At 68.2% G+C, this 57,470-nt stretch carries 48 protein-coding genes and 1 tRNA gene (1 of these 49 running past the window's edge); 28 read left to right on the top strand and 21 right to left on the bottom strand.

The annotated features are described in order from the left end of the window. Positions 1–341 carry the final stretch of an NAD(P)H-hydrate dehydratase gene (locus ACH0CP_RS03535; protein WP_294443030.1) on the top strand. It extends 544 nt beyond the left edge of the window, so the window shows 341 of its 885 coding nt (coding positions 545–885); the start codon falls outside the window, past its left edge; its stop codon occupies positions 339–341. Positions 342–344: 3 nt separating this feature from the next. On the opposite strand, the gene ACH0CP_RS03530 is transcribed toward ACH0CP_RS03535, so the two are convergent. The 5 genes from ACH0CP_RS03530 to ACH0CP_RS03510 are packed head-to-tail and all read right to left on the bottom strand — an operon-like array spanning position 345 to position 4,000. After that, positions 345–677 (bottom strand): hypothetical protein, encoded by a 333-nt coding sequence (locus ACH0CP_RS03530; protein ID WP_294443032.1) that lies wholly within the window; start codon positions 675–677, stop codon positions 345–347. Further along, entirely contained in the window at positions 653–1,639 is a 987-nt protein-coding gene (locus ACH0CP_RS03525) for an SDR family oxidoreductase (RefSeq protein WP_294443033.1), read from the bottom strand. The genes ACH0CP_RS03530 and ACH0CP_RS03525 overlap by 25 nt, the downstream gene beginning before the upstream one ends. Then, complete coding sequence (locus tag ACH0CP_RS03520; RefSeq protein WP_294443034.1) at positions 1,636–2,052, bottom strand: cupin domain-containing protein; 417 nt, start codon at positions 2,050–2,052, stop codon at positions 1,636–1,638. Before ACH0CP_RS03520 ends, ACH0CP_RS03525 begins: the two co-directional genes overlap by 4 nt. Positions 2,053–2,112: 60 nt before the next feature. Then, entirely contained in the window at positions 2,113–3,435 is a 1,323-nt protein-coding gene (locus tag ACH0CP_RS03515; protein WP_294443035.1) for an AarF/ABC1/UbiB kinase family protein, read from the bottom strand. Next, positions 3,425–4,000: a metallophosphoesterase family protein gene (locus ACH0CP_RS03510; RefSeq protein WP_294443036.1), complete on the bottom strand. Its 576-nt coding sequence runs from the start codon at positions 3,998–4,000 to the stop codon at positions 3,425–3,427. The genes ACH0CP_RS03515 and ACH0CP_RS03510 overlap by 11 nt, the downstream gene beginning before the upstream one ends. Positions 4,001–4,037: 37 nt before the next feature. Between ACH0CP_RS03510 and ACH0CP_RS03505 the strand changes: the two genes are divergently transcribed. After that, on the top strand, positions 4,038–5,033 hold the full coding sequence (locus ACH0CP_RS03505; protein WP_294443037.1) for an MBL fold metallo-hydrolase: 996 nt from the start codon (positions 4,038–4,040) through the stop codon (positions 5,031–5,033). A 91-nt stretch (positions 5,034–5,124) separates the two neighbouring features. Here ACH0CP_RS03505 and ACH0CP_RS03500 read toward each other — a convergent pair whose 3' ends face one another. From ACH0CP_RS03500 to ACH0CP_RS03490, 3 genes are all read right to left on the bottom strand, one after another. Further along, positions 5,125–5,805, bottom strand: coding sequence for a nitroreductase family protein (locus ACH0CP_RS03500; protein WP_294443038.1), 681 nt, complete (start codon positions 5,803–5,805; stop codon positions 5,125–5,127). Positions 5,806–6,032: 227 nt separating this feature from the next. Next, positions 6,033–7,871, bottom strand: coding sequence for a DUF885 family protein (locus tag ACH0CP_RS03495; RefSeq protein WP_294443039.1), 1,839 nt, complete (start codon positions 7,869–7,871; stop codon positions 6,033–6,035). A 61-nt stretch (positions 7,872–7,932) separates the two neighbouring features. Continuing rightward, entirely contained in the window at positions 7,933–11,301 is a 3,369-nt protein-coding gene (locus tag ACH0CP_RS03490; RefSeq protein ID WP_294443040.1) for an amidohydrolase family protein, read from the bottom strand. A gap of 111 nt (positions 11,302–11,412) precedes the next feature. Between ACH0CP_RS03490 and ACH0CP_RS03485 the strand changes: the two genes are divergently transcribed. Further along, positions 11,413–12,513, top strand: a complete 1,101-nt coding sequence (locus ACH0CP_RS03485; RefSeq protein ID WP_294443041.1) for an SDR family oxidoreductase — start codon at positions 11,413–11,415, stop codon at positions 12,511–12,513. Positions 12,514–12,522: 9 nt separating this feature from the next. Here ACH0CP_RS03485 and ACH0CP_RS03480 read toward each other — a convergent pair whose 3' ends face one another. The 3 genes from ACH0CP_RS03480 to ACH0CP_RS03470 all read right to left on the bottom strand — a co-directional run bounded on the left by ACH0CP_RS03480 (position 12,523) and on the right by ACH0CP_RS03470 (position 16,772). Next, positions 12,523–13,527 carry an NAD(P)-dependent alcohol dehydrogenase gene (locus ACH0CP_RS03480; RefSeq protein ID WP_294443042.1) on the bottom strand — a complete coding sequence of 335 codons (1,005 nt, stop codon included), beginning with the start codon at positions 13,525–13,527 and terminating at the stop codon, positions 12,523–12,525. A 144-nt stretch (positions 13,528–13,671) separates the two neighbouring features. Continuing rightward, entirely contained in the window at positions 13,672–15,396 is a 1,725-nt protein-coding gene (locus ACH0CP_RS03475) for a DEAD/DEAH box helicase (protein WP_294443043.1), read from the bottom strand. Between the two features lie 77 nt (positions 15,397–15,473). Continuing rightward, on the bottom strand, positions 15,474–16,772 hold the full coding sequence (locus ACH0CP_RS03470) for a glycosyltransferase (protein WP_294443044.1): 1,299 nt from the start codon (positions 16,770–16,772) through the stop codon (positions 15,474–15,476). Positions 16,773–16,980: 208 nt separating this feature from the next. Here ACH0CP_RS03470 and ACH0CP_RS03465 point away from each other — a divergent pair, with 208 nt between their 5' ends. Beyond that, a complete protein-coding gene (locus ACH0CP_RS03465) occupies positions 16,981–17,523 on the top strand; it encodes a phosphatase PAP2 family protein (protein ID WP_294443045.1) in 543 nt (180 codons plus the stop codon). Positions 17,524–17,572: 49 nt separating this feature from the next. On the opposite strand, the gene ACH0CP_RS03460 is transcribed toward ACH0CP_RS03465, so the two are convergent. Further along, positions 17,573–17,647, bottom strand: a tRNA-Thr gene (locus tag ACH0CP_RS03460). A 95-nt stretch (positions 17,648–17,742) separates the two neighbouring features. Here ACH0CP_RS03460 and ACH0CP_RS03455 point away from each other — a divergent pair. After that, positions 17,743–17,880 carry a hypothetical protein gene (locus tag ACH0CP_RS03455; protein WP_294444481.1) on the top strand — a complete coding sequence of 46 codons (138 nt, stop codon included), beginning with the start codon at positions 17,743–17,745 and terminating at the stop codon, positions 17,878–17,880. A 52-nt stretch (positions 17,881–17,932) separates the two neighbouring features. Here ACH0CP_RS03455 and ACH0CP_RS03450 read toward each other — a convergent pair whose 3' ends face one another. Continuing rightward, positions 17,933–19,735, bottom strand: coding sequence for an aminopeptidase P family protein (locus tag ACH0CP_RS03450; RefSeq protein WP_294444480.1), 1,803 nt, complete (start codon positions 19,733–19,735; stop codon positions 17,933–17,935). A gap of 134 nt (positions 19,736–19,869) precedes the next feature. Here ACH0CP_RS03450 and nadB point away from each other — a divergent pair, with 134 nt between their 5' ends. The 7 genes from nadB (at position 19,870) to ACH0CP_RS03415 (ending at position 30,414) form a co-directional block, all read left to right on the top strand. Next, the gene (nadB, locus tag ACH0CP_RS03445) at positions 19,870–21,450 is read left to right on the top strand and encodes an L-aspartate oxidase (RefSeq protein WP_294444479.1); all 1,581 of its coding nucleotides are present in this window, start codon (positions 19,870–19,872) and stop codon (positions 21,448–21,450) included. Positions 21,451–21,574: 124 nt separating this feature from the next. Beyond that, positions 21,575–22,690 (top strand): serine hydrolase, encoded by a 1,116-nt coding sequence (locus tag ACH0CP_RS03440; protein ID WP_406875781.1) that lies wholly within the window; start codon positions 21,575–21,577, stop codon positions 22,688–22,690. Positions 22,691–22,854: 164 nt separating this feature from the next. Continuing rightward, positions 22,855–25,635 (top strand): DNA polymerase I, encoded by a 2,781-nt coding sequence (polA, locus tag ACH0CP_RS03435; RefSeq protein ID WP_294444477.1) that lies wholly within the window; start codon positions 22,855–22,857, stop codon positions 25,633–25,635. A gap of 34 nt (positions 25,636–25,669) precedes the next feature. Further along, positions 25,670–27,187, top strand: a complete 1,518-nt coding sequence (locus ACH0CP_RS03430) for a lipopolysaccharide biosynthesis protein (RefSeq protein WP_294444476.1) — start codon at positions 25,670–25,672, stop codon at positions 27,185–27,187. 27 nt (positions 27,188–27,214) lie between these two features. Beyond that, positions 27,215–27,667, top strand: coding sequence for a PaaI family thioesterase (locus tag ACH0CP_RS03425; protein ID WP_294444475.1), 453 nt, complete (start codon positions 27,215–27,217; stop codon positions 27,665–27,667). Positions 27,668–27,715: 48 nt separating this feature from the next. Next, on the top strand, positions 27,716–29,488 hold the full coding sequence (locus tag ACH0CP_RS03420; RefSeq protein ID WP_294444474.1) for a copper resistance system multicopper oxidase: 1,773 nt from the start codon (positions 27,716–27,718) through the stop codon (positions 29,486–29,488). Then, complete coding sequence (locus ACH0CP_RS03415) at positions 29,485–30,414, top strand: copper resistance protein B (RefSeq protein ID WP_294444473.1); 930 nt, start codon at positions 29,485–29,487, stop codon at positions 30,412–30,414. The genes ACH0CP_RS03420 and ACH0CP_RS03415 overlap by 4 nt, the downstream gene beginning before the upstream one ends. 36 nt (positions 30,415–30,450) lie before the next feature. Here ACH0CP_RS03415 and hutH read toward each other — a convergent pair whose 3' ends face one another. Beyond that, positions 30,451–31,968, bottom strand: a complete 1,518-nt coding sequence (gene hutH / locus ACH0CP_RS03410; protein WP_294444472.1) for a histidine ammonia-lyase — start codon at positions 31,966–31,968, stop codon at positions 30,451–30,453. Positions 31,969–32,063: 95 nt separating this feature from the next. Continuing rightward, positions 32,064–32,525, bottom strand: coding sequence for a YaiI/YqxD family protein (locus ACH0CP_RS03405; protein ID WP_294444471.1), 462 nt, complete (start codon positions 32,523–32,525; stop codon positions 32,064–32,066). 103 nt (positions 32,526–32,628) lie between these two features. On the opposite strand from ACH0CP_RS03405, the gene ACH0CP_RS03400 reads away from it, so the two are divergent. From ACH0CP_RS03400 to ACH0CP_RS03385, 4 genes are all read left to right on the top strand, one after another. Beyond that, complete coding sequence (locus tag ACH0CP_RS03400; RefSeq protein ID WP_294444470.1) at positions 32,629–33,576, top strand: alpha/beta hydrolase; 948 nt, start codon at positions 32,629–32,631, stop codon at positions 33,574–33,576. Positions 33,577–33,694: 118 nt separating this feature from the next. Beyond that, the gene (locus ACH0CP_RS03395; RefSeq protein ID WP_294444469.1) at positions 33,695–34,303 is read left to right on the top strand and encodes an SRPBCC family protein; all 609 of its coding nucleotides are present in this window, start codon (positions 33,695–33,697) and stop codon (positions 34,301–34,303) included. Beyond that, positions 34,303–35,493 (top strand): zinc-dependent alcohol dehydrogenase, encoded by a 1,191-nt coding sequence (locus ACH0CP_RS03390; protein WP_294444468.1) that lies wholly within the window; start codon positions 34,303–34,305, stop codon positions 35,491–35,493. The genes ACH0CP_RS03395 and ACH0CP_RS03390 overlap by 1 nt, the downstream gene beginning before the upstream one ends. A gap of 10 nt (positions 35,494–35,503) precedes the next feature. Next, a complete protein-coding gene (locus ACH0CP_RS03385; protein ID WP_294444466.1) occupies positions 35,504–36,289 on the top strand; it encodes an SDR family oxidoreductase in 786 nt (261 codons plus the stop codon). Positions 36,290–36,338: 49 nt separating this feature from the next. Here ACH0CP_RS03385 and ACH0CP_RS03380 read toward each other — a convergent pair whose 3' ends face one another. From ACH0CP_RS03380 to ACH0CP_RS03365, 4 genes are read right to left on the bottom strand one after another with little or no spacing between them, the layout of a single operon-like run. Next, positions 36,339–38,084: an amidohydrolase family protein gene (locus tag ACH0CP_RS03380; RefSeq protein ID WP_406875780.1), complete on the bottom strand. Its 1,746-nt coding sequence runs from the start codon at positions 38,082–38,084 to the stop codon at positions 36,339–36,341. Between the two features lie 37 nt (positions 38,085–38,121). Next, a complete protein-coding gene (locus ACH0CP_RS03375; protein WP_406875779.1) occupies positions 38,122–38,976 on the bottom strand; it encodes an IclR family transcriptional regulator in 855 nt (284 codons plus the stop codon). Further along, on the bottom strand, positions 38,973–39,857 hold the full coding sequence (locus tag ACH0CP_RS03370; RefSeq protein WP_406875778.1) for a 3-keto-5-aminohexanoate cleavage protein: 885 nt from the start codon (positions 39,855–39,857) through the stop codon (positions 38,973–38,975). The genes ACH0CP_RS03375 and ACH0CP_RS03370 overlap by 4 nt, the downstream gene beginning before the upstream one ends. Position 39,858: 1 nt before the next feature. Further along, complete coding sequence (locus tag ACH0CP_RS03365; protein WP_406875777.1) at positions 39,859–41,598, bottom strand: amidohydrolase family protein; 1,740 nt, start codon at positions 41,596–41,598, stop codon at positions 39,859–39,861. Between the two features lie 114 nt (positions 41,599–41,712). Here ACH0CP_RS03365 and ACH0CP_RS03360 point away from each other — a divergent pair, with 114 nt between their 5' ends. From ACH0CP_RS03360 to ACH0CP_RS03325, 8 genes are all read left to right on the top strand, one after another. Continuing rightward, positions 41,713–42,411: a nitroreductase family protein gene (locus tag ACH0CP_RS03360; protein WP_294445152.1), complete on the top strand. Its 699-nt coding sequence runs from the start codon at positions 41,713–41,715 to the stop codon at positions 42,409–42,411. 87 nt (positions 42,412–42,498) lie between these two features. Next, entirely contained in the window at positions 42,499–43,398 is a 900-nt protein-coding gene (locus ACH0CP_RS03355; protein WP_294445151.1) for a heme o synthase, read from the top strand. Further along, on the top strand, positions 43,395–43,535 hold the full coding sequence (locus ACH0CP_RS03350) for a hypothetical protein (RefSeq protein WP_294445150.1): 141 nt from the start codon (positions 43,395–43,397) through the stop codon (positions 43,533–43,535). The genes ACH0CP_RS03355 and ACH0CP_RS03350 overlap by 4 nt, the downstream gene beginning before the upstream one ends. Positions 43,536–43,537: 2 nt before the next feature. Continuing rightward, entirely contained in the window at positions 43,538–44,080 is a 543-nt protein-coding gene (locus ACH0CP_RS03345; RefSeq protein WP_294445156.1) for a cytochrome c oxidase assembly protein, read from the top strand. A 34-nt stretch (positions 44,081–44,114) separates the two neighbouring features. Then, positions 44,115–45,035: a cytochrome c oxidase subunit 3 gene (locus ACH0CP_RS03340; RefSeq protein WP_294445149.1), complete on the top strand. Its 921-nt coding sequence runs from the start codon at positions 44,115–44,117 to the stop codon at positions 45,033–45,035. 102 nt (positions 45,036–45,137) lie between these two features. After that, positions 45,138–45,758 carry an SURF1 family cytochrome oxidase biogenesis protein gene (locus tag ACH0CP_RS03335; protein ID WP_294445155.1) on the top strand — a complete coding sequence of 207 codons (621 nt, stop codon included), beginning with the start codon at positions 45,138–45,140 and terminating at the stop codon, positions 45,756–45,758. A gap of 68 nt (positions 45,759–45,826) precedes the next feature. Continuing rightward, positions 45,827–47,224: a threonine synthase gene (thrC, locus tag ACH0CP_RS03330; protein WP_406875776.1), complete on the top strand. Its 1,398-nt coding sequence runs from the start codon at positions 45,827–45,829 to the stop codon at positions 47,222–47,224. A 134-nt stretch (positions 47,225–47,358) separates the two neighbouring features. Further along, positions 47,359–48,885: a peptide chain release factor 3 gene (locus tag ACH0CP_RS03325; protein WP_406875775.1), complete on the top strand. Its 1,527-nt coding sequence runs from the start codon at positions 47,359–47,361 to the stop codon at positions 48,883–48,885. Positions 48,886–49,084: 199 nt separating this feature from the next. Here ACH0CP_RS03325 and ACH0CP_RS03320 read toward each other — a convergent pair whose 3' ends face one another. Continuing rightward, positions 49,085–51,430, bottom strand: coding sequence for a TonB-dependent receptor (locus tag ACH0CP_RS03320; RefSeq protein ID WP_294444498.1), 2,346 nt, complete (start codon positions 51,428–51,430; stop codon positions 49,085–49,087). Between the two features lie 123 nt (positions 51,431–51,553). Here ACH0CP_RS03320 and ACH0CP_RS03315 point away from each other — a divergent pair, with 123 nt between their 5' ends. From ACH0CP_RS03315 to ACH0CP_RS03305, 3 genes are read left to right on the top strand one after another with little or no spacing between them, the layout of a single operon-like run. Next, positions 51,554–52,210 (top strand): TetR/AcrR family transcriptional regulator, encoded by a 657-nt coding sequence (locus ACH0CP_RS03315; protein WP_294444497.1) that lies wholly within the window; start codon positions 51,554–51,556, stop codon positions 52,208–52,210. Positions 52,211–52,236: 26 nt separating this feature from the next. After that, positions 52,237–52,416: a hypothetical protein gene (locus ACH0CP_RS03310; RefSeq protein ID WP_294444496.1), complete on the top strand. Its 180-nt coding sequence runs from the start codon at positions 52,237–52,239 to the stop codon at positions 52,414–52,416. A gap of 56 nt (positions 52,417–52,472) precedes the next feature. Next, complete coding sequence (locus ACH0CP_RS03305; RefSeq protein ID WP_406875814.1) at positions 52,473–53,594, top strand: NAD(P)/FAD-dependent oxidoreductase; 1,122 nt, start codon at positions 52,473–52,475, stop codon at positions 53,592–53,594. Positions 53,595–53,615: 21 nt separating this feature from the next. Here the strand turns inward: ACH0CP_RS03305 and ACH0CP_RS03300 are convergent, their stop codons facing one another. Further along, positions 53,616–55,091, bottom strand: a complete 1,476-nt coding sequence (locus ACH0CP_RS03300) for a M23 family metallopeptidase (protein ID WP_294444494.1) — start codon at positions 55,089–55,091, stop codon at positions 53,616–53,618. A gap of 195 nt (positions 55,092–55,286) precedes the next feature. Between ACH0CP_RS03300 and ACH0CP_RS03295 the strand changes: the two genes are divergently transcribed. After that, a partial coding sequence (locus ACH0CP_RS03295; protein WP_406893874.1) for a helicase-related protein occupies positions 55,287–57,470 on the top strand: 2,184 nt, incomplete at its 3' end.

Below are 57,470 nucleotides of genomic sequence, written 5' to 3'. Positions count from 1 at the left end.
ACGAGATTGCGGCTGATCCCGACGCTGTCGCCCGGGAGGTGGCCGCGCATTTCGGCGCCGTGGTGGTGCTGAAGAGCAGCAGGACCGTGATGGCGGCGCCTGATGGCACGCTGCTTCATTATCGCGGCGGCGGGATCGGGCTGGCGACCGGCGGTTCAGGGGACGTGCTGGCGGGCGCGATCGCCGGTCTTGCGTCGCGCGGCGCATCGCCGCTGGTCGCGGCCGGCTGGGGCGTGTGGCTGCACGGACACGGCGGGCGGCGGTTGGCGACCACCCGCGGGCCGGTCGGGTTCCTAGCGCGCGAGCTGGCGGCCGAGTTTCCGCGCCTGTTGCCGCAATGATGCTCAGTGGGGCGCGGTAATCGCCGCATACCAGGCGGCATAGGGCGTGTTACGGGCGAGGCGGCGATTCAGATCCGGTGCGCCATCCTGCCACCAGACCGGCCCACGCTCGCCGAGAGCGATCTTGGCCGCGTTCACCGCGGCGTGGGCAATTGCCAGTGCGGCCTCGTCGCCGCGCTTCTTCGCCGTCCCGACATCGCGACGTGCGGCCATCAGCTGCTGCACGAGATGCTTGCGTTCACCGTCCGGCAGATCGGGGTTGGTGCGCCGCCATAAACGACCGCGCACGACGATGTAGCGGCCGTCCGGCGTTACGGGCGGTGGTTCTTGCGCCACAGAAATGCGCCCAGAGCCGCTGCGCCGAGCAGCCCGGCACCTGCGGTTAGCGCAGCTGCGCGTCGCTGGTCGGGACGGCGGCGGCCGCCATCGACGCCGCTGACATCGTTGGCCGTGTCGAAGATCGCGCCGCTGCTGTCGTCCGCCCGCTCCGCCTTTCTCGACCATACATCCATGAAGCCGTTCATGATCGCGGCGTTGAGGTTCGGCACGGCAAAGTCGCCGAGCTTGAGCGCCAGCGCCGGCGCACCGATCGCAGTGGTATTGCGCGGGCGATGGGCGAGGCGGACGATCGCCTTGGCGACCGTTTCCGGTGCCAGCGCACCCGGCGGAAGCGATAACCGCGCGCCGGTGTAATTGCCGGCATGGTCGATGCCGGGCGTGTCGACGAAGGTGGGATAGACGTCACAGATGTGGATTCGCGGCTTCTTCGACAGCTCGCCGCGCAACGCCTCGCTGAAGCCGCGCAGCCCGAACTTGCTGGCGGAATAGGCCGCGGCATAGGGCGTTGCGACGAACCCGCCGACCGAGATCATGTTGACCCAGATGCCGTGATCCTGCGAAAGGAAGATCGGCAGCACCGCGTGCGCATCGTTCATGTGGCTGACGAGGTTCACGTCGATCACACGCGCATGATCGGCGATCGGCGCCTCATGATATTTGCCGACCACGCCGACGCCGACGCAGCTGAACCACAGATCGATCCCGCCGAGATGATCGCGCGCCTCGGCGGCGAAGGATGCGACCGCGCCAGCATCCGTCGTGTCGAGCACACGGATCTCGGCCGCGCCGCCTTCGCCGCGGCAGCTGCGCGCGATGCTCTCCAGCCCCGCCATCCCACGCGCCGCAAGCATCAGCGTTGCGCCTTCGCGCGCAAAGGCGAGCGCGGTGGCGGCGCCGATGCCGCTCGACGCGCCGGTGATGACGACGCGCAGCGGCTGGCCGGGCGTGGCGGCGCTCATCGGCCGACCGCTTCCTTCACCTTTTCGGCTGCCTTGGCGAGCAGGCCCTTTTCGGCCTCCTCCGCTTCTTCCTTGGTCTTGAAGGCTGCGCCCTCGGGCTCTGCGGGCGGCGCGTAGACCGAGAACAGCTTCAGTTCGCCCGAACCCTTGTTGATCACATTGTGCTCTGCGCCCTTGGGAATGACGACGAGATGGTTCGGGCCCGCCTTGGTGGAGTGGCCGTCGATCACGACCTGGGCATCGCCGGCGACGATGTACGTCGTCTGATCGGCGGAGTGCGTCTCCATGCCGATCTCCTCGTCCGCGGGGATGCTCATCAGCACGATCTGGATCTTGCGATCGCGATAGACCTCCTTCTGCCACAGGGTGTTCTTGGTCGCGAGGTCGATCATGTCCTTGTTGAAGATCGCCATGGGGTAGCTCCTCTTGTGTCGCAGAGCCCGACGAATGAGCGGCGCGGGCGTTCCGGCGGATCAGAAGGCGGGGCGAAACTTCTCGATCATTGTCCGTATGTCGACCTTCGCCTTCAGCCGCGCGCAGAGAAGGGCAGTGCCGCTGACCTTTCGCTGCACGAACAGGGTGTCGATCGGAGGCAGGTGCCAAGTGCCGCGATCCTGCGCCATGACTGCGGCTTCCTCGCGCAGCACGGCGACGAAGGCGCGGTCGCCGAAGTCGAACGGGCCGGGGCGCGACAGTTCGGCGAGGAACACAGCGATCATGCGATCTACAATGGCGTGGTGGCGTTCCGCGGCGGCGGCGCCGACGAAGCCCGCCGAGACCGCCGCCTGACGCACGCGATCCTTGTCGCCATCAAGGGCGGCCATCAGCAGGCGGTGATAGCCCTGCTGGGTTTCGGGCTGCACCTGCCGTGTCGCACCGAAATCGAGCAGAATCAGGCGTTCGCTGTCGCCCTGCCAGCGATAATTGGCGAAATTGGGATCGGTCTGCATGACGCCCCACTCGAACAACTCGCGCAGGACGAGCGAGACGAGCGCCGCCGCAGCGCGATCGCGCTGTTCCTGCGGGGCATCCTCCAGCGTCTCGATCCGTTCGCCGGGGATGAAATCCATCGCCAGCACGCGCGACGTGCTGAGTTCGGGCGCGGCGGCGGGCAGGACATAGGCGGGATCCTGATCGACCAAGCCGCGATAGCGATCGAGCATGCTTCGTTCGCGGACGTAATCGGCCTCTTCATGAAGCTGCCGTTTCGCCTCGGTAAGCAGCGGCGCGATATCGAGTTCGCGCGGAAGCAGGCCGGAGACGCGCAGCAGAGTCGCGACATTGTCGACGTCGGCATCGATGCTTTCCGCCACGCCGGGATATTGCACCTTGATCGCCAGCATGCGGCCGTCTGGCAGCTCGGCGCGGTGGACCTGGCCGATCGAGGCGGCGGCGATCGGGTGCGCCTGGAAATGGCGAAAGCGGCGGCGCCACTCGCGGCCCCATTCGCCGGTGAGCACGCGATCGAGCTGCTGCGGCGGCATGTGATGCGCATTGTCGCGCAGCCGCGAGAGGATCTGCGTCAGCTCCGCGGGCAGAAGATCGCCCGCGTCCATCGAGATCATCTGCCCGAGCTTCATCGCCGCGCCGCGCAGGTTGGAGAGCTGATCGGCGACGCGGGTGGCGTTGGCGGGGGTGAGCAGCATGTCGCTGACGCGCGGGCGCTCGCCCGACGCCAGGCGCCGTGCGCCCTCCGCCACCATGCCGCCGGCGACGCCGCCGGCGAGCCGCCCGAAACTGCCGAAGCGCGACAGGCGCCCGCTGGGGACGGCCCGGCCGCGCCGATCATCTGCCATGAGAAGCTTCCTTTCTGCCGCCCGCGAGCAATTGCGCGAGCGTGAGGGGGGCGAAATCCTGGGCGTCGACGCCGACGTCATATTGCCGCGGCATCGCCTTCAATCGCCCGTGACTGTGACCATGAAGGTTGAGCGCGCCGCGGCCCTGCGCGTTCCACGATCGGAATGGATAATGGCACAGAACGAGGCGGCGACCGTCCACCTCAAGCTCAGCATAATCGCCGACACTGGACCAGCCGGCCGAGGCGAGCGTCGCATCGGGATCGTTGTTGCCGCGCAGCAGGTGCTTGGTGCCGTTGAGCTGCGCAAGGAGTGCGGGAACATCCGCCGCGCGGCGCGCGACATCGCCGAGGTGCCACACCACGTCATCGGGCGCGACCACCGCGTTCCAGCGCTGGATCAGTGCTGCGTCCATCTGCGCGACCGAGGAGAACGGCCGGCGCTGGATGTTGATGGTGCGATGATCGCCGAAATGCGTGTCGGCCGTGAAGAAGAGGCGCGGGGCGGGTTGCTTGTCGGGCACGCGGCGGGAACGAGCGACGGGCGCGGGCGGTTCACGCGTCATGGCACGCTGATGCGTGGGCGGAGGGACAGGCCGGTCAATGACGCGCAAACGATATTATACCGGGCCGGTGAGCGACCATTTCGATGGCGTGCGCTTCTTCAATCCGAACCAGCCGCTGAACGACCGCGGCTTTCGCGATATTCTGCGCTGGCGACGTGACGGGAGCGGGGTGCCGTGGGCGCCGCACGTGCCGGTGACACAGGCGAAGCCCGAGTCGCGCGTCGACGGCCTGCGCGTGACGATGGTCGGCCATGCATCCTTGCTGATCCAGGCGGCGGGGCGGAACATCCTGACCGATCCCTTGTGGTCGGAGCGCGCGAGCCCGTTCCAGTTCATCGGGCCGAAGCGAGTGACGGCGCCCGGCATTGCGTTCGAGGATCTGCCGCCGATCGATGCGGTGCTGATCAGCCATTGCCATTACGATCATCTCGACGTGGCGACGCTGCGGCGGCTGCAGGCGGTGCATGCGCCGGTGATGGCGATGCCGCTGGGCAATGACACAATCGTGCGCGGGGCGGTGCCGGGCGCGCGCTGCATCGTCGGGGACTGGTGGGACGGGTTGCCGCTGTTCGATGGCTTCGCGACGACGCTGACGCCGGCATATCATTGGGCGAACCGGGGGCTGAACGACGTTCGGATGGCGTTGTGGGCCGGCCATTATCTGACGACGCCGGCGGGCAGCGTGTGGTTCGTCGGCGACACCGGCTATGGCGACGGGGCGATCTTTCCGCCGGTGCGCGAGCGGCTGGGCCGCCCTGACGTCGCACTGATCCCGATCGGATCGTACGAGCCGCGCTGGTTCATGGCGCCGCAGCATGTGAACCCGGAGGAAGCGGTGCGGATCTTCACCGCCGCCGGGGTGGGACGTGCGCTCGGCATCCATTGGGGCACGTTCAAGCTGACCGACGAAGCACGCGAGGCGCCGCGGGAGGCGCTGGGCGAGGCACTGGCAGCGGCAGGGATCGCGCGCGAGCGGTTCGTGGCGGCAGAGGTGGGCGGGGTTTACGACTTCCCGGCGCGCGAGGCCGGGTGAGATGCCTCGCCGCCTACCCCTCAACGTCGCGAGGGGACGAACGGGAGGGCGCAGCGCGTCCGGCCCCGGCATCGCCGGGGCGCCGGGTTGGTTACTCGGCGAAGCCGACGAAGCGGGCGGCCTCGCTGACCGGCTTGCGCCGGGAGACGACGGCATTGGCGGGGAAGCTTTCGTCGGGCCAGCCCATGGCGACGCAGGTCTGGATCACCTGATCGTCGGGGATACCGGCATGTTCGCGCACCACCGGTGACTGCATGATCCCCTGGCTGTTGATGACGCAGCCGAGGCCGCGTGACCAGGCAGCGTTGACGAGTGCGTTGACCACGGCGCCGCAATCGAACGGTGCGATGTCACTGCCCAAGAGCACGCGATCGTAGGTGACGACAATCGAGACCGGCGCATCAAACTGACGGAAACCGCGCAGCACCCAATCGTGGCGCTTTTCCTTGTCGTCGCGCGCGATGCCCATCGCGCCGAACAACTGCTTGGCGATCTCGATCTGCCGTTCCCGATGCGCACCGCCGTAATTCTCGCCCTTGCGGAATTCGCGCGAGTCCGGGACGCCGGCGAGATTGCGTTCGGTGTTGCCCTGGCGAATGCGATCGAGCGGCTCGCCCGTGACGACGGTGAAGTTCCACGGCTGCGTGTTAAGCGACGAGGGCGCGCGGGAGGCCAGCGCGATGATCTCCTCGATTAGCGCGCGGGGCACGGGATCGGGCTTGAAGCCGCGGATGCTGCGGCGGCCGTTCACGACATCGTCGTAGGTTTTCATTCGTACCTCTCTCATTGCGATCCGGTTTCTTCACCGTTCGTGGCGAGCGTAGTCGAGATACGGGGTGTAGGCGATGGCGCTTGGCGCGCGCCCTTCGACAGGCGCGAGGCGAAGGGGGGGCATGGCGGTCGCGCGGAAGGCGTTGGCGACAAACCATCCCCCCGCCCCCCACAAACGCGAGGAGAGATTTTAGGACCCCTCCCGCACGCCGGAGGGGAGGTTTGGCGTCAGGCCTTCAGCATGCGCTCCGTCACCATGCGTTCGAGGATGGTGAGCGGGAGGGGGCCGTCGAGAAGCACGGCATGGAACTGGCGCGGATCGAAGGCGGCGCCCTGCTTCGCCTTCACAGCATCGCGCAGACGGGCCCAGACGGTGTGGCCGATCTTGTAGCTCGTCGCCTGGCCCGGCCAGACGGTGTAGCGATCGATCTCGTTCTGGCTGCGGCCGCGCGCGATGCCGGTGGTGGCGATGAAATAATCGGTCGCCTTCTCCCGGCTCCAGCGCTTGTGGTGCATGCCTGAATCGACCACGAGGCGCGTCGCGCGGAACAGCAGCGACTGGAGGTAGCCGACCTGGCCGAGGGGATCGCCCTCGTACATGCCCATTTCGTCCGCCAGCTGCTCCGAATAGAGCGCCCAGCCTTCGGTGTAGCCGCTGAAACCGCCGTTGCGGCGCAGGAGCGGGATGCTTTCGGATTCGAGTGCCAGCATCACCTGGAGGTGGTGGCCGGGCACCGCCTCATGATGCGTCAGCGTCGCAAGGCCGAACTTCGGCCGATCGAAGCTGTCGCGCAGGTTGATGTAATAGATGCCGGGGCGCGAACCATCGAGCGTCGCATTCTGATAATAGCCGCCGGGCGCGCCAGCCTCGATCGACTTGGGCACGCGGCGCACCTCGACCGGTGCCTTGGGCAGCGTGCCGAACTGTTCGGGGAGCCGCTTCGACATGGCGATGACCTGGGCGTTGAGCTGCGCGATCAGCTGTTCCTTACCAGCGTCGGTGTTGGGATAGACCTGATCCGGGCGCTTGTTGAGCGCGACGAGCCGCTCGCCGACGCTGCCCTGCGTCATTCCCTGGCCCTTGAGGATCGTGTCGATCCGGCCGCTGATCTCGGCCACCTGCTGCAGGCCGAGGCGGTGAACCTCCTCGCCCGACATGGCGACGGTGGTCGCGGCCTCAATGCTGGCGGCATAATAAGCCTCGCCGTCGGGCAGGCGCCACACGCCCGCATCATGCGTCGCGCGGCCGCGCAGCTCGGTGACGAGCGCGCGCTGGCGATCGAGCGCGGGGAAGACCTGATCGTTCATGATCTTCGTCGCTTCCGCGACCCGCGCATCGGTGAGGTTCGCGGCCTTGAGCTTCGTGACGAGCGCGGTGACCGGGACGGTGGCGGCGGCCGGCTGATCCCGCAGCGAGCCCATCAGCTTCAGCGTGGTATCGAGGATGTAATCGGGCGCGAACACGCCGCGCGCCGCATCGGCACGCTGGCGCTCGGTATCCTGATCGATCGCGGTGGCGAAGGCCGCTACGCGCGCGACATAGGCGTCGGCATCGGCGGCATCCTTGATGCGATGCTGCGAATCGAGGAAGTCCGGCACTTCGCGATAGGCGCCGGTCAGCTGGGTGACGATGAAGGGCGCGAACCGGCCCATGCTGGCGCCATAGGTGAAGCGCTCCCCGCCCGCGATGCTGCGCTGGAGCTGGTAGAGGACGACCTCGTAATCGAGTTTTGCCGCCGGTGAGAGCGAGGCGGGGTTGATCGTGCGCAGCTCGGCCAGTTCGCGCCTGGCCTGCGCGAGCTCGGCCGCGGCGCCCTTGGCCGAGGCGTCGCTGAGCTTGCTCTTGAGCGGGGCACGGGCGCCCTCGTCGAGGCCGAGCGCGGTGGCGCCTTCGGGGCTGGCATCGATGCGATCGTAGAAGATGCGATCGAGCAGCGTGCGCAGCTTCGCGTCATTGGGGTTGGTGCCGGTGGCTGCGGTGGCAGCGGCGGCTGCATTGGCGGCCGCGGGGATGCTGGCGGCGAGCGCGGCGGCGCCGGTGCTGCCGAGGAAAGTGCGACGATCCATTCAAGATCTCCTGAAGGGGAAAGGGCGCTCGCCCACGGGCGGGCGAGCGCGAAGGCGGCAATCAGTTGGCGGCGCTGGTTTCCCAGAAATAGCGGCCGCGCTTGGCGGTGCCGGTCGCGACTTCGTTCAGCGTCCTGGCATCATAGAGCCGCCCGCCGAGCATCACCTGCGCGACCTTGTCGCTGTTGCGGATGTTGGTCGTCGGGTCAGCATCGAGCACGACGAGATCGGCGAGCTTGCCGACTTCGAGCGAGCCGATATCCTTCGCCATGCCGAGCGATTGCGCAGGGACGATCGTGCCGGCACGCAGCGCCTCCAGCGGGGTCATCCCGCCGCGCACGAACGACCACAACTCCCAATGCGCGCCGATGCCGGCCTGCTGGCCGTGCGCGCCGATCGAGACGAGCACGCCGCGCTTGGCGAGCTTGTGCGCCTCGCGGGCATTGTCGTCGTCGAAATAGTCGCCCTCCGGCGCCTTGATGCGGCGGGCGTTGTCGGCGCGCAGCCGCGCCGGCGGGGTGTGCGCCTGAAGCAGCGGATGGGCGAAGACGTCGGTCTCCTGGCGCCAGTAGGGGTCACCCGCGAGGCCGCCGAAGCTGACGATGAGCGTCGGCGTATAGTTGGTCTTCGACTGCGAGAAGAGCTGCAGCAGATCGTCGTAGAAGGTCTCGAGCGGGATGTTGTGCTCGAGCGTCGAATTGCCGTCGACGATATGCGTGACGTCGAGCCCGTAGAGCGAGCCGCCCTCGGCGACCACCTGCATGTTCTCGCGGCGGGCCGCCTCGGTCACCTGCTGGCGCTGATCGCGACGCGGCTGGTTGTAGTTCTTCACGCTGTGGCCGCCCTGCGCCTTCAGCCGGCGCACGTGCGAGAGCGCATCGTCGAGGCTGTCGATCTGCGCATACACGTCGGCCGCCTTGGCACCGTACACCACTTCGCCGGTGGAGAAGATGCGCGGCGCGAGGATCAGACCGGCGCGCTGATATTCCGACGCGGTGAAGATCTCGCTCGAACGGTTCGAGGGATCGTGGATCGTCGTGGTGCCGAGGGCGAGGTTCTGCATCATCGACCAGTTGCGCTGCGGCACCAGCTCGTCGCTCCCCGCCGGGCCGTGCGCGTGCGCATCGACGAGGCCGGGGATGATCGTCTTGCCGGCGGCGTCGACCGTCGTGGCCCCGGCGGGGATCGGCGTCGAGGCGCGCGGGCCGACCGCGACGATGCGATCACCGCGGATCACCACCACGCCATCGTCGATGATGCCGCCATCCTCGGCCGCCATGGTGACGAGCCGCGCGCCGGTGATCGCGACGGTGCCGCTGGGCTTCACCGCCGCCTGCTCCATCGCGAGGCTGACGCCGGTCGTCGGCGGGACGAAGCCGGGCGCCCCCTCCGCGCGCGGTTCGGCGGGGAAGAGCTGCGCGGTATCGACGGTGTAGAGCGTCGGCCCGAGGCTCCAGTGGAGGCGCGTGCCATCGTTCGACCAGTGGATGTAATCCGCGCCGCCCGCGCTGACGCGCGTGACCGGCAGCGCCTTCGCGTCCGGCGACAGGCCGACCGACTGGCCGCCCGGCATCAGCGGCACGACATAGGCCGCGTAATTCTGGCGGAAGGCGACGTACTCGCCGGTCGGCGAGACGATATAGTCGGTCGCAAGCTCGCCATTCGCATGGGCGCGCTTCGCCTGGCCCGACAGATCGGTGCTGACGAGCTGGCGCACCGACTTGCCGTCCTTACGCTCATCCTCGAGCATGAAGATGCGGTCGCCGCTGGCGGCGAATTGCGGCGAGGCGGCGCCGAGCGCGATGCGGCTGATCGCGCCGCCGGTAGCCGCGACCCGGTACACGCCGGCATCCTCTGACCATTTCGGGCTGGTGAGCCCGCCATGGCTGGTGCGCTCGAAGACGATCGTCTTGCCATCGGGCGAGAAGCGCGGGCGGGCGTAATGGCCGGGCTGGCTCGTCACGTCACGCGGCGTGCCGCCAGCGGCGCCGACCACGCGGATGCGGCCGAGGCCATCGTCGGTCCAGCAGACGAAGACCAGGGTCTTGCCGTCACGCGACCAGCTGGGGAACAGTTCGAAGCCGTCGTCGCCGCGAGTGAGGCGACGTGCGGCCCCGCCGGCGACCGGCTTCACCCACAATTTGCCGAGCGTTTCGAACACGACCTGGAGGCCGTCGGGCGAGACGCTGGCGAAGCGCGGCATGGCGGTGGTGAAGCGATCGGGCGCGACCGCGATCTGCGGGTGCGGCGCATCGATCACGCCGCGGGTGTCGTTGATCGTGAACGGGATCTCGCGCGCATTGCTGCCGTCGGCGTTGATGCGGCGGATCTTGCCCTTGGCCCAGAAGACCAGCCCCGAATTGTCGGGCAGCCACGCCATGTTCGGATAGACGCCGGTGACCGCCCAGGTCTCCTGCGAATCCTGATCGAGATCGTCGTAGATCTTGCGCTCCTCACCCGAAGCGAGATCCTTGACGTAGAGCTTCGAGCGGGTCGCTTCGCGGCGGACGAAGGCGATCTTCTTGCCATCGGGCGACGGCGTCGGGCGGACCGCGCCGCCAGCACCAGTGACGGCCTTGCTGACTTCGCCGGTTTCGAGATCGTAGCGCTCGATATCGAACAGGCCGGTGTTCGAATCCTGTGCATATTCGAAGATCGGGCCGGGCGTGACGTTCTTCGTGTAGAAGACCGACCTGCCGTCCGCGGCGTAGATCGGCTCGCCAAGCTCCTTCTGGTGCGCTTCGCTGGGGCGCTTCACCAGCTGGACGCCGGCGCCGCCGGAGACATGATACATCCACACTTCGCCGGTGCCGAGAGAGCGGCCGGTGGTGAAATGCTTCTTGGCGACGATGAAGCGGCCGTCCTTGCTCCAGCTCGGCTGGTTGAGGAGGCGGAAATCCTCGCGCGTCACCTGGCGCTTGTCGCTGCCGTCGAGGTTCATGACCCAGATATTGTCGCCACCGCCGCGATCCGAGGTGAAGGCGATGCGGCGGCCATCGGGCGAGAAGCGCGGCTGCACTTCATAGGCGAGGCCTTCGGCGATCCGCGTCGGCGTGCCGCCGGTGATCGGCATGGTGTAAATGTCGCCCAGCAGCGCGAAGGCGATGGTGCGCCCGTCGGGGCTGACGTCCACGTCCATCCAGCTGCCCTCGTTGGTGCGGATCGGCACCTGGCGGATGGTGGCGCCGGCGGGGGCGTTCACGTCCCACTTGGCGGCCTTGCCCGCCGCTGCCGGCTGGCTGCGCGCGACGGAAGCCGTGGAAGGAGCAACCGGCGTGGGGAGCGCATCGCTGGGCGGTGCCTGCTGCACACTGCGGTCTTCCGGCGCCTGCGTCTGCGCGGTGGGCGGGGCCTGAGTGGAGACTTGGGCGGGCGCTCCGTGTGCCGCGAGCGCAATAAGGGAAACGAACGACGCGGCGTAGAACTTCATGGAACCCCCGGAAACGGCAAGAATATTGCCGCACTATCCCTTCGGGTGTTGCAATGGCAATGCCGCAGATCAAAACCGCGAAACGCGGTTGGTTGTGGCGGGAGAGGGATGATGCGCGCACCAACGGTGCTGATCGCAGGGGCGAGCGGCGTGATCGGGCAATCGGCCGTGGCGCGCTTCGCCGAGGACGGATGGCGAGTGATCGGCGTATCGCGCCGGGCGCCGGACGTGATCCCGCAAACCGCCTACGAACATGTGTCACTGGACCTGCTGGACGAGGACGCCTGCCGCGCGGCGGCCGGGCGCTTCGCGGGCGTCACCCATGTCGTGTACGCCGCGCTGTACGAAAAGCCTGGGCTCTATGCCGGCTGGTTCGAGCAGGACCAGATGGACACCAACCTAGCGATGATGCGCAACCTGATGACGCCGATGCTGGAAGCCGCGCAGGAACTGCGCCACGTCAGCGTATTCCAGGGTACCAAGGCCTATGGCGCGCATCTGCACCAGATACCGGTGCCGGCGCGGGAAAGCTGGCCGCGCGATCGCCACGCCAATTTCTACTGGCTGCAGGAAGATTGGATGCGCGCCCGCCGTGCCCTGGCTGACTGGGCGCTGACGATCTGGCGACCGCAGGTGGTGTTCGGCGGCGCGAGCGGCGTGGCGATGAACATCGTGCCGGTGCTTGGCGCCTATGCCGCAATCTGCCGCGAGCTGGGCCTGCCGTTCGCTTATCCGGGACGGCCAGGAGGCCTCAGCGAAGCGGTGGACGCCGACCTTATCGCGGATGCGCTGCTATGGGCCAGCGAGGCGTCCGCGGCACGGGACGAGACGTTCAACATCACCAATGGAGATGTTTTCACGTGGGCCGATACATGGCCGGCGATAGCGCGCGCGGTGGGGCTGGAGCCGGCCTATGGCGAGCCGTTCGCGCTGGTCGATTTCCTGCGGGAGCATGAAAGCGTGTGGGACGGGCTGGTAGCGCGACATGGGCTGCGCGCCGGACCCTTGCGGGACCTGATGGGGAAATCGCACCATTATGCCGACCTGTTGTTCGGCATTCATGCGCCGGCCAAGGCGGCGCGTGCGCCGGTGCTGGTAAGCACGATCAAGCTGCGGCAGGCGGGCTTTGGCGGATGCATCGATACCGAGGCGATGTTCGCCAAGTGGCTCGGCCGGCTGGCCGAACGGCGGGTCATCCCGACGCCCGGCTAGGCGCGGGTCCTAGATGTCGAGCACGATCTTGCCGAAATGCTTTCCGGATTCCTGGTGGCGGAAGGCGTCGGCGATCTGTTCGAGCGGGAAGTGACGGTCGATCACGGGCTTGATGCCGTTCGCCTCGATCGCGCGGACCATGTCCTGCTGATGGCGGCGGGCACCGACGGTGAGGCCGATAATCCGCTGGTTGTTGTGCATCACCATCACCGTGGGGATGTGCCCGCCAATGCCCGCAAGCACGCCGATCAGGGAGATGTGGCCGCCGGTGCGTGTCGCGATGATGGACTGCGGCATGGTGCCCGAGCCGCCGATCTCGACGACATGGTCGACGCCGCGGCCGCCCGTCATGCCACGCGCGACCTCGCCCCAATGCTCTTGGCTTTTGTAGTTGATGAGGTGATCGGCGCCCATGCTGCGAAGCCGTTCGAGCTTCTCGTCGGAGGACGACGTGGCGATGACGCGGGCGCCGGCCGCCTTGGCGAACTGAAGTGCGAAGATCGAGACGCCGCCGGTGCCCTGGACGAGGACGGTGTCGCCGGCCTTGACGTTGCCGTTGACGACCAGCGCGCGCCATGCGGTGAGGCCGGCGCAGGTGAGCGTCGCCGCCTCCGAATCCGAATAGCCTGCAGGCGCGCGGGTGAAGGCGGTGGCGGCATTGGTGACATATTCGCGCGCGAAGCCATCCGCCATGTCACCGGGGACATCGCCCATCACTTCCCGCTCCGGCTCGCCATCCATCCAGTGCGGGAAGAAGGTGGAGACGACCTTGTCGCCGACCGCGAACTCGGTCACGCCTTCGCCAACCTCGATCACCTCGCCGGCGCCGTCCGACATGGGGACGCGGCCGTCGGGTGTTGGGATCATGCCCATGACGACGGCATAATCGTGGAAGTTGAGCGAACTCGCGCGGACGCGCACGACGATCTCGCCGCGGCGGGGGGCGACCCGTTCGGTCTCGGTGACCTGAAGGCGATCGAGGCCGCCGGGCTTCTGCAACTGGATCGTGCGCATCTTACTCTCCCCATGGCACTGATGGCCGTTTGTGTTTGGGGTAGAGACGGCGCCAGGCGCGTGCAACGGGAATTAAGTCGACGCGATTAATTTGTGGGCGAGAGGATGCGTGGCGCCCCGCCGGTCAGCGGGGCGCCAGCGTCATCAGTGACGGTCGTTGCTGCGGCGTGGCCCGCCCCGCGCCGGGCCGCCGCGCGAGGGGCCGCTACGTGCCGGCCCGCGCTGATACTGGCGGGCTCCCGCCGGCGGCGGGACGGTGCCGCCGCTCATCGGCCGGTCCGAAACCTCGAACAGCACGTCGTCCTCGGGGCTCGCAGTCTTGGCCACGGCCGACTGGAACTTCGCAGCCAGCGCGCGCGGGACCTGGAAGGCGGTTTCGTTCGGCCCGATGCGGATCGCGCCGACATCGTTCTTCGTCAGATTGCCGCGGCGGCAAATCAGCGGCAGGATCCAGCGCGGATCGGCGTTCTGACGGCGGCCGAGGTTCATGCGGAACCAGACCACATCGTCAAAGCCCGGGCGGTGCTTCTCGCGCTGGGCGGCACGGTGTGCCTCCGGCGTCGCGGCAACGATCTCCTCCGGCGCGGGCATGGCGGCGCGATAGGCACGGACGAGGGCACCGGCGATTTCCTCCGGCGTCTTCTCCGCCATCAGCCGCTCGGCGAGCGCCTGATCCTCTTCCTCCACTTCGATCGGCGCAAGCAGCTGTTCCAGCAGCCGTTCGCGATCCTTGGCGCGCACGTCCTCGGGCGTGGGTGCCGGAACCCATTCGACCGGGATCTTGGCGTTGCGCAGCATCGATTCGGCCCAGCGACGGCGCTGGTACGGCACGATGAGCACGGCGGTGCCCTTCTTGCCGGCACGCCCGGTGCGGCCCGAACGGTGCTGAAGCGTCTCGCCGTCGCGCGGCAGTTCGACGTGGATGACGAGGCTGAGGCTCGGCAGGTCGATGCCGCGCGCGGCGACGTCGGTCGCGACGCAGACGCGGGCGCGGCGATCGCGCAGCGCCTGGAGCGCGGCGTTGCGCTCATTCTGGCTATGCTCGCCCGACAGCGCCACGGCGGCAAAGCCGCGCTCGACCAGGCTGGCGTGGAGGTGGCGGACGTTGTCGCGCGTCGCGCAGAACAAGATCGCCGTCTCCGCCTCGTACAGGCGAAGGAGGTTGATCACCGCATGTTCGATGTCCGACGGGCTGACCGCGACGGCCTGGTAGCTGATGTCGCCATGGCCGCGGTCTTCCTCCACCGTGGAGATGCGCAGCGCGTCCTTCTGGTAGCGCTTGGCAAGCTGCACGATCGGCTTTGGCATGGTTGCCGAGAACAGCAACGTGCGGCGAGTCTCCGGCGTGCCGTCGAGAATTTCCTCGAGATCCTCGCGGAAGCCCATGTCGAGCATCTCGTCCGCCTCGTCGAGCACCGCGACCTTGAGCGCGGAAAGCTCCAGCGCACCACGCTCGAGATGGTCGCGCAGGCGGCCGGGCGTTCCGACGACGATATGCGCGCCGTGGTTGAGGTTCCGGCGCTCCTTGGAGGCGTCCATGCCGCCGACGCAGGTGACGATGCGCGCACCGGTCGGGCCATAGAGCCAGATCAGCTCGCGGCTGACCTGGAGCGCGAGTTCGCGAGTCGGCGCAATGACCAGCGCATGCGGCTCGCGCGACGGGATGATGCGATCATCCTCGCCGAGGAGCTCGGGCGCCATGGCGAGGCCGAAGGCGACGGTCTTACCCGAACCGGTGCGGGCGGAAACGATGAGATCACGTCCGGCGGCCTCGGGCTCGATGACGGCGGCCTGGACCGGAGTAGGCTTTTCATAGCCGCGCGCGGCGAGTGCGCCGGCGAGCGGCGCGGGTAAACTGGAAAATGGCATGACTGCCGATAACATGGGCAGCGGCCGGCGCATAGCAAGGCGTCGGCCGCTACGTTCGCGGACGAATTCTGCCGCTGTCAGGCGGGGGAGAGCGCCGGCTGGACAAGGTCGGTGAAGAGGCTTTCAACGCGGCCGTTGAGGCTGTGCGAGGCGAAATCCGCCGCCATCGCCGCTGCGCGCTGGCCAAATTCGGGCGTGGCGAGGACGTGGCGCACCGCGGCGGCGATTTGCGGTGCACCCGGCGTATCGGTGCCGAGCGCTAGACCGACGCCGGCGCGGCTGATTCGCATCGCCACCTCGCGCTTGTCCTCGCTCAGCCCCGCCTGGACCAAGGGCACGCCATGGCTGAGCGCCATCGTCACCGCGCCCCAGCCGCCGTTGGTGACCAGAAGATCGAGCCGCGGCATCAGCCAGTCGAACGGCAGGAACGGAGCGACACGCACATTCGCGGGAAGCGGACCGAGGCTGTCCGCCGGCTGGCCGGTGAGGGTTGCGACGACCAAGACACCGGGTTCGTCGGCGAGCGCCTCGATCGTCGGGCGGATGAGGCGCAGGTCGGCATTGGCGACGGTCCCCTGCGTGACCAGGACGACGCGGCGCGTACCGTCGAGTTCGTCTGCCCAGTCGGGAAGGTCGCGCAGCGCCGCGGGCGGCGGCGTGCTGCCGATGAAGCGTAGGTTCGGCGGTGGCGCGCGGCGCGGTATCTCGAGCGCGGGGACGCCGACCTGAAGGAAAAGATCGGGCAGCGCGATCATCGCGTCATAGAAGGGGAGCGGCAGCCCGGCGAGGCCGAGATCGCCGAGCATGTCGTTGATCAGGCCGTCGATCGGATCGAACCATTCCTCCTTCGCCTGATCGCACAGATCGCGATAGGCGGCATACTCCTCGTTGGTGCCGGCCGGGGGCAGGCCGGAGAAGATCGGCGCGAAATCCTCCCGCGACCATTGCAGGAAGGTGGCGCCGACATGCGCCACTGCCGGACGTTCCGCGCGCGGGCGCATCAGCAACGGAAGGGTGGCAAAGCCCATGCTTTCGCCGATCACGAGGTCAGCGGGAAACCGGGCGAGGAGATCGCAGAGCCCGCGGTATTCTTGCGCCATGCGGCCGACGAACAACATCTCCCACCCGCGGCGGCGCTGCGCGAAGCGGTGCGGCGGGGCGCTGGGCGGCGGAGAGAAGCGGCCCATGTCGGAAAAGTCGACGTCCGCCTCTGCAGGATAAGGGGCAAAGTCGAAGCCCTGTCGCTCAACGAGGGTGCGATGCGCCCTGGATGCATAGGCAACCACCTCATGCCCGGCCTCCACCAGCGAGCGGCCGAGCGCCAAGACGGGGGCAAGATGGCCGACGAAGGGAGCGGCGGTGACGATGACTTTCATGGATCAAGCATTTCGGCTGCGATGGGGCGGCTTTTTTGCGGAGCAGAGAGTTGCAGCGGCGTTGCGCAGCGGCGCGGCGGGGTTGTCTTCGTAACACAAGCCCTGGGGCCCGGGTGCCCACCCTCTCCACGTGCACGGGCAGTGCCTTATTGCGGGGTAATGCATGCCAAGTCATGATCACGCCGGATTGCCGAGAAGGAGAGGCATGATGCGCGCGCCAAACCGGGTCCTGCTGTGCCTTGCGGGCGCGACCCTGGCATGTCCGGCGGTCGCCGGGGACCGGGACGGCTGGGATGACAGCGGCAGCATCGCGCGCGACGTGCTGGTCGTCGCAGCGCTCGGCGTGCCGGCGATCAAGGGGGACTGGAAGGGCGACGTGCAGGCGATCGCCAGCATCGGCAGCGCCTATCTCGTCAAGACGGCGCTGAAGGAGACGATATCGTCACGCCGGCCGGACGGGAGCGACAAGCGCAGCTTTCCCTCGGGCCATGCCTCCATGTCCTTTGCGTCGGCTGCGACTTTGAACAACCGCTACGGCTGGAAGATCGGATTGCCGGCACATGCCGTGGCGGTGTTCGTCGGGGTGTCGCGGGTGAAGGCGAAGCGCCACCGCTGGGGTGATGTGCTCGCGGGGGCGGCGATCGGCGAAGCATCGGGGCTGCTGCTCACCCGCAAGCTCAACCCCAACGTCTCGCTGGTGCCCTGGGGTGACACCAAGAGCGGTGGGGTTTCGCTGTCGATGCGCTTCTGAGTCGCGCTGGTGAGCCCCCGGCGTGGGGAGGTTCAGAAATCGGAAGAAATGGTGCTGCCGGTGAGGATTGAACTCACGACCTCAGCCTTACCAAGGATGCGCTCTACCACTGAGCTACGGCAGCACTGGCCGGCGACGACTTGGCCGCTGGCGGAGGGCGCCCTAGAGACGAGCCGCGATGGATTGTCAAGGCGTTGCCGCCACGCAATAGCGAACAACATGGAAAGCAAGGCGGAACGCGACGCGCGGCTTGGCGCTGCGCTGAGGGCGAATCTCAAAAGGCGCAAGGAACAGGCGCGCGGGCAGGCGGCGGTTCCGGCCGATCAGCCGACGCCGCCCCAGCCCAAGAACGCCTGATCGCGCGCATCGCGTCACTTGGAGACGAGCCCCTAAATGACGGCTTAATCGGTCAGGCGAGGCCGATCGGCGCGCAGCGGCCGGCGAGCCAGTCGCGATCCGCCTCAGGCAGCACCGGGCCGAGCGTTGCCGCGACACGAGCGTGATAGCGGTTGAGCCATGACAACTCCTCCACCGTCAGTAGCGCCGGTTCGATCAGATCGCGGTCGATTGGCGCGAGCGTGAGCGTCTCGAAGCCAAGCATCACCGCCTCGCCGCCGGGGATCTCGCGCTCGCCGACCAGCAGCAAATTCTCGATGCGGATGCCGTATTCGCCGGCCTTGTAATAGCCGGGCTCGTTCGAGAGGATCATGCCCGGGAGCAGCGGTTCCGATGGGCCGCCACCCGGGTAGCTCGGCTTCGCGATTCGCGCCGGTCCTTCGTGCACCGAGAGGTAGCTGCCGACGCCGTGGCCGGTACCGTGGGCGAAATCGAGCCCCGCCTGCCACAGCGGCAGCCTGGCAAGGGCGTCGAGCTGCGCGCCGGTCGTTCCGTGCGGGAATACCGCCGTTGCGAGCGCGATATGGCCCTTCAGCACACGGGTGAAGCGATCGCGCATTTCAGGCGTGGGCTCGCCGATCGGGACGACACGCGTCACGTCGGTGGTGCCGTCGTCGTACTGGCCGCCCGAATCGATGAGATAGAGCTCACCCACCTTGATCGGCAGGCTCGATTCCTTGGTGACGTGATAATGCGGGATCGCGCCGTGCGGGCCGGTGGCGGAGATGGCGTCGAACGACAGATCCTTGAGGAGCCCGGTTTCGCGGCGGAATTCCTCAAGTTTCGCCGCGGCGGAAAGCTCGGTCTGGCCGCCCTTGGGCGCTTCGATCGAGATCCAGCGCAGGAACCGCACCAGGGCGGCGCCATCGCGCAGGCTGGCCGCCCGGTGCCCGGCCTGCTCGACCGGGTTCTTGGTCGCGCGCGGGATGACGGTCGGATCGCGCAGCGCGACGACCGTGCCGCCGCCCGCCTCGATCGCCAGCGGGATGGCGGCGACCGACAGTGACGGATCGACCGCGACTCGCTTGCCGGCGAACTGCTGCAGCGCGGGCGCGAAATCCCGCCGGTCATGTACGCGCACCGCATTGCCAAGGTGCTTGGCAACCTCGTCGGTCATCTTCTCGGGCGCGATGAAGAGGTCCGCTGTGCCGTCGGCGTTCACCACCGCATAGGACAGCGCGACGGGCGTGCGCGACACGTCTCCGCCGCGGACGTTGAGCAGCCACGCCGTCGACTCGAGCGCGGCGAGAACGACCGCGTCGGCCTTCTGCTCGGCCAGCCAGTCGGCCACCGCGGCGCGCTTCTCGGCGGAGGAGCGGCCGGCGTGCGCGTCGTCATGGACGCTGAGCTTGGCGTCTGAGGGCGCCGGTTGATCCGGCCAGATCGCGTCGACCGGGTTCGTATCGACGGGCACGAGCGTCGCCCCGACGGTGGCGAGTGCCTTCGTCGCCTCGTCCACCCAGGCGCGGGTGTGGAGCCAGGGATCATAGCCGATCCGGGCATCCTGCTTCACATGGCCAGCGAGCCAGCCCGACACGCTGGTTTCCGGCACGCCGACGAACTGCCAGTCATCGGCCGAGACCTGTTCGCGCACCTGAAGCGTGTAACGCCCGTCGATGAAGATCGCCGCTTCCGCCGGCAGCACCACCGCGGTGCCGGCCGAGCCCTGGAAGCCGGTGAGCCAGGCGAGCCGCTGCGCATAGGCACCGACATATTCGCTCATATGCTCGTCGGTCAGCGGCACGACGAAGCCGTCGAGCTGCTGGCGGGCAAGCTGCTCGCGGAGGGCGGCGAGACGGGCGGTGTAGGTGGACATGGAGCTTCCTTGCAAACCAACCCACGCCCACCTCACAAGGTCAGGTGCCGCGCGGGAACATCGTTGCCCGATATGGCAGATGCCGGCGCTTCGTGCCATGCAGCCCGGATGGTTCTTCCTCCCCAGAGCCGCGCATGACGAGCGCGGACGTGCTTATCGTCGGATCGGGTGCCGCGGGGCTAACCGCGGCGCTCAACCTTGCCGCTCGATTCAAGGTGGTCGTGCTGGCGAAGGGCGCGCTCAACGAAGGGTCCACCGCCTGGGCGCAGGGCGGGATCGCCGCGGTGCTGGAGCCGGGCGACACGTTCGAGAACCATGTCGAGGACACGATGGTAGCGGGCGCAGGGCTCAATGACCGCGAGATCGTCGAGTTCGTGGTGGAAAATGCGCCGGCGGCGATCGAGCGGCTGCAGAAGCTGGGCGTGCCGTTCGCGCAGGAGGGGAATGCGCTGCATCTGACGCGCGAGGGCGGACATTCGCACCGGCGCATCGTGCACGTCGACGACGCGACCGGCTGGGCCGTGCAGGAGGCGCTGCAGCGGGCGGCGGAGGCGCATCCCAACATCACGCTCGTGCCCGATCAGGTCGCGATTGACCTGGCGACCAGCCGCCACGAGGAACGCTATTCGGGCGCCGGCAACGTCTGGGGCGTCTATGCCGTGGATCGCAAGAGCGGCCATGTGAACCTGTACACAGCGCGCGCCACCATCCTGGCGACCGGTGGGGCGGGGCGGACGTATCTGTTTTCCACCGCGCCGCGCGGCGCGACGGGGGACGGGATCGCCATGGCGTGGCGCGCGGGTTGCCGCGTCTCCAACATGGAGATGATGCAGTTCCACCCGACCTGCCTCTACAACCTCGACGTCAAGAATTTCCTGATCTCCGAAGCGGTTCGCGGCGAGGGCGGGCGGCTGATCAACCCGCTGAACGGCCACCGCTTCATGGTGGATTATGATCCCGAGCGGCTGGAGCTCGCGCCACGCGACGTAGTCGCGCGCGCGATCGATGCCGAGATCAAGCGTTACGGCCTCGATTATGTCCATCTCGACATCAGCCACCAGCCGGCGGATTTCGTGCGCGGGCATTTTCCGAACATCTATGAGAAGCTGATCGGGCTGGGCATCGACATGACGATGCAGCCGATCCCTGTGGTCCCCGCACAGCATTATACCTGCGGGGGCATCATCGTGGACCGCGACGGGCGCACCGACCTGCCCGGCCTGTATGCGGCGGGCGAGTGCACCGAGAGCGGGCTGCACGGCGCGAACCGGCTCGCCTCAAACTCGCTGCTGGAATGCTTCGTCTTCGGTGAGGCGGCGGCGCAGCATATCGCGGCGCACTGGGATGCGCTGCCGCCGGTGCCGAAGATCCGTCCGTGGGACGAAAGTCGGGTCGCCGATTCCGACGAGGAAGTGGTGATCAAGCAGAACTGGACCGAGATCCGCCGCTTCATGTGGAACTACGTCGGCATCGTGCGCACGACGAAGCGGCTGGAGCGGGCGCAGCACCGCATCAAGATGCTGACCGCCGAGGTAGAAGATTACTACGGCCATTTCCGCGTGACGCCGGACCTGATCGAGCTGCGTAACCTGCTGCAGACGGCCGACTTGATCGTGCGATCCGCGCTTCACCGGCGCGAGAGCCGCGGACTACATTTTACGCTCGATTGGCCGGAAACACTCGAAGAGGCGGTGGATACCGTGCTCGTTCCCTGATCTGGCGAGCATCCATCGCGCGTGAGGCGCCGTTCATCGCAGAACGGGTAAGGCCCCGTTTTCAATGGCGCTTTTCCCTATAGCGTGTCTTTCCATGACAGGGCGGGGCAGGCACGGACGGATGATGGCGCGATTGGCCGCTGTGGCAGGCGTGCTTTCTCTCGCCGCCTGCGGGGTGGAAGAGCGCCCGACACAGACCTCGAGAGCGCCGGCGCCCGCGCCCGCTTACGTCGTCGCTATTCCGGTCCCGGCGCCGCGCCCGCTACCTGTTAATAACGCCCCGCGGCCGATCGAGACTGCGATCCAGCAGCTGGTGCGCGAGTTCCCGGGCACCGCCGGCGTCGCGGTGCGCGCGGTGGACGAGGGATGGACGGTCCACGCCAATGGCCGTCAGCGCCTGCCGCAGCAGAGCGTGAGCAAGCTGTGGGTGGCGATGACCGTGCTGGACCAGCGGGACAACGGCCGGCTGCGGCTCGACGACCCGATCAGCGTGACGCCGGCGGACCTGACGCTGTTCCACCAGCCCAGCGCCTATCTGGTGAAGGGCGGGGTGTGGAACACGACCGTCGGCAACCTTCTGAACCGCGCGCTGACGCAGAGCGACAATACCGCCAACGATCGGTTGCTGACCCTGGTCGGTGGGCCGAGCGCGGTGAAGGCGTTCATCGAGCGCAAGCAGCTGGGCGATATCCGCTTCGGCCCGGGCGAGCGGCTGCTCCAGGCGGGCACGGCGGGGCTGACGTGGAACCAGTCGATGAGCGTCGGCAACACGTTCCAGATCATGCGATCGCGCCTGTCACCCGCGGTGCGCGCGGCGGCGATGCAGGCGTATATCAACGATCCGCCCGACGGCGCGGCGCCGCTGGCGATCGCGGACGCGCTGGCACGGCTGGCACGCGGCGAGCTGCTGTCGGAAACCTCGACCCGGCTGCTCATCTCGACGATGGAATCGAGCCGCACCGGACGGGCGCGGCTGAAGGCCGGCCTCGCCCCGGGCTGGGGCCTCGCGCACAAGACGGGCACGGGGCAGGAGCTTGGCCAGCGCAATGCCGGGTTCAACGACGTCGGCATCCTGACCGCGCCGGACGGGCGGCGCTATGCCGTGGCGGTGATGATCGGTGACACGATGCGGCCGATGCGCGAGCGCCAGCAGCTGATCCAGGCGGTGTCGGCCACCGTCAGCGGCTATCGCGGGGCACCGACGATCGCGTCGCGCGACAGCGACGATCCGGAGAGCTGAGCGCGGAAAAGCCGTACAACCGCGTGCGGCAATGGCGTTCGCGCGGTGGCGTGATGCGCGCCGACGGTTGACGATGGTTCGGAATGGCGACGCGGTGGCACGCCTTGGCGGGCGAAAGGTATCACCGTTTGTTCCATGCGCGCCGATCGGCTAAGCGGCGCATCATGCCGCATCTCTATCTCGTCGACGGATCGAGCTTCATCTTCCGCGCCTATCACGTGCTGCCCAAGCTCACCAACAAGCATGGTGAGCCGGCCGGCGCGGTCTATGGCTATACGACGATGCTGTGGAAGCTCGCCAACGACCTGCACAAGGCTGACGGGCCGAGCCACCTGGCGGTGATCCTCGACAAATCCGAGCATACGTTCCGCAACGAGATGTTCGACCAGTACAAGGCGCACCGGCCGCCGGCGCCCGAGGATCTGGTGCCGCAATTCCCGATGATCCGCGACGCTACCCGCGCCTTCTCGCTGCCGTGCATCGAGGAGCAGGGCTGGGAAGCGGACGACCTGATCGCGTCGTACAGCAAGGCGGCGCTGGCGCAGGGCTGGCAAGTGACGATCGTCAGTTCCGACAAGGACCTGATGCAGCTGCTGACCGAGCCGGGCATCGACATGCTCGACACGATGAAGGACAAGCGCTTCGGCCCCGAGGACGTGGTGGAGAAGTTCGGCGTCGGGCCGGACAAGTTGGGCGAAGTGCTGGCGCTGATGGGCGACAGCGTCGACAATGTGCCGGGCGTGCCGGGTGTGGGCCCCAAGACGGCGGCGAAGCTGATCCTGGAGCATGGCAGCGTCGAGGCGGTGCTGGCGGCCGCGCCCGAGATGAAGAAGGGCAAGCTGCGCGACAGTCTGATCGAGCATGCCGAGATGGCGCGGCTGAGCCGCAAGCTGGTCGAGCTCGCCTGCGACGTGCCGCTGCCGCACCCGCTGGAGGAAATGGCGCTCGACGGTATCCCGGAGGCGCCGCTGCGTGCGTTCCTGGAGCATCATGGTTTCAAGTCGCTGCTGACGAAGCTGGCGGCGGAGCAGAACGAGGGCGTGGACCCGACGCCGCCTGAGCCCGCGGGCGTGCCGCACGAGGAAGATCCGCCGTGCGACCATGACAATTACGAAACGGTGGTCGACGTGGATGCGCTCGACAGCTGGATCGCGGCGGCGCGGCACCAGGGCTGGGTGGCGATCGATACGGAGACGACCGCCAAGGATCCGATGCTGGCCGAACTGGTCGGCGTGTCGTTGGCGCTGGCGCCGAACCGCGCGTGCTACGTACCGCTGGGCCATGTCGGCGAAGGCGGGGCGAGCGACATGTTCGCGCAGAAGCCGGCGCAGCTCGACCGCGAGGTGGCGCTGGCCAAGCTGAAGCCGCTGCTGGAGGACGCGTCGGTCCTGAAGATCGGGCACAACCTGAAATATGACCTGATCGTGCTGGGCCGGCTGGGGCTCACGCTGGCGCCCTATGACGACACGATCGTGATGAGCTTCGACCTCGACGCCGGGCTTCACGGGCACGGCATGGACGAGCTGGCCGCGACGCATCTGTCGCACAGCTGCATCGCCTACAAGGACGTGACGGGCACGGGGAAGAAGGCGATCGGCTTCCACGAAGTCGATCTGAAGGCCGCGACCCGCTATGCTGCGGAGGATGCGGACGTGACGCTGCGGCTGTGGCGCCGCTTCCGCCCGCGCTTGCCGATCGAAAGCGTGACGCGGGTGTACGAGATGGTCGACCGGCCGCTCGTCGCCGTGATCGCGCGGATGGAGCGGCATGGGATCAAGGTGGATCGCGAGCGGCTGGCCGGGCTTTCCAAGGAATTCGCCACCCAGATGGCCGAGCTGGAAGGCGTGATCCACGGCATCGCCGGCGCGCCCTTCACCATCGGCAGTCCCAAGCAGCTGGGCGATGTCCTGTTCGAGAAGATGGGCATCAAGGGTGGGCGCAAGGGCAAGAGCGGCGTCTATTCGACCGACGTCAACGAGCTTGAGCGGATCGCGGCGGACAAGGATTCGCCGGGCAAGGAGATCGCCGCGCGGGTGCTGGACTGGCGCCAGCTGTCGAAGCTGAAATCCACCTATACCGATGCGCTGCAGGAGCAGATCAACCCGGCGACGGGCCGCGTCCACACCAGCTATTCGCTGACCGGCGCGCAGACCGGGCGCCTGTCATCCACCGACCCCAATTTGCAGAACATCCCGATCCGCACCGAGATCGGCCGGCAGATCCGCGACGCTTTCGTGGCAGAGCCGGGCAATGTGATCCTGGCGGCGGACTATTCGCAGATCGAGCTTCGGCTGGCGGCGCACATGGCCGACGTGCCGGCGCTGAAGGAAGCCTTCGCGCGCGGCGACGACATTCACTCGCTGACCGCGCAGGAGCTGTTCGGCACGGTGGATCGAGACACGCGCGGGCGGGCCAAGACGATCAACTTCGCGATCCTCTACGGCATCAGCCGCTGGGGCCTTGCCGGGCGCCTGGACGTGACGGCGGACGAGGCGCAGGCCATGATCGACCGCTATTTCGAGCGCTTCCCGGGCATCAACCGCTATATCGCCGAGACGCTGCAGGCGGTGCGCGAGCAGGGCTTCACCACCACCCTGTTCGGCCGCAAGACCCATTTCCCGCGAATCAGGAGCAAGGTGCAGCACGAGCGGCAAGGCGCCGAGCGTGCGGCGATCAACGCGCCGATCCAGGGCACGAGCGCCGACATCATCAAGCGCGCGATGGCGCGGATGGAGCCGGCGCTGGCCGAGGCCGGGCTGACCGGCACGCGCATGCTGCTGCAGGTGCACGACGAACTGGTCTTCGAGGTGCCCGAAAGCGAAGTCGAGGCGGCGAAGCCGGTGATCGAGCGCGTGATGGCGACCGCGGCCGAGCCGTCGGTGAAGCTGGACGTGCCTCTGGCGGTGGAAATCGGCACCGGCGTGAGCTGGGGGGCGGCGCATTGAGCGGCGAACAGCGCGAGGCCGGCAGGACGCCTCAGTGACCGAGACGTCGAAGGATATTGCGCAGCTCGCCAAGGGCGGGCGCACCAATGTCGCGGGATTCATCCTGCGGCTGGCGGCGCGCATCCCGTTCCTGTTCATCGCGGGGCGCCTCTATGGCCCGGAGCTGGTGGGGCGGTTCGCCATTGCGGTGGTGGTGGTGGAACTGGCGGCGCTCGTCGCGACGCTTGGCCTGAAGCGCGGGCTGGCACAGGCGCTGAGTCGGACCGACCGGCCGCACGTTCATGTCGTTGCCGACGGGCTGGTCGTCGCGGCGATGCTGTCGCTGGCGGCGAGCGCGGTGCTGTGCACCTTCCCCGAGGTCATGTACCCTAATACGCCGATCGTCGGGCTGGATCGCTGGCTGCCGCTGATCGTGCTGGCGATCGCCTGGTCGGACGTGAGCCTCGCGGCGCTGGCCTATCGCCACAACGTGAAGGCGGCGGTGACGGCGCGCGCCGTGGTGGAGCCGTGGACGATCTCGATCGCGGCCTGGGTCTTCTCCTTCTTCACCATCCGCGACGGACTGGTGCTGAGCTATGTCGCCTCGATGACGGCGGCGCTGATCGCGTCGATCGTGCCGCTGGTGCGCAGCTATGGCCTGCCGCGCGGATGGTCACCGGACCTGCGCGGCCTGCTGGCGATGATCCGCGACAACGTGCCGCTGGCGGGCGCTGACGCGTTCGAATGGGGCACGCGCAATGTCGACCGCTTCATCCTGGGCGTGATGTTCGAGCCCAAGATCGTCGGCATCTATTACATGGCCCAGCAGGTGGCGAGCCTGCCGCAGAAGCTGAAGACATCGTTCGACCCGATCCTGGGCCCGGTGATCACGCAGAGCCTGGCGGTGAACGACCGGGCGGCGATCGCGCGGCAGGTGCGCCAGGTCGCGTTCTGGATCATCGCGGCGCAGGCGTGCCTGGCGCTGATGGGATCGATCCCGGGCGAAGCCGTGATGGGCGTCGTGGGCCCGCAGTTCGTGGCGGGTACCGCGGCGCTGGCCTTCCTGCTGACCGCGGAGGTGCTCGCCTCCACCGGCGCGGTGTGCGAGACGGCGCTGGTCTATACCGCGCGGCATCGCAACCTGCTGATCTCCGCCGTGATGCTGACGTTCCAGGTGGCGCTGAGCTTCGGGCTGATCCTGCTGATGCGCGGGCAGGGCTGGCCGGTGGAATATCAGGCCGCCGGCCCGGCGCTGGCGCTGATGACGAGCCTGGCGCTGACCTCTCTGATCAAGGCGCGGCTGCTGGGAAAGATCCTGGGCGCGCCCGTTTCTCCGTTGCGCTGGCCGCTGCTGTGGGCGGTGCTGGCGGCGGGCGGCGTCGGCGCACTGTTCACCGCGCTGCCCCCGCACTTCGAATGGGCGGAGGTGGTGATCGGCATCCCGGCGATCGCGGCGACGTATCTCTTCATCCTGTGGCGCTGGGCCTTCGGCCCCGAGGACCGGGCGCTGTTCGGCCGCATGCCGCGCGCCGACGAGGCGACATTGCCCAATGTCGGCGCCCCGGCGCGCTGACACCTTCACGAAGCGAAAGGCAGAGAGTTGGACACGACGACCACGCCCGGCACGCGCCTGATCCCGGTTACGGAAGGCGATTGGGCGGGGTGGCTGCGCTGGCCGGGCACCGACCCGTTCGAGGATCATACCGGGCCGTTCTTCGCGCGGCCGGAGGATGGCAAGCTGGTCTGTGGTTTCCGCCCGGAGGCGAAGAACCGCAACGGCGGCGGCAACGTGCATGGCGGCGCGCTGCTGACCTTTGCCGATTTCTCCTTGTTCATGATCGCATCGGCGGAGCTGCCGGAATTCCATGGTGTGACGGCGTCGCTGAACGCCGAGTTCGTCGGCGCGGCGCGGCCGGACCGGCTGCTGACCGCGCGGGGCGAGGTGATAAAGGCGGGGCGCAGCCTGATCTTCGTGCGCGGGCTGATCGACGACGATGGCGCGATGGTGATGAGCTTTTCCGGCGTCATCAAGAAGATCAATCGCGGCGGCTGAGCGCCAGCGGTCAGGCAGCCGAAAGGTGAGGGGAGCTAGCGCGTGGCCATGAGCGGCCGGACCCGTCGACAATTCCTTCGCCAGGCGGGGCTTGCCTCCGGTGGGTTGGCGCTGCCGTGGATGCCGGCCTGGGCGCAGCCGGTATCGGCCGGGATCGCCGCGCCGCTGCCCGTGCTGGCCGGACCCGAGGTGGAACTGACCGTCGCGCACCGGATGATGACGGTTAACGGCCGGCCGAGCCACGCAATCGCGATCAACGGCACGGTGCCGGCGCCGCTCATCCGCCTGCGCGAGGGGCAGAATGCGCGGCTGAAAGTCATCAACCGGCTGGACGAGGATACCTCGATCCACTGGCATGGCCTGCTGCTGCCGTTCCAGATGGACGGCGTGCCGGGGATCAGCTTTCCCGGCATCCCCGTGCGCAGCACCTTCACCTATGAGTTTCCGGTGATCCAAGCTGGTACCTATTGGTATCACAGCCATTCCGGCTTGCAGGAGCAGATGGGCCATTACGGCCCGCTGGTGATCGATCCCGCGGGCGAAGATCCGATCGCGTCGGATCGCGAGCATGTGATCGTGCTGTCGGATCATTCGCCGCTGCACCCGCACGCGATCTTCCGCCGGCTGAAGCTGCAGGGCGGCTATTTCAATTACCAGAAGCAGACGCTGGGATCGCTGCTGGCGGGGCGGGACCAGCCGGCCGGCGAACGCGCGCAATGGGGCGCGATGCGGATGGACCCGACCGACATCTCGGACGTGACGGGATCGACCTACACCTATCTCGTCAACGGCTATGGCCCGCGCGACAACTGGACCGCGCTGTTCGCGCCGGGCGAGCGGGTGCGGCTGCGCTTCGTCAATGCCTCCGCCATGACGATCTTCAACGTGCGCATTCCGGGACTGAAGCTGACGGTCGTGCAGGCCGACGGGCTGGACGTGCGGCCGGTGACGGTGGACGAGTTCCAGATCGCGGTGGCCGAGACCTATGACGTGATCGTCGAGCCGGCGGAGGCGCGCGCCTATACATTGGTGGCGGAAGCGTCCGACCGGTCAGGCATGGGCCGCGCGACGCTGGCGCCGCGCGCGGGCATGGTAGCCGAGGTGCCGCCGCTGCGCCGCCGGCCGCTGACGACGATGAAGGACATGGGGATGGGGGGCATGGATCACGCCATGCCTGCTGGCGGCGGCCATGGTGCCCATGGTGCAGGGCATGACGCGAGCCATGGCGGCGGCCACGGCAGCGGGGGCGCGATGGATCATGCGATGCGCGATTTCGCCAATGCGCCCGAGGTGGCGCGAACGCCCACCGTCCAGTCGATCGCGCCGATGCCGGTGGATCGCACGGGCGAGCCGCCGCAGGGCCTTGGCGATGTGGGCCATCGCGTGCTCGTCTATCGCGATCTCGTCGCGGCGAGCCGCAACCCGGACGTGCGCGCGCCCTCGCGGCAGATGCGCATCCACCTGACCGGCAACATGGAACGCTATATGTGGGCGTTCGACGGGGTGAAGCTGAACGAGGTGAAGGCACCGATCCCGTTCCGCGCCGGCGAGCGCGTCCGCGTGACGCTGGTCAACGACACGATGATGGCGCACCCCATTCACCTGCACGGCCATTTCTTCGAACTGGTGACCGGGCATGGCGATCATGCGCCGAGGAAGCACACGGTGAACGTGGCGCCGGGGGGGACGGTGACCTTCGACCTGACCGCCGATGCGGTGGGTGACTGGGCGTTCCACTGCCACCTCCTCTACCACATGCACGCCGGCATGATGCAGGTGGTGACGGTGCGGCCGGATGCCACTGAAGGAGCGGCGGCGTGATCGCGCTTGCCCTGGCGCTCGCAGCGGCGCCGCAGGCGTGCCCGCCGGACCATGCCGCGATGGGCCATTGCACGCCCGCCGCGCCGGTTGAAGCACCGGCCCCGGCTCCTGCGGGAGGCTGTTCGCCCGAGCATGCCGCAATGGGGCATTGCAAGGCGGCGCGGCCAGCCGGCACCGACCAGCCGGCGGGGAATGCACCGCCACCAAAGCCGCCGACCGATCGTGCCGCCGCGCGCTTCTACGATCCGGCGGCGATGGCGGCGGCGGACCGGGCGATGCGCGCCGAGCATGGCGGGATGCGGACCGGGCAGGTGCTGTTCAACCTGGCCGAGGCGAAGGCGCGGCGCGGGCGCAACGGTTATGCCTGGGACGGCGAGGGCTGGTTCGGCGGCGATGTCGACCGGCTGGTGATCAAGTCCGAGGGCGAGGGGGCGTTCGGCGGCCCGGTGGAAGCGGCGGAGGTGCAGGCGCTGTATGCGCGCGCGATCGACCCGTACTGGAACCTTGAAGTGGGCGTGCGGCAGGATCTGGGGCGGAGGCCGCGGCGCACCTATGCGACGGTCGCGGTGGAAGGACTGGCGCCGTACTGGTTCGACGTCGAGGGCGCGCTGTTCCTGTCAGACAAGGGCGACGTGCTGGCGCGGGCGGAGGCGTGGTACGACCAAAGGATCACGCAGCGGCTGATCCTGCAGCCGCGCGCCGAGTTCAACCTGGCGGCGCAGGACATGCCGGCCGAGCGGATCGGGGCGGGATTGTCACAGGCGGAGGCTGGGCTTCGATTGCGCTACGAAGTGGCGCGCGAATTCGCGCCTTATGTGGGCGTGGCGTGGGAGCGGCGCTTCGGCGCGACGGCGCGCTACGCCCGCGCGGACGGGGAAGGCACGGGCGGCTTTTCGTTCGTGCTTGGCGTGCGCGCCTGGCTGTGAGCCGCCGCCAGGCGACGCGCCTGAGTTGAGGCGTCGCTAGGCAACGCCGGGCAGCGGGGGGACGCTGGCAAGCAGGGTGCCGTGCGCGACCAGCGTGGTGGCCAGCGCCATGTCGGGCGCCATGTGGCGATCCTCGGTCAGCGTCGGCACGCGTTCGCGCAGCAGCGCGCGGACCGCCTCGATCGGGGCGCTGGAGCGTAGCGGCAGGAGGAAGTCGCAGCCCTGCGCGCCCGCGAGAAGCTCGATCCCGAGTACCGAATCGACATTGGCGGCCATCGCCATCAGCCGCCGGCTGCCGTGCGCCGCCATCGAGACGTGATCTTCCTGATTGGCCGAGGTGGGGATCGAATCGACGCTGGCGGGCATTGCGCGCTGCTTGTTTTCGCTGACGAGCGCGGCGGCGGTGACCTGCGGGATCATGAAGCCGGAGTTCAGGCCCGGGCGGGGCGTCAGGAAGGCGGGGAGGCCGGACAGCGCGGGATCGACCAGCATCGCGATGCGCCGTTCGGCGAGCGAGCCGATCTCGCACAGCGCAATGGCGATCATGTCCGCAGCGAAGGCGACCGGCTCGGCGTGGAAATTGCCGCCCGAGAGCGCCTCGTCCGTGTCGGCGAAGATCAATGGATTGTCGGACACGCCGTTCGCCTCGGTCAGCAGCGTGATTGCTGCCTGGCGGAGGAGATCGAGGATGGCGCCCATCACCTGCGGCTGGCAGCGCAGGCAATAGGGATCCTGCACACGCGCATCATCGACGCGGTGCGAGGCGCGGATTGCGGAATCGGCCATGAGATCGCGCAGCGCCGCCGCGGTCTCGATCTGGCCGGCGTGGCCGCGCAGCAGATGGACGCGGGCGTCGAACGGCGCGTCGGTGCCCTTTGCTGCCTCGGTCGAGAGGATGCCGGTGACGAGCGCGCTGCGATAGAGCCGCTCCGCCTCGATCAGCGCGGCGAGCGCATAGGCGCAGGAGAATTGCGTGCCGTTGAGCAGCGCCAACCCTTCCTTGGCGCCAAGCTCCAGCGGCGCGAGCCCGGCGGCGGCGAGCGCCTCGGCCGCGTCGCGCGGCACGCCATCCAAGTAGATGGTGCCGACCCCGATCATCGCCGCCGTCATGTGCGCGAGCGGGGCGAGATCGCCGCTCGCGCCGACCGAGCCTTGCGCCGGGACGCGTGGGGTGAGGCCGCGGGCAAGCATCGCCTCGAGGAGCTGGACCGTGGCGGGCTGCACCCCCGAGGCGCCGCGCGCCAGGCTGGCGAGCTTCAGCGCCATCATCAGCCGGGCGATCGGGATCGGCATCGGATCGCCGACACCTGCCGCGTGGCTGAGCACGATGTTGCGCTGGAGCGTTGCAAGATCCGCCTGTTCGATGCGGACGTGCGCGAGCTTTCCGAAGCCGGTGTTGATGCCATAGACCGGGTCCCCCCGCTCGACGATCCGCGCGACCGCCGCGGCGCTGGCCGCCACCGCATCCATGCTCGCCGGATCGAGCCGCGGCGCGGCACCGCGATAGATCGCCTTCCAGCCGTCGAGCGACACGGAGCCGGGGGTGAGGATCATGATCGTTCCTTCATCGGATACTGGCACTGAGAACATGGCACGGGGGGAGGGCGCGGCTTAGCCGAACGGGCACGAGTCGGCGATTCTTCCGTGACTTATCGCGGGCGGCGGAGGAGCTTCATCAGCGCGGCATCGAGCGCGGAGAGGAAGCGCGAGCGATCCTCCTTCGCGAAGGGCGCAGGGCCGCCGATGCGATCGCCGCCGGCGCGCAGATCGCTCATGATCGCGCGCACCGCCACGGCATTGCCGATCGAGCTGGTGGTGAAGGGCTTGCCATTCGGCGCAACGACGGTGGCACCCGCCTTCAGGCAGCGATCGGCGAGCAGGATGTCAGCGGTGATCACGACCGTATCCGGCCCCGCATGATCGGCGATCCAGTCATCCGCCGCGTCGAAGCCGGCATCGACCACCTGGCGGCTGATCAGCGGATGCTGCGGCACGCGAAGGTGCGCATTGCTGACGACCGTCACCGGCACCTCCAGCCGATAGGCGACACGGTAGATCTCCTCCTTCACCGGGCAGGCATCGGCATCGACGAGAATGTGGGGGCGGGCCATGGCGTGCGCCTGTGCCACATCGCGCCCCGCCTTGCACTGGCGCCTTGCCCTGCCGCCGGGCGGATGAAAGGGTGGCGGCAACGACAGACGAGAGGATGAGCATATGGCTTCGAGCGGCACGCGGCATCTGGTGGACCCTGAACTGCTGCCGCTGCTGGAGGCCTGGCCGACCTTCGACCTGACCGTCGAGGCACTGCCGGCCGTGCGCGCGCGATCGCTGCCGCGCCCGCCAATGCCGCCGGTGGACGTGCGCTTCGACCGGATGGAAGCACCGGGCCGCGACGGCGCGCCGGCCGTGCCGCTGCACGTCTATCGCGCCAATGGCGTGGCAGGGCCGCTGCCGACGATCCTTCACTTGCATGGCGGCGGCTATGTCGCGGGCAAGGCGAGCGAGCTGGCGGACGCGCACCGCGTGATGGCGCAGGACCTGAAATGCGCGATCGTTTCGGCGGATTATCGCCTGGCGCCGGAGACCTGCTTTCCCGGCAATGTCGATGATTGCTACGCCGCGCTCGATTTCGTGATGCGCGAGGCGGATGCGCTGGGACTGGACGCGGCGCGCATCGGCGTGATGGGCGAGAGCGCCGGTGGCGGGCTGGCGGCGGCGCTGGCCCTGCTGGCGCGCGACCGGGGCGAGCACCGGCTGGCGTTCCAGCATCTCATCTATCCGATGCTGGACGATCGGACCTGCACCGCGCAGCCGCATGCCACCGCGGGCGAGTTCATCTGGAACCGGGCGAAGAACATCTTCGGCTGGACGGCGCTGCTGGGCCATGAACCGGGGCGCAAGGACGTGTCGGCTTATGCTGCGCCGGCGCGCGCGGCGGATCTGGCGGGGCTGCCGCCGACCTTCATTTCGACCGGGGCGCTCGACCTCTTCGTCGACGAGGACCTGGATTATGCGCGGCGGCTGATGGCGGCCGGGGTGCCCACCGAGCTTCATGTCTATCCGGGCGCCTTCCATGCCTTCACGCTGGTGGCTGGCGCGCGGGTGGCGCAGCAGGCGAACCGCGACAGCCGCGAGGCGCTGCGGCGCGCGCTGCATGGTTGAAGCGTCTTAACCTGCATCAACAATAGGAAGTTTTGACGCGCGTTCGGGCGGTTAAGCGGCTTTTCCCGGAACGCGGGAGCGACACGCATCGTTGGGGGGCATTCACCAGGAGGATGGAATGGCCGACACGATCGACCCCGCCCGCGCGGACGATGCTCCGCTTTCGACCGCCAAACATCGGTCCGCCGCCGTCGATTCCGCGACCAGCGGGATGATCGGAACGCCGGCCAGCGGCAATGCCGACACGCTGATCGGCCGCACCGTGACGATCCGCCGGCCGCGTGCCGAGCTTTACGCTTATTGGCGCGATTTCCCGAAGCTCGCGACGTTCATGGAGAATGTCGAGCGGGTGGAGATGCTGGACGACCAGCGTTCCCACTGGGTGGTGAAGGCGCCCGGCGGCGGCACCGTCGAGTGGACCGCGCGGATCACCGACGAACGCGAGGGCGAATATATCGCCTGGGCATCCGAGGAAGGCGCCGAAGTGCCCAACAGCGGCCGCGTCGACTTTCGCGATGCGCAGGGTGATCGCGGCACGATCGTCACCGCGACGATCCTCTACGACCCGCCGTTCGGCATCATCGGCAAGCTGGTCGCCAAGATGTTCCAGCGTGAACCCGCGATCCAGGCGCGGCGTGACCTGCGCCGATTCAAGCAGCTGATGGAAACCGGCGAGATCGCCACCGGCGCGCGCAATCGCCGCCTTCTGGAAGAGGGAAAGAACTGATGCGAGCATTGGCCTGGCACGGAAAGCACGACGTGCGCGTCGACACGGTCGACGATCCCGAAATCCTCAACCCGCGCGACGCGATCATCAAGATTACCTCGACCGCGATCTGCGGATCGGACCTTCACCTCTACGACGGCTACATCCCGACGATGCAGGCGGGCGACATCCTGGGCCATGAATTCATGGGCGAGGTGGTCGAGGTCGGCTCGGGCTCGACGCTGAAAAAGGGGCAGCGCGTGGTGGTGCCGTTCACCATCTCGTGCGGATCGTGCTTCCACTGCAGCAAGCACCAATATTCCGCCTGCGACAACGGCCTGCCCGCCGACAACCAGGATATCGCCATGGAGCTGTACGGCCAGCCGATGGCCGGGCTGTTCGGATACAGCCACATGACGGGCGGCTATTCGGGCGGGCAGGCGGAATATGTCCGCGTGCCGTTCAGCGACGTCGGCCCGATCGTGGTGCCCGATGGCGTGCCGGACGAGAAGGTGCTGTTCCTCTCCGACATTCTCCCCACCGGATGGATGGCGGCGGAGAATGCCGACATCGAGCCGGGCGATACGGTGGCGGTGTGGGGCTGCGGCCCGGTTGGCCTATTCGCGGTGCAGTCGGCGTTCCTGATGGGCGCGGCGCGCGTCATCGCGATCGACCATTTCCCGCGCCGGCTGGAGCTTGCCCGCAAGTTCGGCGCCGAGACGATCAACTTCGAGGAAAGTGCGACTTACGAAGCGCTGATGGAGATGACCGGCGGCATCGGGCCGGATGCGTGCATCGATGCCGTGGGCCTCGAAGCGCACGGCCTGTTCGTCGACAATGTGGTGGACCAGATCAAGGCATCCACCTTCCTTGGCACCGACCGCCCACATTCGATCCGCCAGGCGATCATCGCCTGCCGCAAGGGCGGGCGCGTCTCGATGCCGGCCGTCTATGGCGGCTTCGTCGACAAGTTTCCGCTCGGCGCCTTCATGGAGAAGGGGCTGACGCTGAAGACGGGGCAGACCCATGTGCAGCATTACCTGCCCGGGCTGCTGACCGCGATCATGGAGGAGAAGATCGATACGACCTTCCTGATCAGCCACACACTGCCGCTGGAGAATGCGCCCGACGGTTATCGCATGTTCCACGACGAACAGAATGAAGTGACCAAGGTGGTGCTGAAGCCCGGCCTCGATCGCCTCGACCTCTAGGAGAAACAGCATGGCCAACAAGCTTGCCATCGTGACGGGCGCATCGACCGGCATCGGCTTCGAACTCGCCACCATCGCCGCGCGCGAGGGATATGACCTGATCGTCGCCGCGGACGAGCCGCTGATCGAAGCGGCGGCGAAGGATTTTGCGCAGTTCGGCACCAGCGTCGAGCCGATCGAGGTGGACCTTTCCACCATCGAGGGCGTCGACCGGATGCTGGCGGCGGCGAACGGGCGGACGATCGACCTCGTCTGCGCCAATGCCGGCATCGGCACGGGCGGGCCGTTCCTCGACCTGGATGTCGCCGCCTGGCGCCATTCAATCGACACCAATGTGACGGGCACCGTGTACCTGCTGCAGAAGGTGCTGAAGGCGATGGTGGCGCGGGGTGACGGCAAGATCCTGGTGACGGGATCGATCGCCGGCTACATCCCCGGAAGCTTCAACGCGATCTACAATGCAACGAAGGCGTTCATCGACAATTTCACCGAGGCGCTGCGCAACGAGATCAAGGATGTCGACGGCGTGACGCTGACGACGCTGATGCCGGGGCCGACGGACACCGAGTTCTTCGCGCGCGCCGACATGCTCGACACGTCCGTGGGGCAGAGCGATTCCAAGGCCGATCCGGAGAAGGTGGCGAAGGACGGCTGGGAAGCGCTGATCGCGGGCAAGGGGCACATCGTGTCCGGCCTGTCGAACAAGCTTCAGGTGCTGGGTTCGGGCGTGATGCCGCAATCGGTGCTGGCCGAAATGCACCGCGGCATGGCGGAGCCGGGCACGGGCAAGGAATAAGAGCCGGGGCGGCAGGCGCGGATCGCGTGCCTGCCGCCTTCCTCAGTGGTCAGCCAAGCGCCCGGGCGCCGCGCAGCAGGCGGCCGGGGGTGCGCCCGGTCCATTCGCCGCGCTCGAAGGTGGGCACGCCCGACTTCACCGTCCAGCGATAGCCGCGCGGCTGCTGGAGCAGGCGGGTGCCGCCGGCGGGGAGATCCTGCACGATCTCCGGCGGGGCGAGCGACAGTTCGTCCAGCGCGATGACGTTGAGATCCGCGAGATAGCCCGGCGCCAGCACGCCGCGATCGTGCCAGCCGACGTGCGCGGCATTCTTCTGCGAATAGCCGTGGACGAGCCGTTCGAGCGGGGCGGAGAGACCGGCCTTGTTGCCGCGCGACCATAGCGCGACGGTGGTGGTGGGGAAGCTCCCGTCGCAGATCGTGCCGCAATGCGCGCCGCCGTCGGACAGGCCGTAGAGCACGTGATCGCCGGTCATCATGCCGTGCACGTCATCGAGGTTGCCGCGGGCATAGTTGATGAGCGGCATGTAGAGCAGGCGGCGGCCGCCTTCCTCCATCAGCGCATCATAGACGTAGGGGGCGGGATCCTGGCCGGCGCGAGCGGCCTCGGCCGCGATCGACTGGCTTTCGTGCGGCTCGTAATCGACCGGATCGGTCATGCGGAACATGCGCGAATAGCCCCGCGTGATGATCGCGATGAAGCCTTCGCTGGCGTGGAAGGCGGCGTGCTCGGCGAGGATCTCGGCGCGCACCTGCGGATCGGCGAGCGCCTTCAGCCGATCGTCGATGGTCGCGCTCTGCGACGCGACGCGGCGATAGGTGGGCGCGACGATGAAGGGATTGGTGGTGGAGGCGAAGGAGAGGATCGCCCCGATCGGGCGCGGTGCGACCTGAGCGCTGACGGGAAGGCCATCCGCCACCATCTGATCGATTTCGCGGTAGATGCTCTTCCAGCGATCGGGCGCGTCGTCGGTCTGCTGCACGGTGAAGGAGACGCGGCGGCCGCTGGTTTCGGCGAGGCGGCGGATGAGCTGGAGCTCGGCGGTGGCGAAGGCGTCGTCGGCGGTGAGATAGGCGTCCGAGATCAGCTGAATCACGCCCTTGCCCGTCCGGCGCAGCGCGGCGGCAATGCCGAGCAGTTCGGGATCCTCCGCCGTCAGCGTGCCGATGTTGAGCCCGTCGCGGCTGCGGTGCGCATGGGTGCGCGAGGTGGAGAAGCCGAGCGCGCCGGCTTCCATCGCCTCCGCGGTGAGCGCGGCCATGCGATCGACCTCGGCAGCGGTGGGCCGCTCCATATGATCGCCGCCGCGATCGCCCATGACATAGGCGCGAAGCGCCGCGTGCGGCATGTGGGCGCCGAGGTCCATGGTGTACTCGCGGGCGCTGAGCGCATCGAGATAATCGGGGAAGCTTTCCCAGTTCCAGGTCAGCCCTTCGGCGAGCGCGGTGCCGGGAATGTCTTCCACGCCCTCGAGCAGCTGGATCAGCCAATCATGCTTGTCGGCGCGGGCCGGCGCGAAGCCGACGCCGCAATTGCCCATGGCGGCGGAGGTGACGCCGTTGATCGAGGAGGGTGCGAGGACATTGTCCCACGAGACCTGCCCGTCATAATGGGTGTGGATATCGACGAAGCCGGGGGTGACGATGCAGCCGTCCGCGTCGATCGTCTCGCGCGCGGTGCCGGACACGTCGCCGACGGCGACGATCCTGTCGCCCTCCACCGCAAGATCGCCCCTGAAGCGGGGGGCGCCCGTGCCATCGACGATGGTGCCGTTCTTTACGAGCAGGTCGTACATCGCAGGCTCTCCTAACTATCTGTTCTGGTTCGGGTGATCATCGGCCGTCCGCGGCCGCGGCGACGGCGCGGAGGCGGTCGGCGATCACAGCGGCGTCGGGGTGCGGGCCGGCGTCGAACATCGCGGCGGCGAGGATGTGGCGCAGCGGGCCATCCGCCTCGACCGGCACCGCGACGCCGAGGATGCCCGCGTTGACATGGCCGCGATCGAGCCCGACGCCGGTCTGCGCGGTCTCGGCGACATCGGCGAGCCAGGCGGCATAATCGGGGGCGTTGGCCCAAGGCACGGCGTCAAAGCCGCGGCGCAACGCATCGGCATCGAAGCCGCCGCGCGCGGCGACCAGCCGGCCCATCGCGCCGAGCATCATCGGCAGGCGGCGGCCGATGGTGAAGGCGACGCGCATCGCCGCCGAACTGTCCGCGACATGGATCAGCTCCACCTCGTCGCCGACGCGGCGCCACAGGCCGATCGTGGCGTGAAGCTCCTGCGCGGCGGCGGCCATAGCGGCGGCGGCGCGACGCGCGGGATCGGCGTGATCGAGCAAGGGGGCGGCGAGATCGGCGAGGCCCTGCGCCAGCGTGTAGCGCTTCGTCTCACGATCGAAGGCGACGAGGCCCTCGTGATCGAGCGTGCGCAGGATGTTGAGCGCGGTGGAGGTGTTGAGCGATTCCTCGCGCACGATATCAGCGAGGCGAAGCGGCGTGCGGTGGCGGCCGAGGCAGCGCAGGATCGCGACCGCGGCGATGACCGCGCCGACCGGCTTGGCAAGCTCGCGCACGTTGGTGGACGCGTCGCCGGCCCCCCCGGCATGAGCGAAATCGAGGGGCGCGGCCGGGCCCGCGATGCCTCGATGGTGCTCGCCACGAAGGGGGAAGGGGGCTGCGCCGCTCATCGCGGGAGGTTCAGGATCTGCGCGGCCTGCTCCGGCGTCGCGATCGGGCGGCCGGCCTGTCTGGCGAGTTCGACCACCTCGGCGATCAGCTCCAGATTGCCGGGCTGTCGCTCGCCGCCGAAATCCTCCAGGCCGACGCGGACGTGGCCGCCGCGTTCGATCGCAAGTCTGGCGAGGCCGGTGTCCACGACGCAATCGCCGATCGCGGCGACCGCCCAAGGAAGTGGCGAGCCTTCGAGCATCTCGAGATAGGCATCCAGCGCTTTCTCAGTGGGCGGGAGGCCGAAGGTGATGTTGCTGCGCTTGCCGTCGAGAAAATTGTAGCGGCCGCCGAAATAGAGCTTCACGAAGGTACCGGCGGGGAGGCGGCCGGCCTGTTCATAGGCCAAAGTGGTGCGCAGCCAGCCGGGTTCGTAGATCGCGATCGCCGGGCCGAGCTTCTCCTGTTCGTGGAGGTCGGCGAGCCAGGCGATGTCGCGGTAGGTGGTGGCGTAGAGGATTGAGGCACCGGGCAGGCCATCGGGGCCGTGCGTGCCAAGGTTGACCGAGCCGGGGTCGAACGCGCCCATGCGGACGCCGGCACGGGCGAGGCCGCGGTAATGGCCGAAGCGTGCCTCCACATCGGGGCCGGTGGCCACGGTGCCCCAGAGGATCGCGTCGGGACGCGCCGCCAGCACCGGGGCATAGGCCTCCATATAGCGATCGACCGCGGCGTCGCCGGTCATATCCATCCGCTCGATATGCGTGTGGACGATCGCGGCGCCGGCCTCCATCGCGGCGAGCGCCTCGCTGGCGAGTTCCTGCGGGCTGACCGGCACGTTGGGATTGCGCGATTTCGGTGTCGCGCCGTTCAGCGCGGCCTCGATGATGAGCGGCGGCATGTCAGGCGGCGACCGCCGTTCTTACTGGGGCGGGCGCGGGCTGGCGTCCGCGGATCAGCTTGCCGGGAAGGGCGTCGGTGGGTTCGCCATCCCGGTAGATCACCTGGCCCGACTTGATCGTCGCGACATAGCCCTTCGCCTTTTGCATCAGGCGGCGGGCGCCGGTGGGCAGGTCGTAGATCATGTAGGGCTTGCCGAGTTCGAGCTGGTCGAAATCGATGACGTTGACGTCGGCGAGATAACCGGGGGCGAGCAGGCCGCGGTCCTCGAGCCCGACGGCGAGCGCGGTGTCGCGGGTCTGCTGCTTCACCGTATCGGCGAGGTCGAGCAGGGGGCCGCGCGTGCGATCGCGACACCAGTGGGTCAGCATGAAGGTCGGCAGGCTGACGTCGCAGATTGCGCCGACATGCGCGCCGCCATCCGACAGGCCCGACAGCGTGTTGGGATTGGTGATCATGGCGTGGACGTTGTTGAGATTGCCCTCGACGTAATTGTGCATCGGGAAGAAGAGGAAGGCGCGGCCCTCGTCCTCGAGCAAGGCATCATAGACCAGTTCGTCGGGATGGACGCCGAGCCGCTCGGCCTCCGCCGCGAGGCTGGTCGAGGGATCGGGCTCGTAATCAACGCGGTCGGTGATGCGGAACATCTTGTGCTGCGCGCCGGCGACCGAATTGACGAAGGGATGATCCTTCATCGGCGCCTCTGCGATCAGCCGCGCGCGGAATTCGGGATCGCGCATCCGGGCGACCTTTTGGTCGAGCGGCAGGTCGGCGATCTCGCGGTAGCTGGGCCGGCTGATGAAGGGGTGGACCGAGCCCTGCAGGCCCAGCATCAGGCCGACCGGGCGGCCGGCGATCTGCGCCTTCAAGGGATACCCCTCGGCGACGGCGGCATCGAGCCGCTGGGTCAGTTCGCGCCACTGGTTCGGGACCACATCGGCCTGCACCATCGAGAAGCTCAGGGGCTGACCGGCGATCTTGGTCAGGTCGCGGACGAGGCTGAACTCCTCATCCATTTCCTGGAAATCGGAGACCCATTGGAGGACGCCCGAGCCAGCGTCGGCGATGCCGCGGGCGATCGCCTCCATCTCCTCGCGCGCGGCGCGCACGGTGGGGGTGAGATCGCCGTCGGCGGTGCGGTGGACCATGGTGCGGGTGGTGGAAAAGCCGAGCGCGCCGGCGCGGATCGCCTCCGCGGTCAGGCGGCGCATTTCCTCATTTTCCTCTGGCGTTGCGGGATCGCGGTTCGCGCCGCGCTCGCCCATCACATAGACGCGCAGCGCGCCGTGCGGCACCTGCACCGCAACATCGATGTCGTGCGGCAGCCGGTCGACGGCGCCCATATATTCGCCGAAGCTTTCCCACTGCCACGACAGTCCTTCGTGAAGCGCGGCGCCGGGAATGTCCTCCACCCCCTCCATCAGCCGAATCAGCGTGTCGTGATCCTGCGGGCGGACGGGGGCGAAGCCGACGCCGCAATTGCCGACGACGACGGTGGTGGCGCCGAGCGTGGAGGAGGGATCCATGCGCGAGGCCCAGGTGATCTGGCCGTCATAATGAGTGTGGATATCGACCCAGCCGGGGGTGACGAGCTTGTCCGTAGCGTCGATCTCGTGGCGAGCCGGGCCGGTGACGGCTCCGACTGCAACGATGCGATCGCCAGTGATCGCGACATCGCCCTGATACGGCGCGCCGCCGGAGCCATCGACAATCGTGCCGCCGCGAATGACCAGGTCGTACATGACGCCCTCTCCTTTTGCTGTATTTGCCCGCGAAGGTGACTTCGCCGCGCGGATGAGGCAAGGATTATTCGCGTGGAAGAACAACATTCTCCATAGAGAACGAGAGGACGGCAAATGCAGGCGACCGCAGCGATCGAGCGAACCACCACTTCCGACAGCGAGACGCTGGAGCGGTTGCTGCGCGAGCGGCGCTCAGTGCGCGGGTTCAAGCCCGATCCGGTGCCGGCCGACCTGCTGGAACGGGTGATGGAGATGGCGCAGCTCGCCCCGTCCAACTGCAACGTCCAGCCATGGACCGCGCACGTCGTGTCGGGCACGGCGGCGGAGCGGATGCGCACGGTGCTGCACGATGCGGCGAAGAGCGGCGCCAGGATCACGCCCGATTTCCCGCTGACCGGCGCCTATCCCGGCCATTATCGCGGGCGGCAGATCGATGCGGCCAAGGCGCTGTTCGCGGCGACCAACGTGGCGCGCGAGGATGTGGCGGCACGGACCGAATCGTTCCTTCGCAACTTCCGCTTCTTCGATGCGCCGCACGCCATGTTCCTGTTCATCCCGGCGTGGGCCGGGATGCGCGAGGCGGCGGACTGCGGCATGTATGCCCAGTCGTTCATGCTGGCGCTGACCGCGAACGGCCTTGCCTCGTGCGCGCAAGGGGCGCTGAGCCACCATGCCGAGATCGTCCATCGCGAGCTGGGCGTGGGCGACGACCAGAAGCTCCTATTCGGCATCGCCTTTGGCTATGAGGATCCGGCGCATCCGGCGAACAGCGCGCGCACCGTGCGCGACAAGGACCATGTGCTGCACGGCTGAGCCATTTTTCCGCAGAAGTGCGCGAGGTGAGGGGGCGCGGCGCGCCCTTTCCCCGCGCGCACGATGCGGGTATGGCCCGCGCATCCGATGACTCCTGCAACGCCCCTTCTGCCGCCTGCCGACTGGCGGGATTTCCTCGCGCTGACGAAGCCGCGCGTGCTGACCCTGGTCGTCTTCACCGGGCTGTGCGGGATGCTCGCGGCCCCCGTCGGCATCCACCCGGTGCTGGGCTTCACGGCGATATTGTGCATCACGCTGGGCGCCGGCGCTGCGGGTGCGCTCAACCAATGGTATGAGGCGGACATCGATGCGGTGATGAAGCGCACCGCCAACCGGCCGCTGCCCGCGGGGCGGATGGATCGGCAGGCGGCGCTTCACTTCGGTGTCGGTCTGGGAGCCTTTTCCGTCATCCTGATGGGCCTGGCGTTGAACGTGACGGCGGCGGCGATCCTTGCCGTCTCGATCCTGTTCTATGTGCTGATCTACACCGTCTGGCTGAAGCGCCGCACGCCGCAGAACATCGTCATCGGCGGCGCCGCCGGCGCCTTCCCGCCGCTGATCGGCTGGGCCGCGGCGACGGGCGAGATCGCGCTGCTGCCGGTGCTCCTGTTCCTCTTCGTCTTCCTGTGGACGCCGCCGCATTTCTGGGCGCTCGCGCTGTTCGTGAAGACCGATTACGCCAATGCCGGCGTGCCGATGCTGCCCGTGGTGGCGGGCGAGAAGACCACCCGGCACCAGATCGGCCTGTACACCATCCCGATGGCGCTGGCCGCGGTGGCGCCCTGGCCGCTGGGCCTGGTGGGGCCGGTCTATGGCCTCGTTTCCGTGGCGATGACCGGCTGGTTCGCGCTGCTGGCGGCGCGGGTCGCTTATCGCACCACCGGCGCGGATGACGCGATGCTGCCGGAAAAGGCGCTGTTCAAATATTCCATCCTGTATCTTTTCGTAATGTTCGGCGCGCTGGTCGTCGATCGGTGGGTAGCATGAAGAACGATGACGAGGATCTGATCCGGCGCCGGCAGAAGAGCCGTGCGATCGTGATGGCGCTGCTGCTGGGGGCGTTCGTGATCCTGGTGTTCCTGATCTCGCTGGTGAAGATCCGCGAGGGGATGCCCAACCCGTGACGATGGCTGTTTCGCGCAAGGGCCGCACCGCAGCGCTGGCGGTGCTCGGCGTTCTCCTGATGACCGGCCTCGCCTTCGCCAGCGTGCCGCTGTACCGCCTGTTCTGCCAGGTGACCGGCCTGAACGGCACCACGCAGCGCGCCGAGGATGCGCCCGGCGCCATCGTCGGCCAGATGGTGAAGGTGGATTTCGACGCCAACACCGGCAAGGGCCTGCCGTGGCGCTTCGCCCCCGAACAGCCTAACCAGCGGGTGACGATCGGCGCGCGCAACATGGCCTTCTTCACCGCGACGAACCGCGCCGCGGTGCCGGTGACAGGGACGGCGACGTTCAACGTGACGCCGGATCAGGCGGGCAAGTATTTCACCAAGATCGAGTGTTTCTGCTTCACCGAGCAGACGCTGCAACCCGGTGAATCGATGCGCATGCCGGTGATCTACTTCGTGGATCCGAAGATCCGCGACGATCCCGACGCACGCGATATCGACACGATCACGCTCAGCTACACGTTTTACCCGGTGGATTCCGGCAAAAGCCCAAGCTAAGCGGACGCAAACGCGTACCAACGGGGATAGCCAGATGGCAGGCGCCAAGAACCACCAATACCATATCCTTCCGCCCGATATCTGGCCGATGGCCAGCTCCTTCTCGGCCCTGGCAATGGCGGCGGGCGCCATCATGTGGATGCACGGCGGCCATGTCGGCAAGCCGAACGGCGGCGGCATCCTGTTCTTTGCCGGCCTCGCCGCGGTGCTGCTGTGCATGTTCAGCTGGTGGCGCAACGTGATCCGCGAAGGCCGCGCGGGCGACCACACCCCGGTGGTTCAGCTGCACTTCCGCTACGGCATGATCCTCTTCATCGCCTCGGAAGTGATGTTCTTCGTCGGCTGGTTCTGGGCCTATTTCGATTTCGCGCTGTTCCCCGATGCGATCGCCTTCGTCGATGGCGCGGTGGAGCGGGCGAGCGACACCGTGGCGATCGCCGCGCAATGGCCGCCCAAAGGCCTGGAAGTGATCAACGCGTTCGAGCTGCCGCTGCTCAACACGCTGATCCTGCTGTGCTCGGGCACCACCATCACCTGGGCGCACCATGCGCTGATCCATAACCAGCGTGGCGGCGAGAAGCGCGGCCTGTGGGGCATGATTGGCGTGGGCGACCGCGACGGCGTGCTGAAGGGCCTGTGGCTGACGATCGTGCTCGGCCTGATCTTCAGCGCGGTGCAGGCATATGAGTACATGCACGCGCCGTTCCCCTTCAAGGGCAACACCTACGGCGCGTCGTTCTTCATGGCGACGGGCTTCCACGGCTTCCACGTGATCGTCGGCACGATCTTCCTGATCGTCTGCCTGATCCGTGCCTATAAGGGTGACTTCACGCCCAAGGCGCACTTCGGCTTCGAAGCGGCAGCCTGGTACTGGCACTTCGTCGACGTGGTGTGGCTGTTCCTGTTCGTCTCGATCTACGTGTGGGGCGGCTGGGGCGCGCCGGTCCACGGCTGATCGCCTGACGCTGCTGCCAGCAGCGACGGATAAAGCGGGCGCGGCTCCTCGTGAGTCGCGCCCGTTCGCTTTTGTGGGAAGAATGACGTGCGTGATCCAGCCATGAGGCGCGTGCCGATCCTGCCGACGATCCTTGTCGCCCTGGCGGTCGCGATGATGATCGGGCTCGGGCTGTGGCAGCTGCTGATCCGGCTGCCGCAGAAGGAAGCGCAGCTGGCGCAGCTGGCGGCGAACCCGTCCCGCCCGCCGATCGCCTTCCCGATGACGCCGGACGACAGCCTGCTGTTCCGGCGCAGCACGCTCGATTGCGGCAAGGTGACCGCGATCACCCGCGCGGGCGCCGGCGCGGCCGGTTACCGGCTGATCGCGCAATGCCTCACGCCAAACGGCGTCGCGAAGGTGCAGCTTGGCACCACGCATGATCCGGTGAAGGAAGTTTCCTGGGTGGGCGGGCCGGTGAGCGGCTGGATCAGCCACGCGCCCGATGCGACGCCGCTCGGCGCGCAGCTGTTCAAGCCGGCACCGCGCGAACTGCTGCTGGTGGCGGATCGCCCCGCGGATGGGCTGGCCGCCAATAGCCGCCCAAACGTCAGCCTCGTGCCGAACAATCACCTGGCTTATGCCGGTCAGTGGTTCTTCTTCGCGGCGGTGGCGGCGGTGATCTACGTCCTGGCGCTCCGCCGGAGGGGCCGGCCGGCCGGGCCTCCACGCCGGGAGCGATAGCAGGGCTATCGCCGCGCCACGCAGAGCGTTGTTGTCTCGCGCCAGCCGCGCGGGTAACCGGCGGGCCCATGCGCTATATCAGCACCCGTGGGGCGGCCCCGACGCTCGATTTCCGTGGCGCGACGCTGGCCGGGCTGGCGTCGGACGGTGGCCTGTACGTGCCGGAACAATGGCCGACGATGTCGAGGGACGAGATCGCGGCGCTCGCCGGCCTCTCCTATGTCGACACCGCGGCGGCGGTGATGGCGCCGTTCATCGGCGACAGCCTGACCCGGGAGGAGCTTCGCGCCCTGTGCGAGCAGGCCTATGGCCGCTTCGCCCATGCCGCGGTGACGCCGCTGAAGCAGCTGGATCACGACCAGTGGCTGCTGGAGCTGTTTCACGGCCCGACGCTGGCGTTCAAGGACGTGGCGCTGCAGCTGCTGGGCCTGTTGTTCGAACGGTTCCTGACCGGGGACACTGAAGGGCCGCTGACGATCGTCGGCGCGACGAGCGGCGACACCGGATCGGCGGCGATCGACGCGGTGGCCGGGCGCGCGGGGATCGACATCTTCATGCTGCACCCGGCAGGCCGGGTGAGCGAGGTGCAGCGCCGACAGATGACGACGGTGCTGGCGCCCAACGTCCACAATATCGCGATCCGCGGCGATTTCGACACGGCGCAGGCGCTGGTGAAGGCGATGTTCAACTCGGCCGATTTCGCCGGCCGCTTCCGCCTGGGCGCGGTGAATTCGATCAACTGGGCGCGGCTGATGGCCCAGGTGGTCTATTATTTCTATTCGGCCGTGCGGCTTGGCGCGCCAGAGCGCGCGGTGGCGTTCAGCGTACCGACCGGAAACTTCGGTGACGTGTTCGCCGGTTACGTCGCCGCGCGCATGGGCCTGCCGGTCGCGAAGCTGGTGGTCGCCACCAACGTCAACGACATCCTGCACCGTGCGCTGTCTGCGGGCGATTACTCCACCGGCACGGTGATGCCGACGGCGACGCCGTCGATGGACATCCAGGTGTCCTCGAACTTCGAGCGGCTGCTGTTCGACCTTGGCGGGCGCGATGGCGCGGCGCTGGCGACGCAGATGGCCGGGTTCGAAGCAAACAAGGCGATGCGGCTGACCAATGCACAGCATGGCGGGGCCGCGGCGCTGTTCACCAGCGCCAGCATCGACGCCGACGGCATGGCACTTGCCATGCGCTGGGCGCAGGAGCGGGCGAACGAGGTGATCGACCCGCATACCGCGATCGCGCTTGCCGCCGCGCAGCGCGCGTCGGTCGACGCGCCGATGGTGACGCTGGCGACGGCGCATCCGGCGAAGTTCCCCGAAGCCGTGGAGCGGGCGACCGGCACCAGCGCGATACTGCCGCCGCGCATGGGCGACCTGTTCGAGCGCGAGGAGCGGTTCGACACACTGGACGCTACCTTTGCGGCGGTGAGTGACTATATCGCGGAGCGCGCGACCCCACGGGGGTAGCGCGAAACCTTTCCCGTTCGTCCCGAGCTTGTCGAAGGGCGTGTCAGCCACGGCGCCGATTGGGGCACGTGATACGACAGGCTCAGCGCGAATGGGGCGGTCTGGTCGCGCTTCTTACGTCTCAGGATTATTTCATGCCATCGCCCCGCCGTACCTTCGCGATCATCTCGCACCCTGACGCCGGCAAGACCACGCTGACGGAAAAGCTGCTGTATGTCGGCGGCGCGATTCATCTTGCTGGCGAAGTGAAGGCGCGCGGGCAGAACCGGCGCGCGCGATCGGACTGGATGAAGATCGAGCAGCAGCGCGGCATTTCAGTCACGTCGAGCGTGATGACGTTCGAGAAGGACGGCGTGTTCTTCAACCTGCTCGACACGCCGGGCCACGAGGATTTCAGCGAGGACACCTATCGTACGCTGACCGCGGTCGATTCGGCGGTGATGGTGATCGACGCCGCGCGCGGCATCGAGGCGCAGACGCGCAAGCTGTTCGAGGTGTGCCGGCTGCGCAACGTGCCGATCATCACCTTCGTCAACAAGGTGGACCGCGAGGGGCGAAGCGCGTTCGAGTTGCTGGACGAGATCGCCGACGTGCTGGCGCTGGACGTCTGCCCGATGAGCTGGCCGGTCGGCATGGGTGGCACGTTCGAGGGCGTACTCGACCTCAAGACCAATCGCATCAGCCGCCCCGACGGGGACAGCCGAAGCTTCCAAGGGCGCGTGGAGGCCGATCCCGTGCTGCCCGAGGCAGTGGCGGAGGAAGTGGAGCTTGCGCAGGCCGGCTATGCCGCGTTCGACGCCGAAGCCTATCGCGCGGGCGATCTGACGCCGGTCTATTTCGGATCGGCGCTGAAGGATTTCGGCCCGGCCGAGCTGATCGCGGCGCTGGCGGACTTCGCGCCGCCGCCGCGCCCGCAGCCCGCCGAGCCCGCGGCAGTAGATCCGCAAGAGAAGGACGTCACCGGCTTCGTCTTCAAGGTGCAGGCCAACATGGACCCGCAGCACCGCGACCGGATCGCGTTCATGCGGCTGTGCTCGGGCACGTTCAAGCGCGGCATGAAGCTGACGCCGACGGGCCATGGCAAGCCGATCGCGGTCCACTCGCCGATCCTGTTCTTCGCGCAGGACCGCGAAATCGCCGACGAGGCCTTTCCGGGCGACATCATCGGCATCCCGAACCACGGGACGCTGCGCGTGGGCGACACGCTGAGCGAGAAGCCGGGCGTACGGATCACCGGGCTGCCCAATTTCGCGCCGGAGATCCTGCGCCGCGTGGCGCTGAAGGACCCGACCAAGACCAAGCAGCTGCGCAAGGCGCTGGATGATCTGAGCGAAGAGGGCGTGATCCAAGTGTTCTATCCGGAGATCGGATCGAACTGGATCATCGGCGTCGTCGGCCAGCTGCAGCTCGACGTGCTGCTGTCGCGGCTGGAGGCGGAGTACAAGGTTGCCGCCGGGCTGGAGGCCTCCCCATACGATACGGCGCGCTGGATTTCGGCGGAGGACCCGGCCGCGCTCAAGGACTTCATGGATCTGAACCGCGGCGCACTGGCCAAGGATCGTGACGGTAACCCGGTGTTCCTGGCCAAGAGCGCCTGGGAAGTGGGGTACATCGCGGAGCGCTATTCCAAGGTGAAGTTCGCGGCGACGCGCGAGCGGTAAGGCTCCCCTCCCGGCCGGTTCAAACAAAAACCGCCGCCTCGGAGCGTGTCCGGGGCGGCGGTTTGCTGTTCAGTGATCTCTTCTGCTGGCCGCGACGACGGCTAAGCCGTCGTCGGTCGATCGGCGTTGCCGTCGCCGGCCGTGACGGCCGATGCCTGCCCGTGCAGGCACCGCCGCCGCGCGACCGCGCCTTCGGCCGTCAGAACCGGAAGCCGGCGGTCAGGCTCCAGGTGCGCGGATCGCCGTAATAGACGGTCTGGATGTTGCCGACGCTGGAGAATTCCTGGCCGTCCGTCTTGTACAGTTCCTTGGTCAGGTTCTTCACGCCGCCGCGGACATAGTAGCGGCCACCCGGCGCGTCATACTGAACGAAGGCGTTCAGCAGCATGTAGCCGTCCTCGTACAGGCCCGGACGGTTGTCGACCGACAGGAACTGCTTGTCGACGAAGCGCGCGTCGCCGCCAAACGTCACGCTGCCCGCGTCACCCAGCGGCACGGTATAGTCGGTTGCGAGACTGAAGGTGATCGGCGGCGCGAAGGCTGGCTTGCAGACGATCGCCTGGCCGGTGGGATTGCACGAGAAGCTGGCGGCGGGCGCCCGGCGCGCATCGTCGAACTCGAGATACTTGGCGTTGAGATAGCCGAAGCTCGAACGGATCGCCCATTGCTGCACCGGGCGCACCGCCAGCTCGCCCTCGAGGCCCCAGATGCGCAGCTTACCGGCGTTCAACACCGGCAGTGCGCCGCCGCTGGTGCCGGTGTTGTTGCCCGCGCCGACACGCGCCTGGAAGTTCTTATAGTCTGAATAGAAGGCGGCGCCCGACAGGCTGACGCGGCCGCCGAGGAAGGTACCCTTCGCGCCCGTTTCGTACGTCCAGACCGTTTCCGGCTTGAAGAACGGACGCAGTACCACCTGGCCGTCGACCACCTCGGTGACGTCGAGCAGCGAGTTCACGCGGCCGTTGAAGCCGCCCGATTTGAAGCCCCGCGAAGCCGAGGCATAGAGCATCGTATCGCGCGACGGCTTGAACGAGAGTGTCGCGGACGGCGTCCAGGCGTCGAACGTCACCTTGTTGGTGCCGTTGTACGGCGCCGGCAGATCATCTGGGAAGGAGAAGGTGATGCCGTTTAGCGCCGGCAGCGTCGAGACGGTGCGGGTGAAGCGATCATAACGCTTCGTCTCGCGGGTGTAGCGCAGGCCGCCGGTCAGCGAGAGGCGATCCGTCAGGTCATAGGTCAGCTGGCCGTAGGCGGCGTAGCTGTCGAGCCGCTGATCGTCGTCGATGAAGCGGGTGAAGGTGAACTGCGTCGCGGGCGTCAGCTCGAACAGGTCACCGGCGTAGGCCTCCTGATGCGAGCTCACGTCCTCGCGCAGGTAATAGAGGCCGAAGACGCCGTTCAGGCGGTCGCCCGCGTATTTCAGCTGCAGTTCCTGGCTGAACTGCTGCTGGCGAACGCCGACGAAGACGTCGCCGAGCTCGAACTCGGTCGCGTCGATATCGATGAATGCGTCCGAATCGAGATCGCGGAACGCGCTGATCGAGGTGAGCGTGAAGCCGCCGCCGAGGTTGAGGTTCGCGGTCAGCGAGACGCCGGCATGGTCGAGATCCTGGCCCTGGCCGGGGGCAAGCGAGCTGCGCGCCTCGTAGCGGAAGCGGCGGCCGAGCGGATATGCGGGCGCGAGGACGCGCGTGCCGGTGGTGAAGCTGGTCGCGATCAGCGGCGCAGTCGCCTGGCCGAGCGTCGGCGCGGTGCGGATGCGGGTATAGTCGCCCGCCAGGCTGAAATCGAGATCGTCGGTCGCCTGGAAGCGCAGGATCGCGCGGCCGGCGAGCGTGTCGCGATCGTTGAACTTGCGGCCCGTGACCGGATCGGTGACGAGCCCGTCGCGCTTGTCATAGACGCCGGCCACGCTGAGCGCGACGCGATCGGTGACGATCGGCGCGGACACATAGCCGTTGACGAGCCACTGATCGTAGCTGCCGTAGGTGACGCTGCCGCTGGCGCGGAAATCGTTCAGATCCGGCTTGCGGCTGACGATGTTGACCGCGCCGCCGATGGTGTTCTTGCCGTAGAGCGTGCCCTGCGGGCCGCGCAGCACTTCCATCCGCTCGACGTCGAACAGGTTGAACAAGGCGCCCTGGATGCGGCTGATGTAGACGCCGTCGACATAGATGCCGACCGCGGGATCGAACGTCTGCAGCGCGTCGGGCTGGCCGATGCCGCGGATGAAGATGTTCGCGTTGGTGGAGGTGCCGCGGCCCTGGACGAGGTTCACGTTCGGCACCGCGCCCTGGATGCCGGAGATGTCGAGCGCCTGGCTCTTGGCGAGCTGGTCGGCGGAGAGCGCGGTGACGGCGATCGGCACGTCCACGAGGCGTTCCTCGCGGCGACGGGCGACGACGACGATCTCGTCGCCCATGTCATCGGAGATGACTTCCGGCGCCGCGGGCGCGGGTTCGGCAGTCTGGGCATAGGCGGGTGCCGCGGCGAGAAGGCTCGAGGCGAGCAACAGGCGGCGGAAGGCGGACGAGCGCAACGTCATGGGATATCCCCCCCAAGATGAAATCGGCGCCGTCGCGGCGCCGCCCGGTCTAGGCCGGGTTGTGAAACGATGCCGAGCGCAATAATGAAAGTTGAACCAGGTTTCAACTTGGAAAGGGAGGGCATGGCAGACGGGGCAGGCGTAGACGAGGCAGCCGGGGACGGGACGGCGGCGGAAACGCCGGCGGGCGCAGGCACCGTCAAGACGCCGCGCACCGCCCGAGGCCGCAAGACGCAGCGCGCCATCCTGGATGCCGCGATGGGCGAATTCGGGGAACGCGGCTTTCACGAGGCGTCGATCAGCGCGATCACGCGCCGCGCTGGCGTCGCACTGGGCAGCTTCTACACCTATTTCGACAGCAAGGACGCGGTGTTCCGCGCGCTGGTGCGGGACCTGTCGGATCAGGTACGCGATCATGTAAGCCCCGCGATCCGCGCCGCGCCGGACCAGATCGCGGCGGAGCGGGCAGGACTCGTCAGCTTCCTGGAGTTCGTGCGTGGGCACAAGGCGATATACCGCGTGATCGACGAGGCGGAGTTCGTCGATCCCGACAGTTTTCGCCGGCATTATGCCTCCACCGCCGAGCGCATCGCCGAGCGGTTGAAGGCGGCCGCGGCGCGGGGCGAACTGCGCGACGACGTCGGCGAAGTCCATGCCTGGGCGATCATGGGCATGAACGTGTTCCTGGGGCTGCGTTACGGCGTGTGGGACGAGGATCCCGCCATCGCCGACATCGGCGACACGATTGCGGGGATGCTGGCGCGCGGCCTCTCGCGATAAGCGCGCGGAACGACTACATCACCGAAATGGCCGAACGCTTTGAACGACACCGCCAACCGTGGCGCACGGATGAGATCCAGAAGCTGCACACGCTCGCGAAGAAGGGCATGGCGCTGAAGGCGATCGCCAAGGCGCTGACCCGAAGCGAGGAATCGGTGAAGGAGCAGGCGAAGCGCGACGGGCTGTCGATCGCCAAGCTGCACTGACGCCGGTGCCCCAAGACTATGACGTGATCGTGCTGGGTGCCGGCGCGGCGGGGCTGATGTGCGCCGCGACCGCCGGGCAGCGCGGGCGGCGGGTGCTGGTACTCGATCATGCTGAGAAACCAGGGAAAAAGATCCTGATTTCCGGCGGCGGGCGGTGCAATTTCACCAACATCGGTGCGGCGCCGGACCGGTTCCTGTCGAGCAACCCGCATTTCGCGCGATCGGCGCTGGCCCGCTACACCGCCGCGGATTTCCTTGCGCTGGTAAACAGTTACGGCATCGCCTGGCACGAGAAGACGCTTGGACAATTGTTCTGCGACGGCTCCGCGCGGCAGATCGTGGCGATGCTGCTGGAGGAGGGCGCGAAGGGCGCCGTCGAGGTGCGATGCGGCGGAAATATCCGCGCAGTCACGCACAATGATGGCGCGTTTTCGGTCGATCTTGGCGGAAAAACGGTGACGGCTGGTGCGCTGGTGATCGCGACTGGCGGGCCATCGATCCCCAAAATGGGTGCGACGGGCGTTGCGTACGACCTGGCGCGACAATTCGGGCTGAAGGTGGTGGAGCCGCGTCCGGCGCTGGTGCCACTGACGCTGGGCGGCGAGGATCCGTTCCGCGCGCTGGCAGGCGTTGCGACCGAGGTGGTGGCCAAGGCCGGCAAGGCGGCGTTCCGCGAGGCGATGCTGTTCACCCACCGCGGGCTTTCCGGCCCGGCGATCCTGCAGGTGTCATCCTATTGGCGACATGGCGAGCCGATCATCGTCGACCTGCTGCCCGACCGCACTGAAGGCTGGCTGCGCGATGCGAAGCGGGCGACGCCGCGGGCGAGCGTTGCCAAGCTGCTGGCGGGCGCGCTGCCGCAGCGGCTGGCCGAGGTGCTGGTGCGCGAGCTGGGGCTTGTCGGCGAACTGGCGAACGTCCCCGACGCGAAGCTGGCGACGGCGGAGCGGATGCTGGCGGGCTGGCGGTTCGAGCCCAATGGCAGCGAGGGCTTCGCCAAGGCGGAAGTGACGGTGGGCGGCGTGTCGACCGCGGAGCTGTCTTCGCAGACGATGGAAGCGAAGAAGGTGCCGGGCCTGTACGTGATCGGCGAAGCGGTGGACGTGACCGGCTGGCTTGGCGGCTATAACTTCCAATGGGCGTGGTCGAGCGGCTGGGCGGCCGGGACGGCAGCCTGAAAGCCCCGGACCGCGGCCGGATCAGCTGGCGGTCGGCACCGCCATCAGGTTCGCGACCTTGGCCTTGAAGGCGCGCAGCTTCGGGCCCGAGAGCGTGGCCACGCTGGAGAGCGAGATCGAGCGCGGATTGACGTTCGTGCCGTTCTTCCAGACCTCCCAATGGAGGTGCGGGCCGGTCGACAGCCCGGTCGAGCCGACATAGCCGATCACCTGGCCGCGCGAGACGCGCTGCCCGGAGGAGACGGCGAAGCGGCTCATGTGGCCGTAGCCGCTCGAGATGCCGCTGCCGTGATCGAGCTTGATGAAATTGCCGTAGCCGCGGTTGCGACCGGCCATCACCACGCGGCCGTCGATCGGCGCATAGATGGGCGTGCCGTGCGGCGCGGCGAGATCGAGGCCCTTGTGCATGCGCAGGAAGCCGAGCAGCGGATGGCGGCGCATGCCGAAGGTGGAGGAGACGCGGCCCGACACCGGCATGCCCATGAAGCCCTGACGCTTCGCCTGGCCATTGGCATCCCAGAACTGGCCGCCGTTGCCGTCGCCTTCTTCCCAGCGGACGAGGCGAAGCTTCTTCGATCCCTGATCGAGCCCGGCGAACTGCAACTGGCCCACCTGCACCTCGCCGGTGGCGGCGCGGGCATGATCGGCGATGATGTCGAACCGGTCATCGGCCCGGATCGCGCCGATCGAGGTGCGGGTGGCGATCGCCTTGATATAGGCCTCGACCAGCTTGGCCGGGGCGCCGGCGGCGCGCGCGGAATGATAGAGGCTGGAGCCGACGCGGCCCTGGATGCGCAACGGCGTGCGATCGATGGCGATCGGATGGCGTTCGAGCGAGAGCCCGTCTTCGGTGCGATGCAGCGACAGGTTGAGATCGAAGCGGGCGCGGAAGGCGAGCTTTTCGAGCGGGCGCGCGGTGCGGCGATCATGGCGGCGCCCGAGCGTCAGATCCAGCATCGTGCCGGGCTTCAGATCATTGAGCGACACTTCGCCGGCGACGAGATCGGCGACGCGCGCGGCATCGGCGCGGCTGACGCCGGCACGCTGCAGCGCCCCGCCGAACGTGTCGCCGTTGCCGATCGACGCGGTAAGCTCGATGATCGGGCGTTCGGGCGTTTCGGCGAGCGGGCGGACGAGATCGTTGGCCGCCATGCGCCGGCCGGTGGAGGCGCCGAGGCCGAGCGGCGCGATCGACAGCGTATGCGCTTCCTCGCGCTCCGCACCGGTCATGCTGGTGGCGACGAAACCGGGAACCGGGCGAATGCCGGGCGCCGTCAGCACCGCCGCGGCGATGAGGCCGGTGCAGGTGGCAAGGCCACGCCACCACGTGCCGCTGCCGATGCGGGCGCCAAGATCGGGCACCCAATCCACCTGGTGAAGGGCCGCCCGGAGCCGCTCGCCCAGCGGCAGTTCGCGCACCGGCGCGACCGCGCGGCCGAAGCTGCGGCTACCGGCGGCGCCGGCGAGTTCCAGTCCTGGCTGCTCGCGCAGAAACACGGCGGGTGATGCGCCCCCAAACGCCAAACACGTCGCCGATCCACCCCCGGCGCGGGTCGAAGCGTTGTGGGGGCAAGGTACTAAAGTCAAATTAACCCGCCGCGCCAATGACTCGCCTTGCGCCGAAGCGTTTGCCGGATGCGGCGAAACGGAACGGTTGATTCGCAACGCGTTGGCCACGATGTTCACGGCACCATGCCCGCCCATGATCATCCCCGCGTGACCGCGGTTCTGGGGCCGACCAACACCGGCAAGACTCACCTGGCGGTGGAGCGGATGGCGGCGCATTCCAGCGGCATGATCGGATTCCCGCTGCGCCTGCTGGCGCGCGAAGTGTACGACCGCGTGGTGGCGATGAAGGGCCCCGAGCGGGTGGCGCTGATCACCGGCGAGGAGCGGATCGTGCCCAAGGACGCGCGCTGGTTCCTGTGCACGGCCGAATCGATGCCGCTGGGTGGAGGTGCTTTTGCCGGCGCCGCATCCGACGTGCCGCGCGACGTCGCCTTCGTGGCGCTGGACGAGGCGCAGCTGGGCGCGGACGCGGAGCGCGGGCACGTCTTCACCGACCGGCTGCTGCATGCGCGTGGCCGCGAGGAGACGATGATCCTGGGCTCCGCAGCGCTGAAGCCGGTGGTGAAGTCGCTGGTGCCGGGCGTCGAGATCATCGAGCGGCCGCGCTTTTCCGACCTCTCCTACGCGGGCGCGAAGAAGATCAGCCGGCTGCCGCGGCGATCCGCGATCGTCGCCTTCAGCGCCGAGGAAGTCTATGCCGTGGCCGAGATGCTTCGCCGGCTTCGCGGCGGCGCGGCGGTGGTGATGGGGGCGCTCTCCCCGCGCACGCGCAACGCGCAGGTGGCGATGTTCCAGGCGGGCGAGGTGGACTACCTCGTCGCGACCGACGCAATCGGCATGGGCCTCAACATGGACGTGGCGCATGTCGCCTTCGCCGGGCTGCACAAGTTCGACGGGCGGCGCCGGCGGCGGCTGACCGTTTCCGAGATGGCGCAGATCGCCGGGCGCGCCGGGCGGCACCAGCGCGACGGGACGTTCGGCGCGGTGGCCGAAGAGGGGCCGGACGCGTTCCTGCCGGAGGAAGTGCTGGCGATCGAGGGACATCGCTTCCCCACGCTCGACACGCTCTTCTGGCGCGATGGCGACCCGGACCTGTCGAGCATCGATGCGCTGCTGGCCTCGCTTTCCGCGCCGCCGCAGCACGAGACGCTGCGCGCGGCGCCGGAATCGGTCGACCTCGCCGTGCTGCGCCGGCTGGCGGAGGACCCCGCGGTCCGGGCGCGGGCGCGCGGCCAGGTGGACCGGCTGTGGGCGGCGTGCGGCATCCCCGATTTCCAGAAGCTGGGCGTCGAGCCGCATGCGCGCTTCGTCAGCCGCGTCTTCGGGCATCTCGCCGAGGGCTATCTGCCGCACCAATGGTTCGCCGACGAAGTGACTCGGCTGGACCGGGTGGACGGCGACGTGGAGACGATCGCAGGGCGCGTCGCGGCGGTGCGCACCTGGGCCTATATCGCGCAGCGCAAGAACTGGCTGGCGGATCCTGCCCACTGGGCGGCGCGCACGCTGGCGGTGGAGGAGCGATTGTCCGACGCGCTGCACACCAGCCTGACGCAGCGCTTCGTCGACAAGCGCACCAGCGTGCTGATGAAGCAGATCGGCGCGGGCGCCGGCGCGCTGCCGGTGGAGATCGGGCCGCAAGGCGAAGTGACGATCGACACGCATGCGATCGGGCGGCTCGACGGCTTCCGCTTCGTCGTGGCGCCGGAGGCGCGGGCAGCGGACAAGCGCCTGCTGCTGGCGACGGCGGAGAAGCAATTGGTGCGCGAGCGGCGCACGCGCGGCGAGGCGCTGGTGGCGGCGCAGGACAAGGCGCTGACGCTGGGCGCGGACGGCGCGATCGTCTGGGCCGGGCACGAGGTGGCGCGGCTGGGGCGCGGGCGATCGCTGGGGCGGCCGGCGGTGGTGCTCGATCCGGCGCTCGACTGCCTCGACCCGGCACTTCGCCGCGCCGTCAGCGAGCGCGTGCAACGCTGGGTGGACGGCGCGGTGGCGCGGCACGTGCCGGTGATTGCCGCGCTGGCGGCGCTGGCGCGCGATCCGGGGGCGACGTCGCCGCTGCGCAGCGTGGCGGCGGCGCTGGAGGCGGGCGGCGGGATGACCCCGCGGCTGCCGGCGCGCGCCGCGGTGGAGGCGCTGACGCCGGAGGATCGCGGCCGGCTGCGCCGTGCTGGCGTGACGATCGGCGCGCTCGACCTGTTCGATCCGCGATTGCTGAAGGCGAAGGCGCGACCGTGGCGCGAGGCGTTGCTGGCGGCGGCGGGCGCCGCGGTGCCGGTGGCCGCGCCCGACGGCGCGGCGGTGCTGGCG

It is taken from the genome of Sphingomonas sp. 179-I 2A4 NHS (assembly GCF_045369135.1).
Lineage (GTDB): Bacteria > Pseudomonadota > Alphaproteobacteria > Sphingomonadales > Sphingomonadaceae > Sphingomonas.
Note: the sequence above shows the minus strand (reverse complement) of the source record. Positions and strands in the feature narration are given on the sequence as shown.

Coding starts and splice junctions, on each gene's coding strand:
- ACH0CP_RS03525 (WP_294443033.1), bottom strand. CDS start 1,639: ATGAGCGCCGCCACGCCCGGCCAGCCGCTGCGCGTCGTCATCACCGGC.
- ACH0CP_RS03520 (WP_294443034.1), bottom strand. CDS start 2,052: ATGGCGATCTTCAACAAGGACATGATCGACCTCGCGACCAAGAACACC.
- ACH0CP_RS03515 (WP_294443035.1), bottom strand. CDS start 3,435: ATGGCAGATGATCGGCGCGGCCGGGCCGTCCCCAGCGGGCGCCTGTCG.
- ACH0CP_RS03510 (WP_294443036.1), bottom strand. CDS start 4,000: ATGACGCGTGAACCGCCCGCGCCCGTCGCTCGTTCCCGCCGCGTGCCC.
- ACH0CP_RS03505 (WP_294443037.1), top strand. CDS start 4,038: ATGACGCGCAAACGATATTATACCGGGCCGGTGAGCGACCATTTCGAT.
- ACH0CP_RS03500 (WP_294443038.1), bottom strand. CDS start 5,805: ATGAAAACCTACGACGATGTCGTGAACGGCCGCCGCAGCATCCGCGGC.
- ACH0CP_RS03495 (WP_294443039.1), bottom strand. CDS start 7,871: ATGGATCGTCGCACTTTCCTCGGCAGCACCGGCGCCGCCGCGCTCGCC.
- ACH0CP_RS03490 (WP_294443040.1), bottom strand. CDS start 11,301: ATGAAGTTCTACGCCGCGTCGTTCGTTTCCCTTATTGCGCTCGCGGCA.
- ACH0CP_RS03485 (WP_294443041.1), top strand. CDS start 11,413: ATGCGCGCACCAACGGTGCTGATCGCAGGGGCGAGCGGCGTGATCGGG.
- ACH0CP_RS03480 (WP_294443042.1), bottom strand. CDS start 13,527: ATGCGCACGATCCAGTTGCAGAAGCCCGGCGGCCTCGATCGCCTTCAG.
- ACH0CP_RS03475 (WP_294443043.1), bottom strand. CDS start 15,396: ATGCCATTTTCCAGTTTACCCGCGCCGCTCGCCGGCGCACTCGCCGCG.
- ACH0CP_RS03470 (WP_294443044.1), bottom strand. CDS start 16,772: ATGAAAGTCATCGTCACCGCCGCTCCCTTCGTCGGCCATCTTGCCCCC.
- ACH0CP_RS03465 (WP_294443045.1), top strand. CDS start 16,981: ATGCGCGCGCCAAACCGGGTCCTGCTGTGCCTTGCGGGCGCGACCCTG.
- ACH0CP_RS03455 (WP_294444481.1), top strand. CDS start 17,743: ATGGAAAGCAAGGCGGAACGCGACGCGCGGCTTGGCGCTGCGCTGAGG.
- ACH0CP_RS03450 (WP_294444480.1), bottom strand. CDS start 19,735: ATGTCCACCTACACCGCCCGTCTCGCCGCCCTCCGCGAGCAGCTTGCC.
- nadB (WP_294444479.1), top strand. CDS start 19,870: ATGACGAGCGCGGACGTGCTTATCGTCGGATCGGGTGCCGCGGGGCTA.
- ACH0CP_RS03440 (WP_406875781.1), top strand. CDS start 21,575: ATGGCGCGATTGGCCGCTGTGGCAGGCGTGCTTTCTCTCGCCGCCTGC.
- polA (WP_294444477.1), top strand. CDS start 22,855: ATGCCGCATCTCTATCTCGTCGACGGATCGAGCTTCATCTTCCGCGCC.
- ACH0CP_RS03420 (WP_294444474.1), top strand. CDS start 27,716: ATGAGCGGCCGGACCCGTCGACAATTCCTTCGCCAGGCGGGGCTTGCC.
- hutH (WP_294444472.1), bottom strand. CDS start 31,968: ATGATCCTCACCCCCGGCTCCGTGTCGCTCGACGGCTGGAAGGCGATC.
- ACH0CP_RS03405 (WP_294444471.1), bottom strand. CDS start 32,525: ATGGCCCGCCCCCACATTCTCGTCGATGCCGATGCCTGCCCGGTGAAG.
- ACH0CP_RS03400 (WP_294444470.1), top strand. CDS start 32,629: ATGGCTTCGAGCGGCACGCGGCATCTGGTGGACCCTGAACTGCTGCCG.
- ACH0CP_RS03395 (WP_294444469.1), top strand. CDS start 33,695: ATGGCCGACACGATCGACCCCGCCCGCGCGGACGATGCTCCGCTTTCG.
- ACH0CP_RS03390 (WP_294444468.1), top strand. CDS start 34,303: ATGCGAGCATTGGCCTGGCACGGAAAGCACGACGTGCGCGTCGACACG.
- ACH0CP_RS03385 (WP_294444466.1), top strand. CDS start 35,504: ATGGCCAACAAGCTTGCCATCGTGACGGGCGCATCGACCGGCATCGGC.
- ACH0CP_RS03380 (WP_406875780.1), bottom strand. CDS start 38,084: ATGTACGACCTGCTCGTAAAGAACGGCACCATCGTCGATGGCACGGGC.
- ACH0CP_RS03375 (WP_406875779.1), bottom strand. CDS start 38,976: ATGAGCGGCGCAGCCCCCTTCCCCCTTCGTGGCGAGCACCATCGAGGC.
- ACH0CP_RS03370 (WP_406875778.1), bottom strand. CDS start 39,857: ATGCCGCCGCTCATCATCGAGGCCGCGCTGAACGGCGCGACACCGAAA.
- ACH0CP_RS03365 (WP_406875777.1), bottom strand. CDS start 41,598: ATGTACGACCTGGTCATTCGCGGCGGCACGATTGTCGATGGCTCCGGC.
- ACH0CP_RS03360 (WP_294445152.1), top strand. CDS start 41,713: ATGCAGGCGACCGCAGCGATCGAGCGAACCACCACTTCCGACAGCGAG.
- ACH0CP_RS03355 (WP_294445151.1), top strand. CDS start 42,499: ATGACTCCTGCAACGCCCCTTCTGCCGCCTGCCGACTGGCGGGATTTC.
- ACH0CP_RS03350 (WP_294445150.1), top strand. CDS start 43,395: ATGAAGAACGATGACGAGGATCTGATCCGGCGCCGGCAGAAGAGCCGT.
- ACH0CP_RS03345 (WP_294445156.1), top strand. CDS start 43,538: ATGGCTGTTTCGCGCAAGGGCCGCACCGCAGCGCTGGCGGTGCTCGGC.
- ACH0CP_RS03340 (WP_294445149.1), top strand. CDS start 44,115: ATGGCAGGCGCCAAGAACCACCAATACCATATCCTTCCGCCCGATATC.
- ACH0CP_RS03335 (WP_294445155.1), top strand. CDS start 45,138: ATGAGGCGCGTGCCGATCCTGCCGACGATCCTTGTCGCCCTGGCGGTC.
- thrC (WP_406875776.1), top strand. CDS start 45,827: ATGCGCTATATCAGCACCCGTGGGGCGGCCCCGACGCTCGATTTCCGT.
- ACH0CP_RS03325 (WP_406875775.1), top strand. CDS start 47,359: ATGCCATCGCCCCGCCGTACCTTCGCGATCATCTCGCACCCTGACGCC.
- ACH0CP_RS03320 (WP_294444498.1), bottom strand. CDS start 51,430: ATGACGTTGCGCTCGTCCGCCTTCCGCCGCCTGTTGCTCGCCTCGAGC.
- ACH0CP_RS03315 (WP_294444497.1), top strand. CDS start 51,554: ATGGCAGACGGGGCAGGCGTAGACGAGGCAGCCGGGGACGGGACGGCG.
- ACH0CP_RS03310 (WP_294444496.1), top strand. CDS start 52,237: ATGGCCGAACGCTTTGAACGACACCGCCAACCGTGGCGCACGGATGAG.
- ACH0CP_RS03305 (WP_406875814.1), top strand. CDS start 52,473: ATGTGCGCCGCGACCGCCGGGCAGCGCGGGCGGCGGGTGCTGGTACTC.